Annotated in this window: 55 protein-coding genes; 34 read left to right on the top strand and 21 right to left on the bottom strand. The window is 56.1% G+C overall.

The window, feature by feature from the left end; genetic code table 11:
* The first annotated feature begins 269 nt into the window (after positions 1-269).
* Positions 270-554 (top strand): hypothetical protein, encoded by a 285-nt coding sequence (locus M2118_RS02755; RefSeq protein ID WP_280794442.1) that lies wholly within the window; start codon positions 270-272, stop codon positions 552-554.
* A 67-nt stretch (positions 555-621) separates the two neighbouring features.
* Here the strand turns inward: M2118_RS02755 and M2118_RS02750 are convergent, their stop codons facing one another.
* Entirely contained in the window at positions 622-1,416 is a 795-nt protein-coding gene (locus tag M2118_RS02750; protein ID WP_280794441.1) for a Bax inhibitor-1/YccA family protein, read from the bottom strand.
* 236 nt (positions 1,417-1,652) lie between these two features.
* On the opposite strand from M2118_RS02750, the gene M2118_RS02745 reads away from it, so the two are divergent.
* From M2118_RS02745 to M2118_RS02730, 4 genes are read left to right on the top strand one after another with little or no spacing between them, the layout of a single operon-like run.
* Positions 1,653-2,867: a Fic family protein gene (locus tag M2118_RS02745; RefSeq protein ID WP_280794440.1), complete on the top strand. Its 1,215-nt coding sequence runs from the start codon at positions 1,653-1,655 to the stop codon at positions 2,865-2,867.
* Positions 2,860-3,201 (top strand): helix-turn-helix transcriptional regulator, encoded by a 342-nt coding sequence (locus tag M2118_RS02740; protein ID WP_280794439.1) that lies wholly within the window; start codon positions 2,860-2,862, stop codon positions 3,199-3,201. Before M2118_RS02745 ends, M2118_RS02740 begins: the two co-directional genes overlap by 8 nt.
* A 4-nt stretch (positions 3,202-3,205) precedes the next feature.
* Positions 3,206-4,204, top strand: coding sequence for a glycerophosphodiester phosphodiesterase family protein (locus tag M2118_RS02735; RefSeq protein ID WP_280794438.1), 999 nt, complete (start codon positions 3,206-3,208; stop codon positions 4,202-4,204).
* A 12-nt stretch (positions 4,205-4,216) separates the two neighbouring features.
* A complete protein-coding gene (locus M2118_RS02730) occupies positions 4,217-6,544 on the top strand; it encodes an ATP-dependent helicase (RefSeq protein ID WP_280794437.1) in 2,328 nt (775 codons plus the stop codon).
* On the opposite strand, the gene M2118_RS02725 is transcribed toward M2118_RS02730, so the two are convergent.
* Complete coding sequence (locus tag M2118_RS02725; protein WP_280794436.1) at positions 6,541-7,263, bottom strand: VIT1/CCC1 transporter family protein; 723 nt, start codon at positions 7,261-7,263, stop codon at positions 6,541-6,543. The two genes, M2118_RS02730 and M2118_RS02725, sit on opposite strands and share 4 nt — an antisense overlap.
* A gap of 186 nt (positions 7,264-7,449) precedes the next feature.
* Between M2118_RS02725 and sucC the strand changes: the two genes are divergently transcribed.
* The 8 genes from sucC (at position 7,450) to hisC (ending at position 16,894) form a co-directional block, all read left to right on the top strand.
* Positions 7,450-8,613: an ADP-forming succinate--CoA ligase subunit beta gene (gene sucC / locus M2118_RS02720; protein WP_280794435.1), complete on the top strand. Its 1,164-nt coding sequence runs from the start codon at positions 7,450-7,452 to the stop codon at positions 8,611-8,613.
* Positions 8,614-8,640: 27 nt separating this feature from the next.
* Positions 8,641-9,528 carry a succinate--CoA ligase subunit alpha gene (gene sucD / locus M2118_RS02715; RefSeq protein ID WP_280794434.1) on the top strand — a complete coding sequence of 296 codons (888 nt, stop codon included), beginning with the start codon at positions 8,641-8,643 and terminating at the stop codon, positions 9,526-9,528.
* A 139-nt stretch (positions 9,529-9,667) separates the two neighbouring features.
* Complete coding sequence (locus M2118_RS02710) at positions 9,668-11,050, top strand: hypothetical protein (protein ID WP_280794433.1); 1,383 nt, start codon at positions 9,668-9,670, stop codon at positions 11,048-11,050.
* A 9-nt stretch (positions 11,051-11,059) separates the two neighbouring features.
* Entirely contained in the window at positions 11,060-12,334 is a 1,275-nt protein-coding gene (locus M2118_RS02705) for a cell division protein PerM (protein ID WP_280794432.1), read from the top strand.
* A gap of 9 nt (positions 12,335-12,343) precedes the next feature.
* Positions 12,344-12,934, top strand: a complete 591-nt coding sequence (purN, locus tag M2118_RS02700; protein ID WP_280794431.1) for a phosphoribosylglycinamide formyltransferase — start codon at positions 12,344-12,346, stop codon at positions 12,932-12,934.
* Positions 12,934-14,532, top strand: a complete 1,599-nt coding sequence (purH, locus tag M2118_RS02695) for a bifunctional phosphoribosylaminoimidazolecarboxamide formyltransferase/IMP cyclohydrolase (RefSeq protein ID WP_280794430.1) — start codon at positions 12,934-12,936, stop codon at positions 14,530-14,532. The genes purN and purH overlap by 1 nt, the downstream gene beginning before the upstream one ends.
* A gap of 11 nt (positions 14,533-14,543) precedes the next feature.
* Complete coding sequence (gene ddaH, locus M2118_RS02690) at positions 14,544-15,743, top strand: dimethylargininase (protein ID WP_280794429.1); 1,200 nt, start codon at positions 14,544-14,546, stop codon at positions 15,741-15,743.
* Positions 15,744-15,826: 83 nt separating this feature from the next.
* On the top strand, positions 15,827-16,894 hold the full coding sequence (gene hisC, locus M2118_RS02685) for a histidinol-phosphate transaminase (RefSeq protein WP_348519951.1): 1,068 nt from the start codon (positions 15,827-15,829) through the stop codon (positions 16,892-16,894).
* A gap of 3 nt (positions 16,895-16,897) precedes the next feature.
* On the opposite strand, the gene M2118_RS02680 is transcribed toward hisC, so the two are convergent.
* Both M2118_RS02680 and M2118_RS02675 read right to left on the bottom strand, forming a co-directional pair.
* Complete coding sequence (locus tag M2118_RS02680) at positions 16,898-17,506, bottom strand: GNAT family N-acetyltransferase (RefSeq protein WP_280794428.1); 609 nt, start codon at positions 17,504-17,506, stop codon at positions 16,898-16,900.
* Between the two features lie 9 nt (positions 17,507-17,515).
* Positions 17,516-18,151, bottom strand: coding sequence for a YqaJ viral recombinase family protein (locus M2118_RS02675; protein WP_280794427.1), 636 nt, complete (start codon positions 18,149-18,151; stop codon positions 17,516-17,518).
* 120 nt (positions 18,152-18,271) lie between these two features.
* On the opposite strand from M2118_RS02675, the gene M2118_RS02670 reads away from it, so the two are divergent.
* Together M2118_RS02670 and M2118_RS02665 are read left to right on the top strand one after the other, a co-directional pair.
* Positions 18,272-19,012 (top strand): response regulator transcription factor, encoded by a 741-nt coding sequence (locus M2118_RS02670; protein WP_280794426.1) that lies wholly within the window; start codon positions 18,272-18,274, stop codon positions 19,010-19,012.
* Positions 19,012-20,487, top strand: coding sequence for a sensor histidine kinase (locus tag M2118_RS02665; protein WP_280794425.1), 1,476 nt, complete (start codon positions 19,012-19,014; stop codon positions 20,485-20,487). The genes M2118_RS02670 and M2118_RS02665 overlap by 1 nt, the downstream gene beginning before the upstream one ends.
* A gap of 81 nt (positions 20,488-20,568) precedes the next feature.
* Here M2118_RS02665 and M2118_RS02660 read toward each other — a convergent pair whose 3' ends face one another.
* Positions 20,569-21,585 (bottom strand): 1-phosphofructokinase family hexose kinase, encoded by a 1,017-nt coding sequence (locus tag M2118_RS02660; RefSeq protein ID WP_280794424.1) that lies wholly within the window; start codon positions 21,583-21,585, stop codon positions 20,569-20,571.
* 357 nt (positions 21,586-21,942) lie between these two features.
* Here M2118_RS02660 and rplJ point away from each other — a divergent pair, with 357 nt between their 5' ends.
* On the top strand, positions 21,943-22,458 hold the full coding sequence (gene rplJ / locus M2118_RS02655) for a 50S ribosomal protein L10 (RefSeq protein ID WP_110234598.1): 516 nt from the start codon (positions 21,943-21,945) through the stop codon (positions 22,456-22,458).
* Between the two features lie 47 nt (positions 22,459-22,505).
* Positions 22,506-22,892, top strand: coding sequence for a 50S ribosomal protein L7/L12 (gene rplL / locus M2118_RS02650; protein ID WP_110234597.1), 387 nt, complete (start codon positions 22,506-22,508; stop codon positions 22,890-22,892).
* A 69-nt stretch (positions 22,893-22,961) separates the two neighbouring features.
* On the opposite strand, the gene M2118_RS02645 is transcribed toward rplL, so the two are convergent.
* The gene (locus tag M2118_RS02645) at positions 22,962-24,212 is read right to left on the bottom strand and encodes an Nramp family divalent metal transporter (protein ID WP_280794423.1); all 1,251 of its coding nucleotides are present in this window, start codon (positions 24,210-24,212) and stop codon (positions 22,962-22,964) included.
* A 106-nt stretch (positions 24,213-24,318) separates the two neighbouring features.
* Between M2118_RS02645 and M2118_RS02640 the strand changes: the two genes are divergently transcribed.
* Positions 24,319-25,590, top strand: a complete 1,272-nt coding sequence (locus M2118_RS02640; protein WP_280794422.1) for a saccharopine dehydrogenase family protein — start codon at positions 24,319-24,321, stop codon at positions 25,588-25,590.
* 6 nt (positions 25,591-25,596) lie between these two features.
* On the opposite strand, the gene M2118_RS02635 is transcribed toward M2118_RS02640, so the two are convergent.
* From M2118_RS02635 to xylA, 6 genes are all read right to left on the bottom strand, one after another.
* Positions 25,597-26,574: an aldose epimerase family protein gene (locus tag M2118_RS02635; RefSeq protein WP_280794421.1), complete on the bottom strand. Its 978-nt coding sequence runs from the start codon at positions 26,572-26,574 to the stop codon at positions 25,597-25,599.
* A 72-nt stretch (positions 26,575-26,646) separates the two neighbouring features.
* On the bottom strand, positions 26,647-27,888 hold the full coding sequence (locus M2118_RS02630; RefSeq protein ID WP_280794420.1) for a sugar ABC transporter permease: 1,242 nt from the start codon (positions 27,886-27,888) through the stop codon (positions 26,647-26,649).
* Positions 27,888-28,637 carry an ATP-binding cassette domain-containing protein gene (locus M2118_RS02625; RefSeq protein WP_280794419.1) on the bottom strand — a complete coding sequence of 250 codons (750 nt, stop codon included), beginning with the start codon at positions 28,635-28,637 and terminating at the stop codon, positions 27,888-27,890. The genes M2118_RS02630 and M2118_RS02625 overlap by 1 nt, the downstream gene beginning before the upstream one ends.
* 135 nt (positions 28,638-28,772) lie before the next feature.
* Positions 28,773-29,819: a sugar ABC transporter substrate-binding protein gene (locus M2118_RS02620; RefSeq protein WP_280794418.1), complete on the bottom strand. Its 1,047-nt coding sequence runs from the start codon at positions 29,817-29,819 to the stop codon at positions 28,773-28,775.
* Between the two features lie 178 nt (positions 29,820-29,997).
* Positions 29,998-31,410: a xylulokinase gene (gene xylB / locus M2118_RS02615; protein WP_280794417.1), complete on the bottom strand. Its 1,413-nt coding sequence runs from the start codon at positions 31,408-31,410 to the stop codon at positions 29,998-30,000.
* Between the two features lie 3 nt (positions 31,411-31,413).
* On the bottom strand, positions 31,414-32,607 hold the full coding sequence (xylA, locus tag M2118_RS02610; RefSeq protein ID WP_280794416.1) for a xylose isomerase: 1,194 nt from the start codon (positions 32,605-32,607) through the stop codon (positions 31,414-31,416).
* A 163-nt stretch (positions 32,608-32,770) separates the two neighbouring features.
* Between xylA and M2118_RS02605 the strand changes: the two genes are divergently transcribed.
* Positions 32,771-33,994, top strand: coding sequence for an ROK family transcriptional regulator (locus M2118_RS02605; protein WP_280794415.1), 1,224 nt, complete (start codon positions 32,771-32,773; stop codon positions 33,992-33,994).
* 3 nt (positions 33,995-33,997) lie between these two features.
* Here the strand turns inward: M2118_RS02605 and M2118_RS02600 are convergent, their stop codons facing one another.
* Entirely contained in the window at positions 33,998-35,038 is a 1,041-nt protein-coding gene (locus M2118_RS02600; RefSeq protein WP_280794414.1) for a Gfo/Idh/MocA family protein, read from the bottom strand.
* A 76-nt stretch (positions 35,039-35,114) separates the two neighbouring features.
* Between M2118_RS02600 and argG the strand changes: the two genes are divergently transcribed.
* The 7 genes from argG to M2118_RS02565 all read left to right on the top strand — a co-directional run bounded on the left by argG (position 35,115) and on the right by M2118_RS02565 (position 43,621).
* On the top strand, positions 35,115-36,464 hold the full coding sequence (gene argG / locus M2118_RS02595; RefSeq protein ID WP_110234586.1) for an argininosuccinate synthase: 1,350 nt from the start codon (positions 35,115-35,117) through the stop codon (positions 36,462-36,464).
* Positions 36,465-36,639: 175 nt separating this feature from the next.
* Complete coding sequence (locus M2118_RS02590; protein ID WP_280794413.1) at positions 36,640-37,713, top strand: BMP family lipoprotein; 1,074 nt, start codon at positions 36,640-36,642, stop codon at positions 37,711-37,713.
* Between the two features lie 125 nt (positions 37,714-37,838).
* Positions 37,839-39,353, top strand: coding sequence for an ABC transporter ATP-binding protein (locus tag M2118_RS02585; RefSeq protein ID WP_280794412.1), 1,515 nt, complete (start codon positions 37,839-37,841; stop codon positions 39,351-39,353).
* Positions 39,350-40,615: an ABC transporter permease gene (locus tag M2118_RS02580; protein ID WP_280794411.1), complete on the top strand. Its 1,266-nt coding sequence runs from the start codon at positions 39,350-39,352 to the stop codon at positions 40,613-40,615. The genes M2118_RS02585 and M2118_RS02580 overlap by 4 nt, the downstream gene beginning before the upstream one ends.
* Positions 40,612-41,877, top strand: coding sequence for an ABC transporter permease (locus M2118_RS02575; protein ID WP_280794410.1), 1,266 nt, complete (start codon positions 40,612-40,614; stop codon positions 41,875-41,877). Before M2118_RS02580 ends, M2118_RS02575 begins: the two co-directional genes overlap by 4 nt.
* Positions 41,878-41,885: 8 nt before the next feature.
* Positions 41,886-42,317 (top strand): cytidine deaminase, encoded by a 432-nt coding sequence (locus M2118_RS02570; protein WP_280794409.1) that lies wholly within the window; start codon positions 41,886-41,888, stop codon positions 42,315-42,317.
* Positions 42,314-43,621, top strand: coding sequence for a thymidine phosphorylase (locus M2118_RS02565; protein WP_280794408.1), 1,308 nt, complete (start codon positions 42,314-42,316; stop codon positions 43,619-43,621). Before M2118_RS02570 ends, M2118_RS02565 begins: the two co-directional genes overlap by 4 nt.
* A gap of 3 nt (positions 43,622-43,624) precedes the next feature.
* Here M2118_RS02565 and M2118_RS02560 read toward each other — a convergent pair whose 3' ends face one another.
* The gene (locus M2118_RS02560; RefSeq protein WP_280794407.1) at positions 43,625-45,316 is read right to left on the bottom strand and encodes a phospho-sugar mutase; all 1,692 of its coding nucleotides are present in this window, start codon (positions 45,314-45,316) and stop codon (positions 43,625-43,627) included.
* An 11-nt stretch (positions 45,317-45,327) separates the two neighbouring features.
* On the bottom strand, positions 45,328-46,179 hold the full coding sequence (locus tag M2118_RS02555; protein WP_280794406.1) for a purine-nucleoside phosphorylase: 852 nt from the start codon (positions 46,177-46,179) through the stop codon (positions 45,328-45,330).
* A 72-nt stretch (positions 46,180-46,251) separates the two neighbouring features.
* Here M2118_RS02555 and deoC point away from each other — a divergent pair, with 72 nt between their 5' ends.
* Genes deoC through M2118_RS02540 form a run of 3 tightly spaced genes read left to right on the top strand, consistent with a single transcriptional unit; the run spans position 46,252 to position 49,530 of the window.
* Positions 46,252-47,226 carry a deoxyribose-phosphate aldolase gene (deoC, locus tag M2118_RS02550; RefSeq protein WP_280794405.1) on the top strand — a complete coding sequence of 325 codons (975 nt, stop codon included), beginning with the start codon at positions 46,252-46,254 and terminating at the stop codon, positions 47,224-47,226.
* Between the two features lie 7 nt (positions 47,227-47,233).
* A complete protein-coding gene (locus M2118_RS02545; RefSeq protein ID WP_280794404.1) occupies positions 47,234-48,676 on the top strand; it encodes an aldehyde dehydrogenase family protein in 1,443 nt (480 codons plus the stop codon).
* Positions 48,673-49,530, top strand: coding sequence for an aldehyde dehydrogenase family protein (locus M2118_RS02540; RefSeq protein ID WP_280794403.1), 858 nt, complete (start codon positions 48,673-48,675; stop codon positions 49,528-49,530). The genes M2118_RS02545 and M2118_RS02540 overlap by 4 nt, the downstream gene beginning before the upstream one ends.
* A 7-nt stretch (positions 49,531-49,537) precedes the next feature.
* Here M2118_RS02540 and upp read toward each other — a convergent pair whose 3' ends face one another.
* Entirely contained in the window at positions 49,538-50,170 is a 633-nt protein-coding gene (gene upp / locus M2118_RS02535) for a uracil phosphoribosyltransferase (RefSeq protein WP_280794402.1), read from the bottom strand.
* A gap of 135 nt (positions 50,171-50,305) precedes the next feature.
* Between upp and M2118_RS02530 the strand changes: the two genes are divergently transcribed.
* Complete coding sequence (locus M2118_RS02530) at positions 50,306-50,662, top strand: DoxX family protein (protein WP_280794401.1); 357 nt, start codon at positions 50,306-50,308, stop codon at positions 50,660-50,662.
* A gap of 93 nt (positions 50,663-50,755) precedes the next feature.
* Here M2118_RS02530 and M2118_RS02525 read toward each other — a convergent pair whose 3' ends face one another.
* Positions 50,756-51,166 (bottom strand): pyridoxamine 5'-phosphate oxidase family protein, encoded by a 411-nt coding sequence (locus M2118_RS02525; RefSeq protein WP_280794400.1) that lies wholly within the window; start codon positions 51,164-51,166, stop codon positions 50,756-50,758.
* Between the two features lie 96 nt (positions 51,167-51,262).
* Here M2118_RS02525 and M2118_RS02520 point away from each other — a divergent pair, with 96 nt between their 5' ends.
* The 3 genes from M2118_RS02520 to M2118_RS02510 all read left to right on the top strand — a co-directional run bounded on the left by M2118_RS02520 (position 51,263) and on the right by M2118_RS02510 (position 54,584).
* The gene (locus M2118_RS02520) at positions 51,263-51,706 is read left to right on the top strand and encodes a hypothetical protein (protein ID WP_280794399.1); all 444 of its coding nucleotides are present in this window, start codon (positions 51,263-51,265) and stop codon (positions 51,704-51,706) included.
* Positions 51,707-51,910: 204 nt separating this feature from the next.
* Positions 51,911-54,073, top strand: a complete 2,163-nt coding sequence (katG, locus tag M2118_RS02515; RefSeq protein WP_280794398.1) for a catalase/peroxidase HPI — start codon at positions 51,911-51,913, stop codon at positions 54,071-54,073.
* Between the two features lie 82 nt (positions 54,074-54,155).
* Complete coding sequence (locus tag M2118_RS02510; protein WP_280794397.1) at positions 54,156-54,584, top strand: cupin domain-containing protein; 429 nt, start codon at positions 54,156-54,158, stop codon at positions 54,582-54,584.
* A gap of 6 nt (positions 54,585-54,590) precedes the next feature.
* Here the strand turns inward: M2118_RS02510 and M2118_RS02505 are convergent, their stop codons facing one another.
* From M2118_RS02505 to M2118_RS02490, 4 genes are read right to left on the bottom strand one after another with little or no spacing between them, the layout of a single operon-like run.
* Positions 54,591-55,061 (bottom strand): phage tail protein, encoded by a 471-nt coding sequence (locus tag M2118_RS02505; RefSeq protein WP_280794396.1) that lies wholly within the window; start codon positions 55,059-55,061, stop codon positions 54,591-54,593.
* 40 nt (positions 55,062-55,101) lie between these two features.
* Complete coding sequence (locus M2118_RS02500; protein ID WP_280794395.1) at positions 55,102-55,494, bottom strand: type II toxin-antitoxin system VapC family toxin; 393 nt, start codon at positions 55,492-55,494, stop codon at positions 55,102-55,104.
* Entirely contained in the window at positions 55,491-55,760 is a 270-nt protein-coding gene (locus M2118_RS02495; protein ID WP_280794394.1) for a hypothetical protein, read from the bottom strand. The genes M2118_RS02500 and M2118_RS02495 overlap by 4 nt, the downstream gene beginning before the upstream one ends.
* 46 nt (positions 55,761-55,806) lie before the next feature.
* Positions 55,807-56,205, bottom strand: a complete 399-nt coding sequence (locus M2118_RS02490) for a VOC family protein (protein WP_280794393.1) — start codon at positions 56,203-56,205, stop codon at positions 55,807-55,809.
* A gap of 98 nt (positions 56,206-56,303) precedes the next feature.
* Here M2118_RS02490 and M2118_RS02485 point away from each other — a divergent pair, with 98 nt between their 5' ends.
* The gene (locus M2118_RS02485; RefSeq protein ID WP_280794392.1) at positions 56,304-56,732 is read left to right on the top strand and encodes a cupin domain-containing protein; all 429 of its coding nucleotides are present in this window, start codon (positions 56,304-56,306) and stop codon (positions 56,730-56,732) included.
* Positions 56,733-56,885 lie beyond the last annotated feature (153 nt).

Below are 56,885 nucleotides of genomic sequence, written 5' to 3'. Positions count from 1 at the left end.
GTCAGAGTTCCCAGAGGGCTGGGACCTTTCCATGGTGAGAATGGCTATCGAAAATGTGTTGAGCTCGCCTCAATTAATCAGTGGCCGTCAATCAAACACCGTGTGTCTGAAGCAAATCGGAAACATCATTGTGCTGGTTAAGTTGGTGACGACCTCCAAGGGAATGAGAATTTCAACTTCTTACCCAGTGTGTGGAGATGGAGTGTTTCGCAACGTGAGAGGACTCAAAGTGAGCCTTCCCCTCGATTTGTCAGTATTGGAGGCATAAAATGACCGCTATGGAAGAAAGCGAATTTGTTGTTCATGCACTACGTGACTTCTTGCGACCCTTCGTGGGCGAACAGGAAGTTCGTCTTATGGATATCGAGCTCAATTGTGGCGAGCCGGTATCAGCCATCATCACAGGGCTCGGAATTGCTCAGCATTTCAATATCTGGCTTCCGCCCATCTTCGAAGAGAAGATTCTTCCTCTCGAAGATCAAACAGACCTCGAACGTGAGGTCATTACAGAACAGCTGCGTAGCCTTCCTGCGTATCTCGAGGCAGCTTCATAATATTCAACTAGAAATGAGAAATGGCCTCCCGGTTGGGAGGCCATTTCTCTTTGTTTGTTTTTGTGGCTTAGTCGCGGGCGATAGCCAGGAACTGCAGAATCTGCATGTAGAGCCAGACCACGGTGACCATGATGCTGAAGGCACCGGTCCATGCGAACTTCGCAGGAGCCTTGTTCTGCACTCCGCGCTGAACCATGTCGAAGTCCAGGACAAGTGAGTAGGCAGCCAAGAGGATAACCAGAGGGCCAATGATCAGACCTAGAGGGATACCGAAGATCTCAACGCTGTTGAGGCCGAAGGTGCCACTGGTGGCACCGAAGGCCTGCATCAGCATGCTGACCACGGAGAAGATCAGATACGCAATAATCGCGATGAAGAAGATCTTGGTAGCACGAGCCGAAGCGCGGATCTTGCCGTTCGCAAAAAGGGCGAGGGTGACACCCACGACCACGATGGTGGCAATGACAGCCTGAGCAACAATGCCGCTCCACTGAGCGTCGAAGACGAGGGAGATACCACCGAGGAGAACACCCTCAAGTGCGGCATAGGCAAGGATCAGTGCGGGCACTGGCTCCTTCTTGAAGATGTTGACCATAGCCAAGACGAAAGCACCAATACCGGCGACGGTGATCATTCCCATGCCGAGGGCGGGGTTCATGCTGGTGATGACCCATCCGGCGACAGCGCCGACGATGAGGACCATGAAAGAGATGAAGGACTTCGCAATGGTGTCTTCGTAGGTCATGGCGCGCTCAGGAGCGCGGTTGGCCGACGGTGCGTCATAGAGAGCCTGGAGCTCTGCAGCAGTCGCGTTAGGCGAGAAGGCCTTGTTGCCGGTGAAGGCGGGGTTGTTAACAGCCATGATGGTTGTCAGTTCCTTTCAGGAAGTTGTGCGCTTTCTGGGCGCAACAACAACGATACCGAGTGCTACCCCTGTGTTTCTTGAGAATTCGCTGTGTTTATCTGACTTTCCACAGAAAGAGCCTCCGGGCTCTGCAACCTCCAATCAAGCGGATAAAGTATAAATAGTGCTTACTTATTTTACTTTATGACCATAAAGTATAATAAGAACAGCTTTATTGGAGGTTAGGAGGCAACATGACATCACGCAAGAAGCCCCCAACGTTCCCTGTGTCTCCGCATGGCAACCGCACTGTTTCGTGGCAGCAAAGCCAACGTGCGGGAACAAAAGAAGACCGCATGACGAGAGAAGTAACGGTCAGCCTGCCCCCATTATTGGCGCAGATCACCTTGCCTGTGCCGGATGGCATGACAGAGGAGCTGCGCCAAGCTCACAATGCCGTGGTGGAAACCGATGCCCGGTATGGGCATGCACTCACTGCTTTGAATACTTTTCTTATTCGAACTGAAGGGGTTGCTTCGTCCAAGATCGAGCAGGTTGAGGCATCAGCGATGGACTATGCCCTGGCATTAGCTGGAAAGCATGGCAATGCCTCTGCCATTGCCATGGTTGATGCTGGTAGCGCGATTAATCAGCTTGTTTCAGGCTCGACCTGTGGCACAGGAATTACGGGAAAAGCTATCTTGGCCGCACATCAAACTTTGATGAAATCCGACCCAACAGAAGTTAACTTTGCGGGTAAATGGCGAACCATGCAGAACTGGATTGGGGGAAGTAATTACGCTCCCCGCAATGCGCTGTATGTTCCACCACCGGCCGAGACAGTCGAAATGTATATGTCTGATCTATTGGCCTTTGCTCACCGTCAAGACTTAGATCCTCTTGTCCAAGCCACGCTTGTTCATGCTCAATTTGAGTCAATTCACCCATTTACAGATGGAAATGGCCGTATCGGAAGGGCGCTGATTAATGCTGTGCTTCGTTATCGCGCAGTGACGTCGAGAACGATTGTTCCTTTGGCCAGCGCGTTGGTAGCGAATACCGAACGGTATTTCGCTGCACTCGGCGCATATCGCAGGGGAGACCTTGCCCCCTTGCTCAGGGAGTTTGTTTCTGGAACCCGTATTGCTGCAGAGGAAACACAAGTTGCTGCCGGAACACTCGTGGGCATGCCAGCGATGTGGCATGACAGGTTAGAAACTCGCGAAGGTTCCGCATCTCGAAGATTGATCGATGTTTTGTTAGACGTCCAAACCTTGACTAGTCAGTGGGTTGAGAAAGAATTAGAGCTCACCCCACGATCAGCTCTAGGGGGAATAGACGAACTCGAGGAAGCTGGCATCGTGACTGAGATAACCGGGCGCCAGCGCAACCGGGTATGGGTTGTATCTGAGGTCATGGCAGAACTTGAAGAACTCAATCGCAGGATTGGAGCGAGAGTCAATGGATAGCACGCAGGAGATGACAGAGTACGAAGCGGTCAAGGAATCTCTACTCGCTGAAGCCTCACCTGTTGAGCTTCAGGCATATCAACGAGCACGTGACGCGGCATTAGTGCGAACCAATATTGCTGAAATGATTTATGTTCTTCGGCAGAGGGCAGGACTTAGCCAAGCGCAATTAGCGCAGCGTGTAGGAACCAGCCAGACCGTTATCTCTTCTCTCGAGAGCGGTTCTCGTATGCCACAGCTCACTACTTTGATGAAAATTGCTGAGGCCCTGGGTACTTCATTTGAAATTTGCCTTGGTGACGACTCGTATTCGTCCACCCCCATGGCATCCTAGAAACATGACTGCTCGCCCTCTCGTCATCGCCCACCGAGGCGCCAGTGGCTATCACCCCGAGCACACCCTCGGCGCCTACGAATTGGCTATTCAGCTGGGTTCAGACGCTATTGAGCCGGACCTCGTTGTCTCCAAAGACGGTGTCTTGATTATTCGCCACGAGAACGAAATCTCGGGCACCACGAACGTGGCAGAAAAGCCAGAGTTTGCGGACCGCATGACCACCAAGGTAGTTGACGGGGAAGAACTCACCGGCTGGTTCACCGAAGACTTCACCTGGGCTGAGCTCTCGACACTGATGTGTCGTGAACGATTGCCGGAACTGCGTCCGGCTAATCGTGAACACGACGACAAGCACGGCATTCTGCGCTTCATTGATTTGCTCGAGATCGCAGATGAAGCCCCAGGTGGTTTGAGCCTGGTGGTGGAGCTGAAGCACCCCACGTATTTTGCTGGGCTGGGTTACAGCTTTGAAGCATTGCTGACCCAGGATCTTTTCTTAGCTGGCTGGCGCACGGATGATCCTCGCCTAATCATTGAGAGTTTTGAGAAGAGCATCATGGTGCGCTTGCGTGAACTTGGCATAGGTTCGCAGCACTTTTACATCATGGACAATCTCCACACGGCTTTTGATGAGCTGGTCTGGGCTCGTTCAGAAGGTGTGCCCTCTATTAGCAATAACGATGAACTCTCTGATGCGGGCTTGGAAGCATTCGCTGGCCGTCTTGATGGCTTGGCCCTTGCTTCCTCTCTGCTTTTTGATGGCACTGAAGAAGAACTGAAGAATGGCCAAGCCATTGTTCAGAAGGCTCATGACTTGGGGTTGAAAATCTTTACCTGGACACTGCGCCCAGAGAATGAGTTCTTGCCACCCATGTTCAGAACGGCAGAAGGTCCTGGTTCTCGGGGGAACTGGCAGGACTTCTACGAGATGATCTGGAAGCTGGGTGTGGACGGCGCCTTCGCCGACCACCCCGACTTGGCTGTCCGTACTCGCCCGTAGACTTGACGGGCTATGAGTGAGCTTTCTTCTGCCGATCCGTTACTGGATGGCCTGAACCCCCAACAGCTAGAAGCTGTGCAATACCGGGGCCCTGCATTGCTCATTGTTGCTGGTGCGGGCTCGGGGAAAACGAGTGTGCTCACCCGCCGTATTGCTTCACTTATTCGTAACCGCGAAGCATGGCCTAGCCAGATCTTGGCCATCACCTTTACTAATAAGGCAGCTGCTGAAATGCGCGAACGCGCAGAGAAGATGCTGGGCATCGCCACCGAGGGAATGTGGATCTCCACCTTCCACTCGTCTTGCGTGCGCATTCTCCGCCGGGAGGCAGAGAACTTTGGTTTCACCAAAGCGTTTACCATCTATGACTCTCACGACTCTCGCACCCTGATCAAGCGTTTGATCAAGGAATACGAAGCAGACACCTATGGGCTTTCTGTCTCCGGTGTTGCCGGCAAGATTTCTCGTTTGAAGAACGAGCTCTCTGACGTGGACAGCTATTCACGCAATGCCAACCTCAACGACCCCACCGAAGTGAAGTTCCTTGAGGTCTTCCGCGGGTATACCCGTGCGTTGCAGGCAGCGAATGCTTTCGACTTCGATGACTTGATTGCGCAGACCGTGTTCTTGTTCCGTGCGTTCCCGCACGTGGCAGATCACTACCGCAAGCAGTTTCGTCACGTCCTGGTCGATGAGTACCAGGACACGAACCACGCTCAGTATGCGCTCATCCACGAGCTCACCCGAGAGACCGCTGATGGCATGCCTGGCGGATCACTGACCGTGGTCGGTGACTCCGACCAGTCCATCTATGCCTTCCGTGGCGCAGACATGCGCAATATTGCCGAGTTCGAGCGTGACTTCACGGGCGCTCACGTGGTGATGCTGGAGCAGAACTACCGCTCTACCCAGACCATTCTTTCTGCAGCTAACTCAGTGATCTCCAACAACTTTGACCGCAAGGACAAGAAGCTCTGGAGTGATGTGGGAGACGGTGAGCTCATTGTGGGCTTCACCGGTTACTCCGCACACGATGAAGCTCAGTTCGTCGTTGATGAGATCAGTACTCTCCACGGTGCAGGTATGGGTTACAACGAGATGGCTGTGTTCTATCGCACCAACTCTCAGACCCGTGCGTTGGAAGAAATCTTCATTCGCTCTGCTGTGCCCTACCGAATCTTGGGCGGCACGAAGTTCTATGAGCGTGCGGAAATCAAAGACATCCTGGGTTACCTAGTCACCATTGCCAACCCTGCTGATTCTCTCGCTGTGCGCAGAATCTTGAACGTTCCCAAGCGCGGTATTGGCCCTGCAACCGAAACAGGTCTGCAGAACTATGCCGACACCAACCAGATCACGCTGCGCGAAGCACTGCGCTCTGCGGACTCTCTTGGATTAGGCCCCAAAGTTTCTGGTGCGATCGCCAAGCTGTCAGGCCTCATTGATGAGGCCACAGCATTGGCGGAGTCTGGTCCAGTCGGTGATGTGCTGACTCGCATCTTGGAAGAGACCGGGTATGTGGATCTGCTGCGTGCAACACGAGACCCTCAAGATGAAGCTCGTGCCGAGAACGTGGAAGAACTCTTGGCGGTGACCAAGGAATTCGACAAAAACAACCCTGGTGGCACACTCATTGACTTCCTCACTGAGGTTTCTCTCGTTGCAGCAGCGGACGAACTCGATGACGCCAGTGGAACGGTCTCCCTGATGACCCTCCACACCGCCAAGGGCTTGGAATACAACGCAGTGTTTATTACCGGCGTGGAGGAAGAACTTCTCCCTCACCGAATGTCCGCTGGTGAACCTGGTGGACCTGCCGAAGAGCGCCGTCTGTTCTATGTGGGTATTACCCGTGCTCGCAAACGCTTGTTCCTCTCTCTAGCGATGAGCCGTGCCCAGTTTGGTCAGACCAACGTGGCAATGCCTTCGCGCTATCTGCAAGAGATTCCCTCTGAGCTCATTGAATGGCGCCAGTCACCCGGCATGGCCAATGGCCGTGACGGTTACCAGTCACGTGCACTCAATGCTCGCGGTTCTCGCTATGACGGTGGCTTTGGCTCAAGTGAACTTGGTGGCTGGGGTTCAACCGAGGGTGGTTGGAACTCTCTCGAGGCAACTCCGAAACCCAAGACCGAATGGGCTAACCGCGTCACGAACAAGATTCGTGACAACGGCGACTTAGAGCTGGTTGCCGGGGACCGTATTTCTCACGCCGACTTTGGTGAGGGAACGGTAAACCAAGTCACGGGCGAAGGCGCGAAGCGCGTTGCCCACGTGAAGTTTGATTCTGCAGGAGCGAAGAAGCTCCTGATCAAGATCGCTCCGATTGAGAAGCTCTAGATACCTGCGTTGCCACCCAGCAGCGAACCAATGAAGTAGGTCACAGCGAGAGCAGCTGCGCCACCAATGGTCACGCGCAGGATTGCGCGGGGGACTGGTGCCCCACCAATGAATGCGCCCACGCCGCCGGTGAGGGCTAAAGCAATCAGTGAAGCAGCAACAGTTGCTGGAATCTTTGCAGCGCCGGGAACCAGCAGAACTGCGAGCAAAGGCAGGATGGCACCTGCAAAGAAGGAGATCGCCGACGAGATGGCAGCTGCCATCGGGTTGGTGAGTTCTTCCTGGTTGATACCAAGCTCAATGTCGAGGTGGGTCTTGAGGGCGTCTACTTCGGTCATTTCAACCGCAACCTGGCGTGCTGTTGCCGGCTTGAGGCCCTGTGCTTCATAAAGAGCCACGAGTTCTTCGAGTTCTTCTTCAGGGAATTCTTCGAGTTCGCGACGTTCTTTGTTGATCCAGGCCTTCTCAGAGTCACGCTGGCTGGAAACAGAAACATATTCACCCAGAGCCATCGAGATGGCACCTGCGGACAGACCGGCGACACCGGTGAGCAGCAGCGCTGCTGGATCCTGTGTTGCTGCGGCAACACCGACCATCAGGGCGGCGATGGAGACAATGCCGTCGTTTGCACCAAGAACACCGGCACGGAGCCAGTTCAACTTGCTGTTTGAAGCGGCGTCGTGGGGTTCAAAACCTTGTGCGTGGACTGTTTCAGGCATACCTCTACTCTGTCAGCTCTGTCTTGTTGCTGCCACTTTGGTTAGCCATACCTAATAGGAGGTGTAATTCGCGAAAAAAACAGGTAAAGTCGAACCAGTCAATTTATCTTGATATCAAGTTACTTTTAACTATTCAGATTTATTTACACTCCCCTCTTTATCGCTCAACGCGGATTAGGAAATCACGTGGATCTTTACGAATACCAAGCCAGGGACCTATTCGAGAGCTACGGTGTTCCCGTGCTCGCTGGCATCATCGCAGACACCCCTGCTGAAGCTCGTGCTGCAGCAGAAAAGCTGGGCGGCGTTGTCGTCGTCAAGGCTCAGGTCAAGGTTGGCGGCCGCGGTAAGGCTGGCGGCGTCAAGGTCGCTAAGACCCCTGAGGAAGCTGAAGAAGCAGCAAAGGCCATTCTTGGTCTCGACATCAAGGGCCACGTCGTCAAGCGCGTCATGGTTGCCGCTGGTGCTCGCATTGCTGAAGAGTTCTACTTCTCCGTACTGCTGGACCGTGCAAACCGCTCTTACCTCTCGCTGACTTCCTACGAAGGTGGCATGGAGATCGAGCAGCTCGCAGTCGAGCGTCCCGAGGCTCTTGCTCGCATCGAGGTCAACCCCATCAAGGGCATCGACCTGGCTGAAGCCAAGCGCATTGCTGTTGCAGCTAAGTTCCCTGCAGAGCTCGTAGACAAGGTTGCTCCTGTCTTCGTCAAGCTCTACGAGGTTTACACCGGCGAAGACGCCACTCTCGTTGAGGTCAACCCATTGGTTCTCACCGAAGAAGGCGACATCATCGCTCTCGACGGCAAGGTCTCCCTCGATGAGAACGCTGAGTTCCGTCACGAGAACCACGCAGCACTCGAAGACAAGGCAGCTGCTGACCCTCTCGAGGCCAAGGCTAAGGCTGCAGACCTCAACTACGTCAAGCTTGACGGTGAGGTTGGCATCATCGGTAACGGTGCAGGTCTCGTGATGAGCACCCTCGACGTTGTTGCTTACGCTGGTGAGAAGCACGGTGGGGTCAAGCCCGCTAACTTCCTCGACATCGGTGGTGGAGCTTCTGCTGAGGTTATGGCTGCTGGTCTCGATGTCATCCTCGGTGACGCCCAGGTCAAGAGCGTTTTCGTCAACGTCTTCGGTGGTATCACCGCATGTGACGCTGTGGCAAACGGTATCGTCCAGGCATTGGCAACTCTCGGTTCCGCTGCTAACAAGCCTCTCGTTGTTCGCCTTGACGGCAACAACGTCGACGAGGGTCGTCGTATCCTCGCCGAGGCTAACCACCCACTCGTAACCATCGCAGACAGCATGGATGACGGCGCCGACAAGGCCGCTGAACTCGCTGCCCGCTAAGCCCTCACGAATATTCAAGGATAAGAAATGTCAATCTTTCTGAACAAAGACTCCAAGGTCATCGTGCAGGGCATCACCGGTGGTGAGGGCTCCAAGCACACCGCTCGTATGCTCGCAGCTGGCACCCAGATCGTCGGTGGTGTGAACGCTCGCAAGGCAGGCACCACTGTGACTCACGGTGACGTTGAGCTTCCCGTTTTCGCCACCGTTGCAGAAGCAATGGCAGCAACCGGCGCTGATGTCTCGATCGCATTCGTTCCTCCTGCATTCACCAAGGATGCCGTTGTCGAAGCAATCGACGCAGAGATTCCTCTGCTCGTCATCATCACCGAGGGCGTTCCCGTTCAGGACTCTGCTGAGTTCTGGGCATACGCCAAGGAGAAGGGTGCGAAGACTCGCATCATTGGTCCTAACTGCCCCGGCATCATCACCCCTGGTGAGGCACTCGTAGGTATTACCCCTGCGAACATCACCGGCAAGGGCCCCATCGGTCTGGTTTCCAAGTCTGGAACCCTGACCTACCAGATGATGTTCGAGCTGCGCGACCTCGGCTTCTCAACCGCTATTGGTATTGGTGGAGACCCCATCATCGGCACCACTCACATCGATGCACTTGCTGCATTCGAGGCTGACCCCGAGACCAAAGCCATCGTCATGATCGGTGAAATCGGTGGTGACGCTGAAGAGCGCGCTGCAGACTTCATCAAGGCGAACGTAACCAAGCCAGTTGTTGGCTATGTTGCTGGCTTCACCGCTCCCGAAGGTAAGACCATGGGTCACGCTGGTGCAATCGTTTCTGGTTCCGCTGGAACCGCTCAGGCAAAGAAGGAAGCCCTCGAGGCTGCCGGCGTCAAGGTTGGAAAGACTCCTTCCGAGGCTGCTCGCCTGATGCGCGAAATCATGGCAAGCCTCTAATTCAGGCTGCTTTCACTCGGCGCTTCCCTTCGGGGGAGCGCCGAGTTCGTTTAACCCCAACTGTCCACATCTGGTCCAAAATCATGGTCGAGCTGGCAGACTAGGAGAACTGTCTAACCTCTGGGGATTGAAAACAAACATGTCTACTGCTGTGAAGAAGAGCGCTGGCCGCTCATGGTTGTCCGCGATTGCGTTGATTCTTGCCGTTTCTCTCACACCCGCTGCGATCATTACGCACTGGGCAACTAGTGAAGTCACCAACACGCAGCGCTTTGTTGCCACGCTGTCCCCACTGGCCAAGAACCCTGCTGTGCAGGAGACCATCATCACCGAGGTCACCGGCATCATTGAGAAGCAGGTCGACATCAAGGAAGTCACCTCCTCGCTCTTTGAAGGCTTGGGCAATGCCCTCGACCTTCCTGACGCTGCCAAGAAGGCCCTTGGCCTTCTTGCTGCTCCCGCCGCAAGCGGTATTGAGTCCATGGTTCAGACCCTCGTCAGCGACGTGGTTAAGTCTGATGCCTTCGCTCAGGCCTGGGACAAGACCCTCACCCTGACCCAGGAACAGACTGTTGCCCTGCTCTCCGGAAACCCTGACTCTGTAATCAAGCTGGCCAACGATGGAACCCTGACCCTTCCCCTGAAGCCCATCATCGTGGAGATCAAGAAGGAACTGATCAGCCAGGGCGTGGGCTTCGCCTCCGCAATCCCTGAGGTCAACACCGACATCACTCTGGGCAAGGTTCCTGAGCTTGCTGCAGCTCGCGTGATCTACCAGGTCGGCGTGGGAGTCGGAACCTGGCTGCCCTGGGTAGTTGCAGCCCTCTTCGTGGTGGGCATTGCTGCCGCTCGTCGTCGCCCCCGTGCACTTGCTGCCACCGGTAGCGTCATGCTGGCTGTGATGGCTCTGCTCGCCTTCGCTTTCACCACCGGTCGCATCGTGGCCACCACCGTCATTGATCCGAACTACTCACCCATCGTGGGCGCTGTTTATGACGCTCTCGTCGCCTTCGTCCTCAATGTGGTTATTGCGTTGGCTGTGGCCTCCGTCGTGGCCATCGTTGCCGGCTGGGCATTTGGTCTCAGTGAAAGCGCGGAGAAGTTCCGTGGTTTCTCCAACAAGCAGATTGTTGCCCTGCGCAAGAGCGTGGACCCTGGAGACAAGGTCTTCGCTGGTTCAAGTGTGGTCATGCACCAGTACCGCGTAGTTGCCCGCGTAGTCATCATTGGTGGCATTGCACTGATCCTCAGTGCCATTGTCCCTTTGACTGCTGGGGATGTCTTTGGCTGGACCATTGCAGGTCTTGTTCTCTTGTTCGCGTATGAAGTTCTTCAGCGCCCAGTTGTGAAGGTGGCTGCCAAGCCAGCTGCGGCTCCTGCCGCTGCTGCGCCAGCGGCCAAGGCAACAGCAGCCCAGAAGGCTCCTGTGAAAAAGGCAGTAGCTAAGAAGCCTGTGGCCAAGAAGAGCGCAACTGGCTCAACTAAGCCTGTCGCGAAGAAGCCAGCCACCAAAAAGTCATAGCATCAAGGGGTGAACCGCACCCTCATTGCACTGCTTGCTGCCCTGGAGTCTCTCCTGGCAGTGGGTATTGGCTTGGGTATTACCCTGGTTCCGCTCAGCTTGATGTGGGCCGTGCAACTGGATTCTGGTGTGGGCTGGGACGTGTTCTATCGCGCCGCAGCAGACATTTGGTTAGTGGGTCACGGTGTTGACCTGACCGTCACCTTGGACCCTGTGCTGGCAGCTAACGTTGCCCTGCCTGGTGCTGAGAAGCCCTTCCTTATTTCTATTGCTCCGCTGTTCTTCTCCCTGCTGACCATCCTGTTGGGTGTTCGCTTGGGCCGGAAATCGCTGGAGTCTGGCGCTCGCTTTATTGGCCCTGTTGCTGCAATCAGCACCTTCGGTGGATTGACGGTGCTCATTGCACTTTCTTCTATCAACGCCAATGCCATGCCCACGGTGTGGATGGCACTGTCGTTCCCCACTGCCATCTTTGGCGTGGGGCTGTTGATTGGTGCTCGTGGGGAAATCGGTCACTCCGGTGGCCGCGCCGAACGTGTCCAACAGAAAGTCACCGCGTGGGCCTTCGGTTTGCCCACTCAGGTTCGTGCTGTCCTGGCATCATCGCTTCGCGGCGGCCTGGCCGCTGCCGCGATGGTGGTGGGTATTTCTGCCGTGGTGCTCTCAGTTCTAGTCATTGCGAACTTCTCCACCATCCTGGGCCTCTATGAAGGCCTGCAAGGTGGTGGTGGGGGAAGCCTCATCCTTACTGCAGCGCAGCTGATGTTCATGCCGAACTTCGTCATGTGGGTGGCGTCATGGTTTGTGGGCACGGGCTTTGCCATTGGCACAGGTTCTTCCATCTCTCCTGTGGGCACAGACGTGGGATTGCTTCCTGCACTGCCCATCTTGGGCGCAATGCCGACCGCTGACCTGGCCTTTGGCTTCCTGGGCATCTTGGTTCCTGTCGCTGCTGGCTTTATTGCTGCGTTCTTTATTCGCCCCGGCTTAGTTCGCTCACTCGGTTCTGATGTCTCCTTCCGCTGGCTTCTCTTCACTGTTCTGGGCATTGCACTTGTTGGCGGAGCACTCATTGGTTTCATGGCCTGGGCAAGCGGTGGAGCCGCCGGCCCTGGCCGCCTTGTTGACGTAGGACCGAATGCGCTGCGCACCGGTGGAGTCGCTGCGGTGGAGTTCCTCATTGCTGCTTCGCTGGGGATGTATGCCGGATCGCGTTCCTCCGGGCGTTCTTCTGCACCCACACAGGCCAAAACTCCCGAAAACAGCCCCAGTTCTAGCCGGTAGGCTTGAGGGGTGCTGAAACTCGTCGTCCTGATCTCTGGATCGGGCTCTAATCTTCGTGCCTTGTTAGAGGCCACGAACGACGACTCGTTCCCTGCACAGATCGTGGCTGTCGGTGCTGATAACCAGGCTTCTGGTTTGGCTCACGCTCGCGAGTTCGGTGTTCCCACCTTCGTGGTCTCACCTGCTGACTACGCGAACCGTGTCAGCTGGGGCGAAGCCCTCATTGGTGAGATCGCTGACTACTCACCTGACCTGGTGGTGTGTGCTGGATTCATGCGCATTCTTCCTGCCAACGTGGTTGCCGCGTTCTCGCCCAACCTCATCAACATGCACCCCGCATTGTTGCCTCTCTACCCCGGCGCTCACGCGGTGCGTGACGCCTTGGCAGACGGAGCCACGGTTACTGGTGCAACGGTTCACATTGTCGACGAGGGCGTCGACACTGGCCCCGTGATTGAGCAAGTGGAAGTGTCCATCAATGCTGATGACACCGAATCTTCTCTGCACGAGCGCATCAAGATTGTCGAGCGTGAACTCATTGTTCACACAGTTCGCAATATCGCCCACGCCCACGTCAACCTTCAGGAGTTAGCACGCTGATGAGCGGCCCCTCACACGACCCCAGCCTTTACAACCACCGCGACGTGGTCCCTGTTCGTCGCGCCCTGATCTCGGTCAGCGACAAGACCGGACTGCTTGAGCTGGCTAGCGCCCTCAGTGCTGCCGGTGTTGAGCTGGTGTCCACTGGTTCCACTGCGCAGACCATCCGTGACGCAGGTCACGCGGTTAAGGATGTCAGTGAAGTCACCGGCTTCCCCGAATCTCTCGATGGCCGTGTGAAGACCCTGCACCCCTCGGTGCACGCAGGTATCTTGGCTGACCTTCGCCTTCAGGCTCACGCCGACCAACTCGACGAGCTCGGTATCAAGGCCTTTGACCTCGTCGTGGTCAACCTCTACCCCTTCCGCGAGACCGTTGCTTCGGGCGCTGCTGATGCAGATGTCATCGAGCAGATCGACATCGGCGGTCCTGCCATGGTTCGTGCGTCAGCTAAGAACCACCCCAACGTGGCCATTGTCGTTTCTCCAGCCCGCTATGGCGAGATCATGGAAGCTGTAGCCAAGGGCGGCACCACTCTAGATCAGCGCCGCTCACTCGCTGCTGAAGCTTTCGCTCACACTGCTGCGTATGACGCAGCAGTGTCTGCCTGGTTTGTTCGTGACGAGAAGTTCCCTGACACCTATGCGGTTTCTGCACAGCGCGGATCTATCTTGCGATACGGCGAGAACTCACACCAGGAAGCTGCGCTGTATTTGGAGCAGGGTGGCCACGGCATTGCCCAGTCCACACTCTTGGGCGGCAAGGAAATGTCTTACAACAACTTCGTTGATGCCGATGCTGCCGTCCGTGCTGCCTATGACTTCATCAACCCTGCCGTGGCGATTATCAAGCACGCCAACCCCTGCGGTATTGCAGTGGGCCGCGACAAGGCCGTAGACCAGATCGCCTCTGCTCACCGCCTGGCACACGAATGCGACCCAGTTTCTGCCTTCGGTGGCGTGATTGCGGCTAACCGTCCCGTCACGCTCAAGATGGCGGAGCAGGTCAGCGAAGTCTTCACTGAGGTTCTCGTTGCTCCTGGCTTCGAGCCCGATGCATTGACTCTTCTCAAGACCAAGAAGAACCTGCGTCTGCTCCAACTGCCCGAGGACTTCGGCCGTGAGCCTCAGGAAATCCGCCAGATCTCAGGCGGCTTCCTGGTTCAAGATGCCGACCTCTTCGATAGTGGTTCCCGCGTAGGAGCACTCATCAGCGAATGGCAGCTCGTCTCCGGCGAAGCCGCAGACGAAGAGACACTTGTTGATCTCGAGTTCGCGTGGAAGGCCTGCCGTTCGGTGAAGTCCAACGCCATCCTCCTGGCTCACAACGGTGCTTCTGTGGGTGTGGGCATGGGACAGGTCAACCGTGTTGATTCCTGTCACCTGGCCGTCAACCGTGCAGGAGACCGTGCTGCGGGCTCCGTTGCTGCCTCCGATGCGTTCTTCCCCTTCGCAGACGGTCTCGAAGTTCTCCTCACTGCAGGAATCAAAGCAGTTGTTCAGCCCGGTGGGTCAGTGCGTGATGAAGAAGTCATCGCAGCGGCTCAGAAGGCTGGAGTCACCATGTATTTCACCGGCGAACGCCACTTCTTCCACTAAAGGATAAATAAATGTTCACACCACGTCGTCTTATCGCTGCTGCTCTTGCTGCACTTACCGCAGCAGTGATCACGCAGACTGTCACCGAACTTGCCTTCTTCATCGGCAACAACTTCGAAGAAGCCATTTTGTGGCAGGCGGGTTCGTTCTTCACCGGTGCGACCGTCATCTTCTTCGTCTTGGTCTTTCTCAAGGGCGCGTTTGGCTTCGTTGCTAAGCGCCGCTACGCCTGGGTAGTTGGCCTGGTTTCCTCGGTCATTGCCACGATCGTGAACATGTTCATTCAGGCTGCTTCGCAGGGAGCTGGACTCACAGCTGACGTCATTGCTGGTGTCTTTGCATCACTGCTTGGTGTGAACCTCATCTTCGTTGTTGCTGGAACCGTGTCAACTGTGACCGCGGGAACTACTGTGTGGAACTGGGTGGTGGCTCGCGGCGCGAACACCGCTCCCACCAAGGTTGCACTCGTGCGCGCACCTGCATCTACTCTTGCTGACGGCCTCGTGACCCACATCAAGCGCAAGAAGGTTGACCTCGAACTCGCTGACAAGCAATGGGATGGCTACGTTGCTGCACTCAACGCTGCGGGCTGGATGACCGTTGAAGTTGAACCCCGTGATGACCTCGCAGACAGCGTCTTCATTGAAGACACCGTTGTCATGCTGGGCAAGCTTGCCGTCATCTCCAACCCTGGCGCTGACAGCCGCAAGCCTGAAATCGAAGCTACCGAGGCGACGTTGCGCGACCTCGGTGTTGAGTGCGACCGCATCGTGAGCCCCGGTGCTCTCGATGGTGGTGACGTGCTCAAGGTGGGCAAGACCGTTTATGTTGGCCGTGGTGGTCGCACCAACGGTGAAGGTATTCGCCAGCTGCGTGCCATTGCTGCCAAGCAGGGTTACACCGTTGTTGCTGTTCCAGTGACCAAGGCACTGCACCTCAAGACTGCGGTGACCGCACTGCCAGATGGCACCGTTATTGGTTACCCACCTCTGGTGGATGACCCAGCAGTCTTCGACCGCTTCCTGCCTGTGCCCGAGGCACACGGCACTGCTGTTGTGGTGCTCGCTCCTGACACCGTGTTGATGTCTGCATCAGCACCTAAGTCTGCAGAGCTGTTCCGTGAACTTGGTTACCGCGTCATCACCGTGGACATCACCGAATTCGAGAAGCTCGAAGGTTGCGTGACCTGCCTCTCGGTACGTCTGCGCTAAGGACTGCATTATTTGAACAGGGACCCAGATAACTGGGTCCCTGTTCTGTTTATAGCTGGGTCTTGCACCGGTATCGTTGAAGGGTGATTAAGCAGCCCGCCCACATTGAGAGCATCCCGGCCTATAAGCCCGGGAAGTCCACCGTGGATGGCTGGGATGGTCCGGTTTATAAGCTCTCCTCAAACGAGAACCCTTACCCGCCACTTCCTTCGGTGATTCAAGCCATCACCGATGCTGCCTCCACCATGCACCGCTACCCCAACATGGCTGCCCCTGAGTTGACCGCTGCTCTGGCCAAGCGCCTCGGTGTCTCAGAATCCGAACTGGCTTTTGGTACTGGTTCTGTTGAGGTTGCTGGCCAGTTGATTCGTGCTTTTGCCGGTCACGGCGACGAAGTCATTTATGCCTGGCGTTCTTTTGAGGCGTATCCCATCCTTGTTCGTGGTGCTGAAGCGACTCCAGTGGAGGTTCCGCTCACTGCTGATCACCGTCATGATCTTCCTGCCATGCTGGCTGCCATAACTCCTGCCACCAAGGTCATCTTCATTTGCACACCCAATAACCCCACCGGCACAGCCGTGGGGCATGAGGAGCTGCGTGACTTCTTGGCTCAGGTTCCCGCCCATGTTCTCGTGGTGATCGACGAAGCGTATGTTCACTTCCAGAACGATCCGGACGCAGCTCGTGGCCTCGAGCTCTACCGTGAGTTTCCCAACGTGGCTGTGCTGCACACCTTCTCCAAGGCCTACGGTTTAGCTGCTCTGCGCCTGGGATACACCGTGGCCAAGCCTGAGGTCATGGAAGGTCTCGCCAAAGTCGCATTGCCCTTTGGCGTGACCGACATCGCTCAGGCTGCCGGTGTTGCCTCTCTAGCTGCAGAGCCTGAACTCCAGGCCCGTATTGATGTCTTGCTGGAAGAGCGCAACAAGCTCGAGGCATATCTGGCAACCACAGACTGGGATGCCCCTGCGTCACAGGCTAACTTTGTCTGGCTTGCTGCGGGGGAAGAAACCGATGCCCTGCAGGCTCACCTGATGAGCCGCGGCATTATTGGCCGCGCCTTCACCGGTAACGGTATCCGCATCTCGATCGGTTCCCCCGAAGCCAATGAGGCTTTGGTGGATGCGCTCAGTTCTTACAACCGCAACTAGCACTTAGGCTTCTTCTGCCTGCTCGAGGTCATCGAGGCGGGCAACAAGACCGTCGTGAACTGCAGGCCACTCATCCTTGGTGATGGAGTAGACCGCTGTGTTCCGCAAAGTGCCATTAGCCATCACCATGTCGTTGCGAAGCATGCCGTCGAGCTTTGCGCCGAGCTTCTCAATGGCTGCACGGGATTGCTCGTTCTTCTCGTGGGTGCGCAGCTCTACTGCGTTGCATCCCAAGACATCGAAGGCGTAGCTGAGCATGAGGAGCTTGGCTTCAGGGTTGATCGCGGTGCCTTGAGAGCTGCTGGCCATCCAGGTGGAGCCAATCTCTACCTTGAGGTTCTCCAGCTTCATGTTCATGAAGGTGGTCATACCAATGGCTTTATTCGTGGCCACGTCAATGGTGGCGAAGGGCATCATGGTGCCTTGACCATAGAGTCCCAGACGGCGGTCAATCTCCGCGTTCATACCCTCACGGTTGGGAACCACGGTGTACCAGAGCTCGTGGACATTGCCGTCTTCGCAGGCTGCAGAAAGTTCTTCAGCACGTTCATGGCTGAGAGGTTCTAAGCGAACGTAGTCGCCTTCAAGAATGGGAATCTCGGGGAGAGCCATGTTCGTTCCTTAGTTGGTGAGGCGGTGGAGCTCACCAATGAGTCCGTTTGCCAAGAAGACGAGGTCGCGGATGGCGCGTTCATCGCGCTCAATCCATAAGTGCTTGGGAGTATCAGATACAGGGACGAAGTTCACGTGCTGTTCCCAGACAAACAAGGTGCGCTCAGCACCAAGAACGTACTGCTGCCAGTAGACCTGGCGCAGGTATCCGGCAGGAACCCCTTCGAAAGGTTTCTGGCTGGTCTTGATCTCAGCGAGGATGAGTGTCTCATCGACAACACCAATGCCATCTGGCGTGGCCAGGTGGCGAGACTCAGCTTCAGAGTGGAACAGCGCAGAGCTGGGCTCGATAGAGAAGTTCTCTTTCACCCAAGCGGCAATCACCGGTTCCCGGGTCTTGCCGTGCTCGGTGTAGACATTGCCAGTGAAGCTTGATCCACGCAGTTTTTCGAGCGCTGCCGTGGGGATGGCGTTCACGCTGTTGAGCTTGGCCACGTCTGTAGCTGTAATGCCACGAGAGCGCGCACGAAGCCAGGCAGCTTCATCAGAACCATCGGTGACCATGCGTGTGAGATAGGCAACGTGGGGTTGCTGTGCCTGAGGCTTCGTCTCGGGCATTTGTGCCACGTTAGCTGCTGAACTCACGAGCTCTATTCTGTCTTGTCCTGCTGACAACGCCCAGTGCGCTCGCCGCAGACGGGCACTCTCATAGCTTTCTTAGGCAGTTCATAGGATTCTCATAGGAAACTTCGACATACTCATCATGTGAACGAAACAACTGCCGCTGCTCCCGTCCGCCTGACCCGTGCCGATGGTTCGCCCATCCGCGTGCTCGTCGTGGACGACGAAGCCTCGCTGACTGACCTGCTTCAAATGGCCCTGCGTTATGAAGGCTGGGAAATCAAGACCGCAGCCGATGGCTCATCCGCCATCGCCACTGCGCGTGATTTCCGTCCCGATGCGGTTGTGCTCGACATCATGCTTCCGGACATCGACGGTCTGCAGGTGCTGCAGCGCATGCGCGCTGACGGCAACGATGTTCCCGTGCTGTTCCTCACCGCAAAAGACTCTCTTGATGACCGCATTGCTGGTCTCACCGCCGGTGGCGATGACTACGTGACCAAGCCCTTTAGCTTGGAAGAAGTTGTGGCACGTCTGCGTGGCCTCATTCGTCGCTCGACCCTGACAGCAGATGCCAATGAAAGCCCCGTGCTGGTTGTGGGCGACCTCGAACTGGATGAAGACAGCCACGAAGTGCGCCGTGCTGGCCGCTTGATTGAACTGACCGCCACCGAGTTTGAACTGCTGCGTTACCTCATGCGTAACCCTCGCCGCGTGGTGAGCAAGAGTCAGATCCTGGACCGCGTCTGGGATTACGACTTCGGTGGCAAGAGCTCCGTTGTCGAGATCTACATTTCTTACCTGCGCAAGAAGATAGACGCCGAAGGTGCTCCCATGCTGCACACCGTGCGCGGTGCGGGATACATGATCAAGCCGGCTGAATAATGTCGAAAGTCTCCCGCGCTCCCTGGACCCTGCGTCGTCGCCTCACGGTGACCATGGCAGGGCTTCTGGTCGTGGCTGCCGCCCTGATCGGGGTGGTGAGTGTGCTGTCGCTTCGCTCGTTCTTGATTGACCGGTTGGATACTCAGCTCAACAGCGCCGTGATTCGAACCACCGAAGCCGTCACCGACGGCATCCCTGTTCGTCCTGGCCATAACGATGGTGACAACGACCACGATGACCGTCCCAACAACGCGCTCCTTGCTCCTGGACAGGCTGCAGGAACCTTGGTTGCTGTTATTGCTGCTGATGGTTCCACCACGGCAGGAATCCTCAACGAGCGAGGTGAAGTGCGTTTGGTGGATGTCGGAGACATCACCAACTTCACTTCTGTCGAGATCAGTCGTGAGCCCAGCACTATTCACGTCAAGGGGTCTCAGGACTACCGCGCTATTGCGGTGAACACCACTGAAAACGCCAAACTCGTCATTGCGTTGCCCATGACCGAGGTCAATGCGGCCAGCGTTCGCTTGATCACCATCATCTTGTTCGTGACGGCCTTTGGTGTCGGAGCGGTCATCATTGCCGGTCGTCTGCTGATTCGTTACGAGCTGCGTCCGCTGGACCGAGTAGCTGACTCTGCGTCACGCGTTGCTGAGCTTCCCCTGGATAAGGGTGATGTTCAGCTGGCGGAACGCGTCAGTGAAGAAGACACGGACCCTCGCACCGAGGTTGGCCGCGTAGGCTCTGCCTTCAACCACATGCTCGGCCACATCTCTCGTGCCTTCGCTGCCCGTCAGGCCAGCGAGGAGAAGGTGCGCCGCTTCGTGGCGGACGCCAGCCATGAGCTCCGCACGCCATTGGCTTCTATCCGTGGCTATGCCGAGCTCACTCGTCGCGGTGGTGCCGAACTCCCTGAGGATGTTCGTCATTCACTCAGCCGGATTGAGTCAGAGGCCACCCGCATGACCGCACTGGTGGAAGACCTGCTGCTTTTGGCACGACTGGATGAAGGTCGTGAGCTTCAGCAGAAGCCGGTGGATCTTTCTCGCATTATTGTGGACGCGGTGAGCGATGCTCACGCGGCCGGTCCTGACCACACCTGGGACATGGAATTGCCAGAGGAACCTCTCGAAGTAATTGGTGACCAGCCTCGTCTGCACCAGGTTGTGGTGAACTTGTTGGCAAATGCCAGGGTTCACACTCCCGCAGGCTCCACGGTTCAGGTCGTGCTGGAGAAGCAAGACGACAACGTGCTCTTGCGCGTGATTGATAACGGTCCGGGTATTCCGCAGGAGCAGATGCCGGAGTTGTTCGAACGCTTCACCCGTGGAGATGCTTCGCGCACCAGGGCCACTGGAAGCACCGGTTTGGGGCTCGCCATTGTCAACGCTGTTGTTCAGGCCCACCACGGATCTGTCACCGTCACGAGTGAACCCGGCAAGACCATGTTCACCGTGAGCCTGCCGTCAGCTTAAGTAGCTCACACAACAGAAAAGCCCCGCACAATGCGGGGCTTTTCTTGTGAGCTTTGAGGCTTCTTGAGAAGACTGTGCGCTTTAGTAGCGAACGGTTGCCTTCTCGAGAAGTGCATACTCGGGGTCAACCTCACGCAGACGTGCCTCGGGTGCATCTCCGAAGGAGCTGATCAAGGTGGTGGGCAGGGATACTGCCAGAGCACCCCAGGAGCAACCAGTGGTCAACGCTGCTTCAGGGCTGAGCACCGGAAGGGTTCCAGCTTCGCGGCCTGCAGCAGATGCTTCAGGGCTGACGACCTGGCTGAGGAATCCTGCCAAGAATGCGTCGCCGGCACCGGTGGTGTTGATGACCTCAGGGGCAACAGCAGAAGCCCAGACAACGTCATCAGCGGTGATGGCGATAGCGCCATCAGGGCCGAGGCTGACCAGGGCGATCTCGAGACCAGTCGAGATGAGCTCACGACCTGCTTCGATAACGTCGCCGAGAGTGTTGAGTTCGTGGCCAACGAGTGAGGCCAGTTCGTCCGCGTTGGGCTTGATCAAGTTGACCTCGCCGCTGCGAGCCCAGTGCTTGAGTTCTGGACCAGAGGTGTCCAGACCAACACGAGCACCCAAGTCGCGGGCACGAGAGAACAGTTCGCTGAGGTCAATTGGAAGACCGGTGTCGATCATCTTGGGGTGCATGCCGGAAACAACAAGCCAGTCTGCGTTCATGTCGGAGACCTGCTCGAGCGTGGTCTCGACAACATTGCGCCAGTCTTCAGTGGTGAAGGGGATGGCCTGCTGGTTGATGTTGGTGGTGCGACCGCCACGCTCGACCACAGTGGTGTTCACGCGAACACGACCCTGAACGGGCATGATGCGCAAGATCTGGGGGAACGGAGTGGAGAAGAGAAGGTACTGGTCCTGCATACCAATGGGAAGCACAGCCGAGACGGGGTGCTTGGACAGGTGCAAGGTGCGGGCCACGTTCAGGCCCTTACCGCTCATGTATTCGTGGACTTCGTAGGCACGGTTTACTTTGCCGACGGTGAGATCCTCGGCAAGGTAGGTGCGGTCCAGCACGGGAGCGGGGGTCAATGTAACTACAGCGTTCACGAGGCCTCAAATCTTCGTGACAAGCCAAAACTCACTTTGTGATGCCGGTCTCACTGGCATCCGATGTGAGCATCAGCGCTAACAGGGGAGGGAAGTCTTTAGTCTACCGATTTGCCAGAGGTGGTGCCTCTCACGTAACCTAAAGGTAACCAAAGACCGCTGGTTATTGGAATGCTCTCGAAAGTAAGCATCCAATCGAAGTTTCGTTTCGACGAAGACCCGCGCAGGAACCTGTAAGTGAAAAATACGTTCGCGTGTTTTCTTTCGCTCCAGCCCTGCGCTGGAGCTTTTTTAGTTTTAGCGGCCCGAGGCTAATCACTCCACACAAGTGGGGTGTGAGAAACCACAAGGAGCGCCATGGCGAACAAGGAAGCAATGCTCTCCGAACTTGAGAAGAATTTCTCTGGTTCGAATGCAGTTCTGCTCACCGAGTACCGCGGCCTCACTGTTGCTCAGCTCAAGGAGCTGCGCAAGTCCATCAGTGAGCACGCGACTTACGCCGTGGTAAAGAACACGCTGACCAAGATTGCCGCCGCTAAGGCTGGCATCACCGGTCTCGATGACCAGCTTGCTGGCCCATCGGCTATCGCATTCGTGCACGGCGACGCTGTCGCTGTTGCGAAGGCCCTGCGTACCTTTGCCAAGGCAAACCCTCAGCTCATTTTGAAGGGCGGCTACTTTGACGGTAAGCCTCTCGACGCTGCTGAGGTTGGAAAGCTCGCCGATCTCGAGTCCCGCGAAGTACTCCTGGCAAAGTTTGCCGGAGCTGCAAAGGCCTCTCTCTTCGGTGCCGCATACCTGTTCACCGCACCTCTGTCGAAGGCTGTTCGTACAGTCGACGCACTGCGTGCAAAGCAAGAGTCCGGCAACTAGTCACTTACTAGTTCCGGTTTAGACGAAATAACAACAAGGAGAAAATCATGGCAAAGCTCTCAACTGAGCAGCTCATCGAGGCTTTCAAGGAGCTCTCGCTCATCGAGCTCAGCGAGTTCGTTAAGGCATTCGAGGAGACCTTCGAGGTCACCGCTGCAGCTCCCGTAGCTGTTGCTGCCGCTGGCGGCGCTGCACCTGCAGCTGCTGAAGCTGCTGAAGAGAAGGACTCTTTTGACGTCGTTCTCGAGGCTGCTGGCGCAAACAAGATTGCTGTCATCAAGGAGGTGCGTACCATCACCAACCTCGGTCTGGGTGAGGCTAAGGCACTCGTTGATGGAGCACCTGCAACCGTTCTCGAAGGCGCCAACAAGGACGCTGCTGAGAAGGCAAAGGCTGCACTTACCGAGGCTGGCGCAACCGTCGTCCTCAAGTAGTCTCAGCTACTACACGCTTCAGGGCGTCAACTTTTCGGAGTTGGCGCCCTTTCGCTTTAACTTCTTCGCTTAGCCAGCGAAGGTAATCCAGAGCAGCACCGCGTTCAAGCCAATGATGAACACGGATGCCAGCACGGCCAGAGCAGTAATCAATCCTGTGTTGGTGTCCACACCCAAGATGGACTTGTCTCGGGTGAAGATCACCAGAGGAATGAGTGCAAAGGGGATGCCGAAGGAGAGCACAACCTGGCTAATGATCAATGCCCAGGTGGGGTCAGCACCGATGCTCAAGATGATGAAGGCAGGGATCAGGGTGATGACACGGCGCCAGAGCAGTGGAATCTGAATATCGGTCAGACCACTCATTATCTCCGCCCCGGCATAAGCGCCGACAGAGGTTGAGGCCAAACCAGAGGCCAACAGGCCCACGGCGAAAAGCACGGCAATAACAGGGCCTAGGTTGGCGCTCAGGGCTGCATAGACACCCTCGAGAGTGTCCGTGCCGGGAACGCCCTGCAAGCTCACTGCAGCAGTGAGCAAGATGGCCAGGTTCACGCCACCAGCAATGATCAAAGCCACGGTGACATCGACCCGAGTGGCCTTGAGGATCTTGCTGCGCTCAACACCAGCCAAGACCAGGCCGAAGCGGTCACGAGTCAGCGCAGAGTGCGCATAAATGGCATGCGGCATGATCGTGGCACCCAAGATGGAGGCTGCCAACAAGATGGAGGCGGCACCATCAAAGCGAGGCATCAGACCACCGAGCAAAGATCCTGGGTCTGGCGGTGCCACCACAAGCCCCATGCCAAAGCCCACCGCAATAACCAACAGCAGGGCAATGATGATGCGCTCAAATGCCTTTGCTCCTGAGCGATCACGCAAGGACAGCAGAAGCAACGAGAGCAAACCCATCACCATGCCGCCGGCAAGGAGGGGGAACCCAAACAACAAGTTGAAGGCGATGGCGCCACCGACGACCTCGGCGAGGTCCGTCGCCATGGCGACAATCTCCGCCTGCACCCAGAAACCCCGACGCAGCCATTTGTTCTTAATCCGCTCACCCAGAATCTGAGTCAAGGATTTACCGGTAGCAAGACCGAGTTTTGCTGAGAGGTATTGCACCAACCAGGCAACCAGGTTGCCCACCACTACAACCCAGACCAGCAGATAGCCGAACTGGGCACCTGCGGTCATATTGCTGGCCACGTTGCCGGGATCTAGATAAGCAACACCGGCCACAAGTGCAGGACCTAGCAAAGGAACAACCCGCAGTGCTCGCACTCGACGCTGTGCCGAGGGTACAGGGGAAGGGGTTGTCATCGCTACTCAATTTCGCTGGGATGGACGCTGCTACGTCTTCCCCACCAGACTACTTGTCGGCACACACTCAGACACATTTGCCTATTCCAGGAGTAACTTCAGAAGCATGAGAATTCTGCTTGTTGGCGCTGGTGGCGTCGGAGACGCCATTGCCAAGATTTCCGCACGTCGGTCCTTCTTTGAACTCATGGTGGTGACGGACTATGACATCACTCGTGCCGAGCGCACCATCGAATGGCTCAAGGCCAAGCACGGTGCTGCCGCCATCGAAGGTCGCTTCATCGCTGACCAGATCGATGCATCTAAGCCGGAGAGCGTGACTGAGGTCGCAAAGCGCCACGGTGCCACTCACGTGATGAACGCGGTGGAGCCCAAGTTCGTGCAGACCATCTTTGCTGGCGCGCTCGCAGCTGATGCTGACTATCTCGACATGGCGATGACCCTGTCTTTGCCCCACCCCACCAATCCGTATTCCGAAACTGGTGTGAAGCTCGGTGACGAGCAGTTCGCTGCCGCAGGAGACTGGGAGAAGGCCAACCGCCTAGCTTTGGTCGGTATTGGTGTGGAGCCAGGAATGTCAAACGTCTTTGCCCGCTATGCGCAGGACCACCTGTTTAGCTCCATCGATGAATTGGGCACCCGTGACGGTGCGAACCTGGTTGTGCGGGACGACGAAGGCAACGAGATCTTTGCTCCCTCGTTCAGCATCTGGACCACGATTGAGGAATGCCTCAACCCTCCCGTGATCTGGGAGAAGGACAAGGGGTGGTTCACCACCCCACCCTTTAGTGAGCCAGAAGTCTTCACCTTCCCCGAGGGGATTGGCCCTGTTGAGTGTGTGAACGTGGAGCACGAAGAAGTTCTCATGATGCCTCGCTGGCTCGATGCCAAGCGCGTGACGTTCAAATACGGCCTGGGCGATGAGTTCATCGGCATTCTCAAGACTCTGCACCAGTTGGGTCTGGACTCGATTGAACCGCTCAAGGTTCGCACTGCACAAGGTCCTGCCATGGTTGCTCCTCGTGACGTGGTGGCAGCTGCGCTGCCCGACCCCGCCACGATTGGTCCCCGCATGACGGGCAAGACCTGTGCAGGCGTGTGGGTCACGGGTCTGGGTAAGGACGGCAAGCCTCGTGAGGTCTACCTCTACCACGTCAGTGATAACGAGTGGACGATGGCTGAATACGACAGCCAGTGCGTGGTCTGGCAGACCGCGCTCAATCCCGTGATTGCTCTCGAACTGATGGCTCACGGAACCTGGGCAGGTGCTGGTGTTCTCGGACCTGAAGCTTTTGACGCTGTGCCCTTCCTCGAGCTGATGGCTAAGCCAGAAGCCGAGGGTGGTTATGGACAGGCCTGGGGCCTGGAAGAGCGCTAAACGCTTCTAGATGCTTGAGAACACGTGCTGAGTCACGTGTGAGTATGTGTCACTCGGCTGCAGCACAATGCTGGGGAAATGAGGCAAAAGTGCATTGTCATTGATGCGCTGGGGTTCTAAGCAGACTCCACCGAATGGTGTCAGCACATGCACGTCATCCAATGCCTCCTGCGGGAGGTAACCGGCGGTATAAACCTGGAGCGCAGGCTCAGTTGTGTAGAGCGTGAGAATTCTGCCTGAGCCTGGGTGCGACAGCGTTGCTGCGGGGGTCAGGGTGTGATCAGTTTCTTCTAGGACGAAAGTGTCATCCCAGCCGGGGGCTGCTAAAGAAAGCTGGTGGGGTGTGGGGGTGAGTTCTCCGGTGGGGAGCTGGCCTTCTCCGGTTTCCACGTGCCAGGCCACGTCAGCGTCCAGCTTGTGGTCATGGATCGTGCTGCCCGCCACACCTGAGAGATTCCAGTAGCTATGTGTGGTGAGGTTTACGGGGCAGGCAGAAGTGGTCTCTGCAGTGAGCGTTGACGTGAGAATGCCCTGCGTAGTGAGTTCATAGCGAGAGACCACGGTGAGTTCACCGGGATACTCTTCTTCTCCTGCCGGGCTGACGTAGTGGAACTCTGCAACGACGGAGTCGTCGGACTCAAAGGTGACCAGTTCCCATTCAATCCGGTCAAAGCTCCGTGTGCCACCACCGTGGAGCTGGTTGGGGCCTTCATTGGGTTCCAGCGAGAACGACAGGCCACCGCCAGTGAAGTGGGCTGCAGGTATTCGTCCGGCAACCCGGCCCACCGTGCAGCCGAGATAGAGATTGGCACGATCGTCATAGTGCTGGGGGGTGGGCAAGCCAACCACGACGTTGCCCAGGACACCATTACGATCAGGAACCCAGAGTTCCACAAGACGCGCACCGAAGGTGGAGACCACCATGGAGATGCCGGTGCTCGTGGTCAGGCGGGTGAAGCCTGAAAGTTCGCGCTCGATACTCATAAACGTATTCTCACTTAATCAGGAATGCCCCCGACACATTTTCAGTGTCAGGGGCATTCATAACCTGGAAGGTTAGACGCGAACCCCGCCGCCTGAGCGCTTGCGCGACAGAGCGTCGATGGTTGCGGCGGCAATCAGAACTGCACCGGTAACGAGGAAGTTCACACCGGCAGGAAGGCCGATGAGGCCCAGACCGTTGTCGATGATCGCAATTACGAGAGCACCGATAGCTGCGTGGATCAAGCGACCACGACCACCGAAGAGGCTGACGCCACCCACGACGGCTGCAGCAACACCGGAGAGAACGATCGAACGACCAGCGGTCGACTCGATAGCACCGATACGGCTAGCTGCGAGGATGCCCGATACCACAGCGAGTGTGGAACAGATGATGAACGCAGTGATGCGAATCTTGGCGACCTTGATACCTGCACGACGTGCAGCCTCAGGGTTACCACCCACGGCGTAGAGGTGACGACCGAAGGTAGTGCGGTCGAGCACGAAAGTACCGATGAAGAGAATCGCAATCACGATGGGGATAACGATCGGTACACCATCGATGGGCACTACTGAAACGCTGCGGTTGACGCTCATGGCGGCAACAGCAACTCCACCCAGAACGGCAATCAATGCCACACGGGAGAGCATCAGAGCGACCGGTCGGTTTGCCACGCCAGCCTTGTTGCGACGTGCGCGGTCATAGAAGCCGAGCCCGAGGGAAACGACAACCATGATGGCAAGCATGAGCCAACCGCCCCAGACGGGCATGTTGGAGTTCATGATGGCCTTGAGCTCAGGAACGTCGAGGCGGAAGAGGCCACCGTCGCCAAGCATGACGAGCATGAGGCCCTGGAAGCCGAGGAACAGACCCAGTGTCACAACGAAGGAAGGGACACCGATCTTCGCAACGAAGATACCGATGGTCCAACCAACGAGAGAACCCAGTGCCAGTGCCGCAATGATCGAGATGATCCAGTTGAGGCCCATCATCTGATGGAGAACAACGAACAGCGCCATACCCACACCGGCGGTGACACCAGCGGAAAGGTCGATTTCTGCAAGGAGCAGAACGAAGACCAGAGCAGAAGCCAGAACCGTGAGCTGTGCTGCCTGAACGAACAGGTTGGCAAAGTTCATGGTGGTGAGGAAGAAGGGGCTCAGTGATGCAAAGAGCACAACCAAAGCGAGGAGAGCGATGACAGCAGGCAGTGCGCCCATTTCACCGTTCTTGAGTCGCTGGCCATACGCAGTGATCTGGTCACGGATGTTGCCTTCGTGGCCACTTCCAATTTCAGTGGGAGTAAGTGTTGCCATTACGCCACTCCTTCCATGGTCTTGGTGCCGGTGATGTAACCCACCACGTCGGCTTGGTTTGTCTCTGAGGTCTTCAGCGATGCAACCATGCGGCCTAGGTACAGGACGTTGATGGAGTCGCACACCTGGAATACGTCAGCGAGGTTGTGGCTAATGATGATGACACCGATGCCGTTGTCAGCAAGACGACGAACCAGGTTCAATACCTGCTCGGTCTGTGCAACACCGAGGGCAGCAGTTGGCTCATCAAGGATGACCAGCTTGGCGTTACGGAGAACAGAACGTGCGATCGCAACAGTCTGACGCTGACCACCGGAGAGGGAGGAGACCTTCTGGCGAACAGACTTCACGGTACGTACCGAGAGGCTCTGCAGTGCCTTGGTGGCCTGGAATTCCATGGAGCCTTCATCCAGGGTTCCCTGGGTTACTTCTTCACGGCCGAGGAACATGTTCTGGACGATGTCGAGGTTGTCGCAGAGTGCGAGGTCCTGGTACACAACTTCGATACCCAAAGCGCCACTGTGGCGGGGGGAGTGAAGGTGAGCTTCTTCGCCTGCGAACTTCACTACGCCCTCGTCGTAGGGCTGAACTCCGGAGAGGCCCTTGATGAGCGTTGACTTACCTGCACCGTTGTCACCGACGAGTGCGGTGACCTGGCCTGCGTAAGCCTTGAAGTCGATTCCTTTGAGGACATCTACGGGACCGAAGCTTTTCTTAACTCCAGAGAGTTCGATCAGTGGCACATCCATGCCCATCTCCTTTGATGTGTCATCCGGCTTATGTGCCGGGCTGTCAATTCAATGACAAAAAATTGGGGGGGGGTGAAATAAGAGAGACTTTGCGCCGGCCGGAACGACCGGCGCAAAGTCTCAACTATTGGTTAGTTACTTTACGCCGTACTTTGCACATGCCTCAGCGAGCTCTGCGGTGCAGAGGTCCTTGGCAGATGCGTCGCCAGCTGCAACAACGTCGATGACCTGTTCAGGACCGACCTTGATGGGGGTAACTGCGACGAAAGGAGTTCCGTCAGCGAGCTTCTTCGATACAGAAGGAGCCTTGCCACCGAGGATCTGGATAGCCAGGTCCGAAGCAGCAGCAGCTTCTACAGAGAAAGGCTTGTAGACCGTGCAGGTCTGCTTGCCGAGGAGAACGTTCTGAAGACCAGCAACAGATGCGTCCTGACCCGAAACGGGAACGGTCTTGCCGTTCTTGTCAAGGATGGTGATAACTGCAGCAGCGTTGGTGTCGTTTGCTACCCAAACAGCGTCAACTGCACCACCGAGCGAGGTGTATGCCTGCTCGAATGCGGTGCCAGCCTTGGTGCCATCCCAGGTACCAGGAGTCTCAGCAGCAGGCTTGATGCCAGCAGCCGACATGACGGATACAGCACCGTCGTAGAACATCTTTGCGTTACCGTCAGCGGGGTCTCCACCTACGTAAACAACAGATGCTGTCTTGGGGTCCTTGCCAGCAGCGGTCAGTCCATCAACGATGCACTCGCCCTCGATTGCGCCAACACCCTCGTTGTCGAAGGAGACGTAGTAGTCAGCTCCTGCAACGGGACGGTCGTAAGCGATAACTGGAACGCCAGCAGCCTTAGCCTTCTCGGCAACCTGGATAGCAGCACCCTGGTGGTCGGTGAGGATCATTACGCCACAGCCCTTTGAGAGCATCTGGTCAGCAATGGTTGCGTACTTAGCGGTGTCACCCTGAGCGTTCTGGATGTCAACGGAGTAACCAGCGTCGGTCAGTGCCTTTTCGAGAGCAGGCTTGTCGCCAGCTTCCCAACGAGGCGAAGACTCGGTGTCGGGGAGGATTACACAAGCACGGGTGCTTGCAGCTGCATCGTTAGATGCACCAGCACAACCCGAGAGGGCAAGTGCGGACACAGCTGCTAGAGCTGCGATTGAGATCAATGAAGACTTCTTCATTTCTCTCCCTTCAATTTTCTCTTGGTTTCTCGGATTAACTCCGAGTCGGGCTCGACGGTGAGCCCTGTCCCTATATGTTGCCGTATCCAACAAATAAGTAACAACTCCATTTGGTCACAAAGTGGTAACAAATAAAGGAAAGTTGCCTATTTGTTGTTTTAGGCGCCAAATAGAAGCTTTAGCGAGAAGCGGCGAAAAGTGCTGCTTTTCGGTAATTCTCAACCACTTTCGTGGCTGCAGGAGCAGAAACAGTGGCAATCGTGGCAATTTCCCACGACGGGGTCTGTCCTAATAGAAGCTGTGCCGCTTGACGTGCTGCACCGTTGGCAACATATTCACCCGGTTCAGCAATCACGATCGGAACGCCAAAGATCTCGGCAGCAATAGATTGCACGGCAGGATTTGCTGCTGCGCCGCCTACAAAGAAGATTCGCTTGCATGCCACACCGGCATCTACCAGTGCATCGAGACCTGCGTTGAGTCCGCACAGCATTCCCTCGATAGCAGCACGCGCGATGTTCTCCCGTGTGTTGTTTGCCAAGGTCAATCCAACTAGCTCAGCTGTTGCGTCGGGAAGGTTAGGTGTGCGCTCACCCTCGAAGTAGGGGACAAGCACAACTCCGCCTGAACCTGACTCGGCACGAAGTGCAAGCTGGCCCAGTTCATCGTGACTGACCTCTAGGAGCTTGGCAAAGGAATCCATGACCCGAGCAGCGTTGAGAGTGCAGACCAGTGGAAGAGAAGAGTTGGACGCACTGGCAAAGCCAGCGATGATTCCGGTGGTGTCATGTGTGGACGAGCTGGAGACAGCAAACACAGTTCCGCTGGTGCCCAGGGAAACAACAACGTCACCTTCTGACGCACCCAGACCAAAAGCAGCAGCAGCGTTATCGCCAGCACCGCACCCGATCTTGACTCCTGCGGGAGTGACACCCACTTCTTCTCCGGGAAGCACGATGCGTGGCAGAACAGGAACATGACCTAAGGCATAGGTCAAGATGTCGTCGCAATAGGTATTGGTTGCAGAGTTGAAATACCCTGTGCCACTGGCATCAGAGCGATCTGTTGCCAGCGCTTCCAGAACGGGACCCTTTTCGCTTTCCCCGGCTGGACCGTAACCAGCCAAGCGCCAGGTCAGCCAGTCATGGGGGAGAGCGACCGCGGCAACTTTGGCAGCGTTCTCTGGTTCATTGTTTTTGAGCCAGAGAAGTTTGCTCGAGGTGAAGGAGGCAACCGGAACGGAGCCAGTGAGGTCGGAGAGATACTCAGCACCAAAGTGCTCGATGAGCTCGGTGGCATCTCCCGCACTACGGGTGTCATTCCAGAGCAGGGCGTCACGAATGACGCGACCATCGTTATCGAGGACAACCATGCCGTGCTGTTGTCCGCCGATAGAGATGGCCTCGACGTCGTCGAGTCCACCTGCCTGGGTCAGTGCTTCACCCAGCGCAGTCCACCAGTGAGAAGGATTGACCTCGGTGCCGTCGGGGTGACTGGCTCGCCCTTCGCGAACCAGTTCACCCGTGACGGCATCTTTAATAACTACTTTGCAACTTTGAGTTGACGAGTCAACTCCAGCTACGAGTGCCATGGGTTAGCGGGCACCCATGAGGTGTTCAATAGCGAGCTGGTTCAACTTCACGAAACCAAAGCCACGGCCGTCGAAGTAGGAGTCTGCATCGAAGTTCTCATAGGACGCGTTGTCTGCGAGGAGATCGTTATAGGTCTCTCCGGGAGCCAAGGTGGTGGTGTGGATTTCTGCCACACGCGATGCTTCCAGTGCTGCCTTGACCTCGGGGTCGGCACGGAATGCAGCTGCACGCTCCTTGAGGAGGAGATACATGCGCATGTTTGCAGCGGCAGAATCCCAAACACCGGTGAAGTCTTCGGTGCGGCTGGGCTTGTAGTCGAAGTGGCGAGGACCGTTGTAGGAACGTCCACCGTTAGGGCCACCGAACTCAAGGAGGTCAACGAGAGAGAAGGCATTGAGGATGTCGCCGTGACCGAAGACGAGGTCCTGGTCGAACTTGACGCCCTTCTGGCCGTTGAGGTCGATGTGGTAGAGCTTGCCGTGCTCGATTGCCTGAGCAATACCTGCAGTGAAGTTCAAACCAGCCATCTGCTCGTGGCCAACCTCGGGGTTCAGACCCACGAGGTCAGGGTGCTCCAGAGTGTTGATGAACGCCATGGCGTGACCCACGGTGGGAAGAAGAATGTCTCCACGAGGCTCGTTGGGCTTGGGCTCAATCGCGAAGCGAATGTCGTAGCCCTTGTCCTTGACATAGGCAGTCATCAGGTTGACGCCTTCGCGGTAACGCTGAAGTGCGCCCTGGATGTCCTTGGCGCTGTCGTACTCAGCACCTTCGCGACCACCCCACATGACGAAGGTCTTGGCGCCCATCTCGGCAGCGAGGTCAAGGTTGCGCAACGCCTTACGCAAAGCGAAGCGGCGAACGCCACGGTCGTTGCTGGTGAAGCCGCCGTCCTTGAAGACGGGGTGGCTGAACAAGTTGGTGGTGATCATCGGGATGATGATGCCGGTGTCGGCGAGGGCCTGCTTAAGGCGGTCGATCTGCTTCTGACGCTCAGCGTCGGTGCTGCCGAAGGGGAAGAGGTCATCATCATGGAAGGTGAGACCGTAAGCGCCGAGCTCAGCGAGCTTCTCTACAGCTTCGACAACGTCGAGGTTGTGGCGAGTGGGGCCACCGAACTGGTCCTGTGCTGACCAGCCAATGGTCCAGAGGCCGAATGAGAATTTGTCTTCGCGGGTGGGAGTCAATGACGACATTGTCGGTAGTCCTTAAGAAAGTGGGGTTGTGTATTTGTTGCCTTAGGGAACAATATAGACCCCGACCACATTCCTTTGTCAACTCGAAAACACTCGGTGTTACGAATTTGTTGTTTAGAGGGCAGAATATGTTGGAGATACTTCACACGGAGAGAAAAGGCCGATGACACCACCCACAGCAAAACCGCACAGTGGTGCCTCAACCGTTGGCAGCAACAGGGAACAAGTACGCCAGCACAATTTGTCGGCGATTTTGAGATTGCTGCGCCAGTTCGGCACGATGTCCCGTTCTGCCCTGACTCAGCGAACCGGTTTGAACCGTTCTACGATTTCTGACCTGGTGACCGAACTCCAAGAACTTGGGCTCATTGTGGAGTCGGAAGCCAGTGCCACGCAGGGTGTTGGTCGACCCTCACTCATGGTGTCCTTCTCTGACGAAGTTGTTGTTTTTGCCGTCAACCCTGAGACAGATGCCACCACCGTCGGTGTCGTCACGCTCTCGGGCAAAGTCATCACCAAGGTTCGACACCCTCACTCCACAGTGCCCAGTGCCAGCGTCTCGGTGGAAACAACCACCAAGCTCATTGCCGAGCTGCGAACCCAATTGCCAGTTGAATTCCGTATTGCGGGCATCGGTGTTGCCATCCCAGGACAGATCCGAGTCGAGGACGGCGTTGTTCGCCTCGCCCCCCACCTCAACTGGGTCGAGGTTCCTTTCGCCCGCATGCTGCACCAACAGACCGGCCTGTCTGTCTTCATCGATAACGACGCCAGCTTGGGTTCCATCGCCGAACGCGATCTGGGTGCAGGCCGTGGCTTCAGCGAGATTGTGTATCTCTTCGGTGGTGCCGGCGGTATTGGTGGCGGCGTGATTCACGGCGGACTTCTGTTGCGCGGTGCTGCAGGATATGCCGGAGAACTCGGACACGTTCGGATCTCTGACTCACCCCGGGAAGACTATTCCGGTCTTCAGGGAACACTGGAGTCTTTGGTCCAGCGCGATGATCTTCTCGCAGCGCTCAAGATTTCAAGCGCAGATGATGCTGAGCTAGAAGAAGTGCTTTCAAAGCCTGTAACAGCGAAGGTGCAAAAGCTTCTGGAATCTCAGATTGATGCACTAGCCATTGCAATCGGCAACTACGTCAACATCTTTAACCCGGAGATCGTTCTTCTCGCTGGGTATCTAGGTGTCCTGTATTCCTATGACCGTGATCGACTGCTCAGCCGTTTCCGCTGGAGCACCCTGACAGCACCACAAGATCGTCTCTTGGTGAAGCCTGCTGAGCTCGGTCCCAACCTGTTGATGATTGGTGCAGCTGGATTACCTATTGCGCCCTTGCTGGCAGAGCCTGCGATTACGCAGCTCTTCCCTGCGCGAGGAAAGTAAGAACTACTCTCCTGTCAGCACGGCACCAATCTGGTGGCGTGCCTGAAAGATCAACGCATTGTCACTGATGGCTTCAGCCAGAGGACGCAGTGGCGAATCAGTCAAGCCTTGATCCAGGAATGACGAGAACGCCGTTGCCTGATAGCTGAGGCCTTCGTGGGCAGGAACTCCGGTCTCATCACGCCAGGTGGCAACGGGAGTGGGGTTGAACTCAGAAGCAAACAGGCTCAGCCCGCTGGGCGTGAAGAAGGGCTCGTGAATGTTGAGGCGCCCTACAGAACCAGAGATAGAGGCTGCGGTTGGGGTGAAGGCAGCCATCGTGACGGTGACGACAGCTTGTGCTCCATTGGCGTAGCTCAAGACAGAGGTGGTGGTTTCATCAACACCGGTTGAGGTGAGCGAACCCGATGTCTGGATGCTCGAGGCATTTCCGAGGACAAATGAGCTGAACGCAAAGTTATAAATACCGAGGTCGAGAAGACCGCCACCTGCTTCAGGATCCATCAAGCGGGGAACGTGACGGAGGTCTTGACCAAAGTCAGAGAGCACGAAGGAGATGTCTCCCAAGATGCCGTCGGCAAAGATCTGACGCATCACATCTGACTGGGGGATGTAACGAGTCCACATGGCTTCCATGGCGAGAACGCCAGCTGCCTTGGCAGCATCTGCAATCACCTTGGCATCGGTGGGGTTGGTGGCAAGGGGCTTCTCCACCAGCACGTGCTTGCCAGCGGCAATTGCGAGCAGGGCGTGAGCCTTGTGGAACTGATGAGTCGTTGCCACATACACAACGTCCACCTCAGGGTGGTTGACCAAAGCGTCATAGGAGGTCAGTGCATGGGGGATGCCGCGAGGAGTGGCGAAGGCTTCTGCTTTGCCAGGTGTTTGCGATGCCACGGCAACGATGCGCTGGGTGGTGTGCTTGTGAACAGAATCCGCAAAGGTTTCTGCAATGCCACCAGGGCCGATGATTCCCCAGCGCAGCGGGGTAACCGAAGCGGGGTCAATCAGGCGGGGCGCAGGGAGAGAAGAAGGAAGCATCATTGGTCCTTGAAGTCGGGGGTGTAGCTCATGCTAGGCGAACAACGTGGGGTTGTGTAGGCACAACTAGAATTGAGGCATGTCTAAGGTTCTTTCTTCTTTGCCCGTTGGCGAGCGCGTCGGTATTGCTTTCTCTGGAGGTCTCGACACCTCTGTTGCTGTTGCCTGGATGCGTGAAAAGGGCGCCATTCCCTGCACCTACACCGCCAACCTCGGTCAGGCAGATGAGCCAGACATCGACAGCGTTCCCGGTCGTGCACTCGAATATGGTGCAGAGATTGCTCGCCTGATCGATTGCCGCGGACCTCTCGTGGAAGAGGGCCTGGTTGCACTGCAGTGTGGTGCATTCCACATTCGCACCGCGGGCAAGACCTACTTCAACACCACTCCTTTGGGCCGTGCCGTCACCGGCACCATGCTGGTTCGTGCGATGCACGAAGACGGCGTCGACATCTGGGGTGACGGGTCGACCTATAAGGGCAACGACATCGAGCGTTTCTATCGCTATGGCCTGATGGCAAACCCTGCCCTGCGTATTTACAAGCCATGGCTCGACGCTGACTTCGTCAACGAACTCGGTGGTCGTCACGAGATGAGCGAATGGCTGCTTGCGCGCGACCTCCCTTACCGCGCTTCCAAAGAGAAGGCCTATTCAACTGACGCCAACATCTGGGGTGCTTCGCACGAAGCTAAATTGCTCGAGCACCTCGACCAGGGCCTTGATCTGGTGGAACCCATCATGGGTGTTGCTGCCTGGCGCGACGATGTCGAGGTCAAGACCGAAGAGGTCACCATTGCTTTTGAAGCAGGTCGTCCCGTCTCGATCAACGGGAAGCGTTACGACGACCCCGTCGCACTCGTGATGGAAGCCAACGCTATTGGTGGTCGCCACGGTCTGGGTATTTCTGACCAGGTGGAGAACCGCATCATCGAAGCCAAGAGCCGCGGCATCTATGAAGCTCCTGGAATGGCCTTGCTTCACATCGTCTACGAACGCTTGCTCAACGCCATCCACAACGAAGACACACTGGCTAACTACGCCGCTGAGGGTCGTCGCTTGGGTCGCTTGATGTATGAAGGTCGCTGGTTCGACCCTCAGGCACTCATGCTGCGTGAATCCATTGTTCGCTGGGTTGGCTCTGCCGTCACCGGTGAAGTGACCCTGCGCCTGCGCCGAGGTGACGACTACACAATCCTCAACACCGCAGGTCCTGCCTTGAGCTACCACCCCGACAAGCTCTCGATGGAACGCGTCGAAGACGCGGCCTTCGGTCCTGAAGACCGTATTGGTCAGCTGACCATGCGCAACCTCGACATCGCTGACTCACGTGAGCGTCTTGAGCAATACGCTGCTCAGGGCATTGTTGAAGGTGGCGCTGCTGTTCTGATGGGTGACCTCAAGGCTGCTGCGCTCGAAAAGAAGAAGTAGAAACGGAAGTAAATCGTCGTTCGTTTGGGTATAAACGACTGATTCCGTATCTCAATATTTCTTTTGTGTAACTTATCCGGTCTGAAGAACCTGATCGGTAGCGATTTTCGTCGTTTCAAGTAACGTAGTCACTACCTCATGCGACCTGTATGGGGACTCGTATTTGGAGGACACATTGGGAATTTTTTCTCGTAAGGTAGCCATCAGCAGCGCAGCAGCGCTGGGTGTTGTTGCCCTTTTGGCCGGTTGCGCAAGCGCACCCGCAGACGAAGCAGCCGACGGCGGCAGCCTCGCACTGCCTTGTATGGTTTCTGACTCCGGTGGATTCGACGACAAGTCGTTCAACCAGTCAGGTTTTGAGGGTCTGACCTCAGCTTCTGACGAACTGGGTGTAACCCCCATCACCGTCGAGTCAGCTGCAGAGACTGACTTCGCTCCCAACATCCAGAGCCTCGTTGACCAGGGTTGCACCTTGATCACCACCGTTGGCTTCCTCCTTGCAGACGCAACCAAGTCTGCTGCTGAAGCAAACCCTGAGATCAACTTCGCCATTGTTGACGATGGCAGCATCACCGCTGACAACGTCAAGCCCATTCTGTTCGACACTGCTCAGGCAGCATTCCTTGCTGGTTACACCGCAGCTAGCTACAGCACCACTGGTGTTGTAGGAACCTTCGGTGGTATGCAGATTCCACCCGTCACCATCTTCATGGATGGTTTCGCTGATGGTGTTGCTTACTACAACGAGCAGAACTCGGCTTCCGTCAAGGTTGTCGGTTGGGACGTTGCAGCACAGACCGGTTCTTTCACCGGTGGATTCGCAGCAGGTGTTGAGGCTAAGACCGCAGCACAGGGTCTTATCGACCAGAACGCTGACGTTATCTTCCCCGTTGGTGGTCCTATCTTCCTGAGCGCAGCTGAGGCAATCAAGGACTCCGGCAAGAACATTCCTCTCATCGGTGTTGACTCTGACGCATACGTCACTGCACCTGATATCAAGAGCATGTTCCTGACCTCTGTTCTCAAGCAGGTCGGTGTTGGTGTTGCTGACGTCACCATCGCAGCTGCTGACGGCAAGTTCAGCAGCGCACCATTCGTTGGCACCCTTGCCAACGGCGGCGTTGGCCTGGCACCATTCCACGACTACGCATCGAAGGTAAACCCTGACCTGCAGAGCCAGCTGGATGCCATCACCAAGGGAATCAACGACGGTTCGATCAAGGTAACTTCTCCTTCATCACCTAAGTAATTCACCACAGGTTTGGGGAGGCCCGCTTCGGCGGTGCCTCCCCAAACTGTTTCACCCACTCTTTCCCACAGTGGTCATTTAGAATCAAAGACCACCCTTTAGTCCTTCACGAAGTTGTGAGATCAATGAAGCTCGAACTGCGCAACATCACCAAGCGTTTTGGCCAACTGACTGCGAACGACCACATCAGCCTTGTTGCCAAGCCAGGCAAGATTCACGCCCTCGTGGGTGAAAACGGTGCAGGTAAGTCGACCCTCATGAACGTCCTCTTCGGTTTGTATCAAGCAGATGAGGGTGAGATTCTTCTGGACGATGTTGTCCAACAATTCTCCGGACCTGGCGACGCAATGGCGGCCGGTATCGGAATGGTTCACCAGCACTTCATGCTGATCCCCGTATTTACCGTTGCCGAGAATGTGATGCTTGGCCACGAACAGACCACTCGCGGTGGGCGCTTAGATATTGAAGCTGCCCGCCAACTCGTCCTTGACGTCAGCTCTCGCTTCGGTTTTGATATTGACCCTGACGCTCTTGTGGGAGATCTTCCCGTGGGTGTTCAGCAGCGTGTGGAAATCATCAAAGCACTTGCTCGTGATGCGCAAGTCCTTATCTTCGACGAACCAACCGCTGTTCTGACTCCGCAAGAAACCGATGAGCTCATGGTCATCATGAAACAGTTGCGTGATTCAGGAACCGCCATCATTTTCATCACTCACAAACTTCGTGAGGTCCGTGAAGTTGCAGATGAGATTACTGTCATTCGTTTGGGCAAAGTAGTGGGTGAGGCGTCCCCAACAGCCACCAACACCGAGCTTGCCGAAATGATGGTGGGCCGTGCAGTTCAGCTCAAGGTTGACAAGGGTCCAGCCAAACTCGGTGCGGATGCACTTGTCGTTGAGTCGTTGACTGTTCTTGATCCCACAGGCATGGCAGTCGTCAACGACGTCAGCTTTACTATCCGTGCGGGTGAGATTGTCTGTATCGCTGGCGTTCAAGGAAACGGCCAAACAGAACTCACTGAAGCAATCATGGGCTTGGCACACCACGTCTCGGGATCTATTTCTCTCGACGGTGAATCGCTCGTGGGCAAGTCCGTTCGCCACATCCTTGACGCAGGCGTTGGCTTCGTTCCAGAAGACAGAACTGAAGACGGACTTGTTGGAAGTTTCACCATCGCAGAGAACCTCATGCTTGACCGTTCACACGGGGCACCGTTTGTTCGAGCAGGGGCACTGCAGCTGAAGACGCTGACAGAATTTGCGACTGAAACCTCGAAAGAGTTCGATGTTCGTTCTCAAGGCATCACCTCGAAGGCATCACAGCTTTCTGGTGGTAACCAGCAGAAGATTGTGTTGGCCCGTGAGCTCAGCCGTGACTTGAAGTTGTTTGTTGCGGCTCAGCCCACTCGCGGTATTGACGTGGGATCGATTGAGTTTGTTCACAAGCGCATTGTTCAGACCCGCGACAGCGGCATCCCGGTTTTGGTTGTCTCAAGTGAACTCGATGAAGTTGTTGCACTGGCAGACCGTATTGCTGTGATGTATCGGGGACGCATTGTGGGGATCGTGCCCGCTGACACTCCCCGTGCTGTTCTTGGTTTGATGATGGCTGGCGAAGTACCTGCAGGAGTAGCAGCATGAGCAAGAAGACCCCTGACGCACTAGATACTGCCACCACAGAGATTGCTCCACCTTCTCGCTGGAACATTGCCCTCAAAGAAATGCTCGGCGGCAGCGTCGTCATCTCGATTCTTTCTGTGCTCAGTGCGCTCGTGGTTGGAGCAATCTTGATTGCCGTGACGGACCCCGGCGTTCACAAGGCCGTGGGGTACTTCGCAGCCCGCCCCACCTCAACATTCCAAGCAATCTGGGATTCCATCTTTGGTGCGTATTCTTCGTTGTTCCAAGGCTCGGTGTATAACTTCCGTCGCCCTGAATTCGCCACCGGCATCAAGCCTCTGACGGAGACCCTCACCTTTGCTACGCCATTGATCGTGGCCGGTCTCGGTGTTGCTCTGGCATTCCGGGTTGGTCTGTTCAACATCGGTGGCCGTGGCCAGATGCTCATTGCTGCCGCCTGTGCCGGATATGTCGGCTTCACCTGGCAGCTTCCTCCTGTGATTCACCTCATCGTTGCTGTCCTTGCCGGCATCATTGGTGGAGCTCTCTGGGCCGGAATCGTCGGTGTGCTCAAGGCGCGTACAGGTGCGCACGAGGTCATCGTGACCATCATGCTCAACTACATTGCCTTCTATCTGGTCTCTTGGATGCTGCGCACCCAAGGATTCCTTCAGGCTCCAGGTTCCAATAACCCCAAGACGGCACCAATTTTGGAAACAGCAGTGATGCCAAAATTGTTGGGCCCAAGTTATAACCTCAACACAGGCTTCCTGCTGGTCATTGCTCTCACCATTTTTGTTGCCTGGCTTCTTTCTCGATCCAGCCTGGGCTTCCAGTTCCGCGCTGTCGGTGAGAACCCGAATGCAGCACGTTTTGCGGGTATTCGTGTGGACCGCATGTATATCTACGCGATGCTTTTCTCGGGCGGCCTCATTGCTGTTGCCGGCGTTATTCAAGTACTCGGTGTTGTGCCTGCTGGCTTCAGCTCCGGTATTGACGCGGGTATCGGCTTCGATGCCATTACCGTTGCGTTGCTGGGTCGAGCCAAGCCTTGGGGCGTGTTCTTTGCCGGAATTCTTTTCGGAGCATTCAAAGCTGGTGGTTTTGCCATGCAAGCCGCTGAAGGAATCCCCATTGACATCGTGCTTGTTGTGCAGTCGCTGATCGTGCTCTTCATTGCGGCACCACCGCTTATTCGCGCGCTGTTTAGGCTTCCCGTTCCTGCCGGGGAACCCAAGCCTGTCTCCTTACGACGCCCTCGAGTAAAGGCGGTGACACGATGAGCCAGACAACGACTCCCGTCACCTCCACCGTGGTACTCAAGAGCTGGAAGGCTCCCATTGCCTTCGGTATCTTCACCGTTGTTTCTTTTGTGATTTTCATTCTGTTGAACACGGGAGCAAGTACCAACTTCCGACTCTCAACTGAATCTGACTTCATTCAGCTCCCAGCCATTGACCTTCCTGCACTGGGAACCGGAATCTTTGTCACGGCCCTGTTATTTGCAATGACGGTTCTCAGCTTCTTCTTCTCCAATAAAGGAAAGTCATCCCCGATCTGGATGATCAGTGCTTTCGGCTTCTTCTTCATGGTGGGCTTCCTCACCTGGGCAGGTGCTGATGGCTCCATCCTGATTCCTGGTCTCTTGCTGGGCACTGTCGGCCTGAGTATTCCTCTGATCTTTGGTGCGCTGGGTGGCATCATCTCTGAGCGCGTCGGTGTGATCAACATCGCCATCGAAGGCCAGCTTTTAGCTGGAGCCTTCGTGTCGGCGATGGTTGCCACCTTGACCGGATCGCCCTACCTGGGTCTCGTCTCTGCGATGGTTGCCGGCATGCTGGTGTCCTTCGTCCTCGCCACTTTCTCGGTCAAGTACTTGGTGGACCAAGTCATTGTGGGTGTGGTTCTCAACGTTCTTGTCCTGGGCCTCACCAGCTTCTTGTATTCCCAGGTGCTGAGCAAAAACACTGCGGTATTGAACTCCCCACCTCGCTTTGATCGCATCGACATTCCCGTCTTGAGCCAGATCCCGATCATTGGTCCTGTGCTGTTTAGACAGACCCTGATTGTGTATTTGATGTACATCATCGTGGCCGTTGTCGCCTATGCCCTGTTCAAGACCAAGTGGGGTCTGCGCTTGCGTTCAGTGGGTGAGCACCCCATGGCTGCCGACACTGTCGGTATCAACGTGGCAGCAACCAGGTTCTGGAACGTTGCGCTCGCAGGCGCTATCGCCGGTATTGGTGGTGCCTACTTCACCCTCGGCTCTGTGGGTGCCTTCCAGAAAGAGATGACGGCAGGTGCCGGCTTTATCGCCCTCGCCGCCGTCATCTTTGGTCGCTGGGATCCCATCCGAGCAACCTTGGCCGCCTTACTCTTCGGCTTTGCCAGCAACCTACAGAACGTTCTGTCCATTATTGGCTCGCCCGTTCCTAGCGAGTTCATGCTGATGTTGCCCTACGTGGTCACCATCTTCGCCGTTGCCGGTTTTGTGGGACGCGTTCGCGGCCCTGCAGCTGCGGGCAAGCCGTATACCAAGAGCTAGGAACACAGATGAGTTCACACAACACAGCCATTGACTGGGCTGCGCTGCGCAGTGCTGCCACAGCCGCCATGGGCAATGCCTATGTTCCCTACTCCACCTTCCCGGTGGGAGCAGCGGCACTTGTTGATGACGGCCGCATCATCTCTGGTTGCAATGTGGAGAACGCTTCTTACGGCCTCACCCTGTGTGCTGAGTGCAGCCTGGTTTCCCAGCTGCATGCCACCGGAGGTGGCAAGCTCGTCGCCTTCACGTGTGTTGATGGCAACGGGGAGATCCTGATGCCCTGTGGTCGTTGCCGTCAGCTCCTGTTCGAACACTCGACCGAAGGCATGGTCCTAGAAACCGTGTCCGGTTTCAAGACCATCGATGAGGTCTTGCCCGATGCTTTCGGTCCTCGCCAGCTCGATGCCTACAACGCACAATCCAAGGACAAGTCATGAGTACCCCCACAATCGAGCCCTTCGATGCCGTTCAACTCATCTCAATCAAACGAGACAAAGGTGAACTCAGCACAGAGCAAATCCAGTGGATGATTGATGCCTATACCCGAGGCTTCATCGCTCAAGAACAGATGTCTGCAATGACCATGGCTATCTTTCTCAACGGGATGAACCGTCGAGAAATCAAAGACATGACCATGGCTATGATTGCCTCGGGTGAGCGCATGGACTTCTCAGCGCTGAACCGTCCCACAGCAGATAAGCACTCCACTGGTGGCGTGGGAGACAAGATCACCCTGCCACTGATGCCGCTTGTTGCCTCTTTTGGTGTGGCAGTGCCACAGCTCTCTGGCCGTGGCCTCGGTCACACCGGTGGCACCTTAGACAAACTGGAATCCATTCCTGGCTGGCGTGCTCACCTCTCTAACGAAGAGATGTTCAACCAGCTAGCGGAGCTCAACGGTGTGATCTGTGCTGCTGGTTCTGGCCTGGCTCCTGCCGACGGCAAGCTCTATGCCCTGCGTGACATCACCGCAACCGTCGAAGCAATTCCTTTGATTGCTTCGAGCATCATGAGCAAGAAGATTGCTGAAGGAACAGACAGCCTCGTGCTCGATGTGAAGTTCGGTTCTGGCGCATTCCTCAAAGACATAGAACGATCTCGTGAACTTGCCCGCACCATGGTTGCCCTCGGCACAGATGCCGGCGTGAACACCACAGCATTGCTGACCGATATGAATATTCCTCTCGGTCTCACCATTGGTAACGCCAATGAAGTTCGTGAATCTGTTGAGGTATTGGCAGGTGGTGGTCCCGCTGACGTCATCGAGCTGACCGTGGCCCTGGCCACAGAAATGCTCAACATGGCTGGCATGCATGATGTGGACGTCGCGGAGAATCTCCGCAACGGCAAAGCGATGGATTCGTGGCGAGCCACGATTGCTGCTCAGGGTGGAGACCCTGATGCAGCACTGCCCACCGCTTCTGAATCACACGTGGTTCGTGCTGAAAGTGATGGCATGCTGGTTCACCAAGAAGCACTTCCGTTCGGCATTGCTGCCTGGCGTTTGGGTGCCGGCCGTGCTCGTGCAGAAGATGCGGTGATCCACGCAGCAGGTATTGATCTCCACGCCAAGCCTGGCGACATGGTTCGCAAGGGCGACCCCTTGTTTACCCTCTATGCCAACGACGCCGCACGCTTTGAGCGTGCGTTGGAAGCAGTTGAAGGCGCCTATGTCATTGGTGATGCCAGCTCTTTCGTGCCCCGCACCTCACTCATTGCTGAGCGCATCACAGCTGAATAGAACTTAGAGCCCGAGAAGCTCTTTCATCCCGAGAGCGAGGGCAGTGAGCCTCTGTGCTGCGTCATTTCTGCGTTGGGCTAATTCACCCTCGCGAGAAACCACGTCGATATAGACCTTGAGCTTTGGTTCGGTTCCGCTGGGGCGAACCATAATGCGGGAACCGTCTTCCAGCCAGAATCTCAGCACATCACTGGGTGGGAAATCGGAGTTTCCTTCGAGAAGGTCATCGACGGTTGCTACTGCAATCCCACCAATACTCACTGGATGCGAAGAACGCAGACTCGTCATCAGGCGAGGAATCTCTGACAGGTCAGAAACTCGGAGTGAAATCTGGTCACTCGCAAAGTGACCAAAGGTCATGCTGAACTCATCGAGGTGGTCACTCAAGGTTGACCCGTGTGATTTCAGTTCGCTCACAATGCTCAAGAGAGCAACGGCAGCAGAGATGCCGTCTTTGTCTCGAATAGTGCCGGGGTTGACCAGATAGCCCAGGGCTTCTTCGTAGCCGAAGGCCAAGTTCTCAACACGGGAAACCCACTTGAAACCGGTGAGGGTCCATCTAAAGTCCAGGCCGTAGTGTTCAGCAACTGCTGAGAGTGCGGGGCTGGAGACAATGGAGCAGGCCAGGGTTCCTAGCTTGTTCGTGATGGAAAGCTCACGGGCTGTTCGCCATCCCAGCAGAGCGCCGAGTTCATTACCGGTGAGGCGTCGATAGCCTTCGACTGCTGTTTCGTCAGGGATGGCCACAGCCAAACGATCCGCATCCGGGTCGTTAGCCACGATGAGCTCAGCATTGGTCTTTCGAGCTAATGCATAGGCCAGGTCCAGTGCGCCGGGTTCCTCCGGGTTAGGGAACTCCACTGTGGGGAAGGTGGCATCTGGAATGTTTTGTTCAGCAACTACTTCAGGTGCTGCAAAACCAGCACGGGAGATTACTGCGGCAAAGGTTTCATAGCCCACGCCGTGCATGGCGGTGTAGACAAAGTGGGGCTGTGCTGATGGCGCAGAAGTCTCTGTAACCAGAGCGGTCTGGGAGATGTAGTTCTCAATGACTGACTCAGCAATGGTGCTGAAGGGTCCACGAGCAAGCTCGCCCACGTTCAACTGGGCAGCAACGATGTCTATCTGCTCGGCAATATGAGCATCGGCGGGGGAGACAATCTGTGAACCCTGGTCATCTCCGCCGAGGTAGACCTTGTAGCCATTGTCTGCAGCAGGGTTGTGGCTAGCGGTAACCATGACGCCAGCGCTGGCATTCAGTTCACGAACGCTAAAGGCGAGAACAGGGGTGGGAAGCATGCGGGGCATCAACAATGCCTCAACTCCCAAACCCGACATAATCTCTGCTGTGTCGCGAGCAAATACTTCAGAGTTCTTTCGGCCATCAAAACCGATGACCACACTGGGAGTCTTTCCTTCGCGTGCATTCGCAAGCAGATAGCGGGCCAAGCCGGCTGCTGCTTGAATCACCACAACCCGGTTCATTCGGTTCGGACCTGCAGCAATGGCACCACGAAGACCAGCAGTTCCAAAGCTCAAGCGAGTAGAAAAGCGATCAGTGATCTCAGCATGTGCATGTTCGTCGCCAGCTTGAGCAGCATCCAGAAGCGCTCGCAGTTCCGCCACTGTTTCGGGATCAGGGTCTTGCTCCAGCCAAGCCAGAACCTCGGAGTGATACTCGTGCACCGTTGTCATGGTGGGACTTTCTAGAGCTTGTCCACGATGCGGGCGAGTAGCTCGCTGATGCGACCTTCTGCAGCTGCGCCCGCTTCGAGGACCTCTTTGTGAGAAAGAGGGTTCTCTGAAATTCCGGCAGCAAGGTTCGTAATGAGGGAGAGTCCCAGAACTTCCATTCCTGCCTGGCGGGCAGCAATCGCCTCTAACGCCGTGGACATTCCCACGATGTGGCCGCCGAGAACCTTGGCCATCTGCACTTCGGCAGGAGTTTCATAGTGTGGTCCACGGAACTGGACGTAGACACCGTCATCGAGGCTGCTGTCCACCGTGCGAGCAAGCTCGCGCAGTCTGGATGAATACAGGTCAGTGAGGTCAATGAAGGTCGCGCCCTCAAGTGGAGAATCCGCGGTCAAGTTAATATGGTCGCTGATGAGTACGGGGGTTCCTGGCTTCCAGGTGGGCTTGATGCCACCGGCACCGTTTGTCAGCACCATGGTGGTGGCACCACACGCAGCTGCCGTGCGCACGCTGTGGGCCACGCGGCGCACGCCGTGGCCTTCGTAGTAGTGCGTGCGAGCACCAATAACCAATGCACGCTTTCCGCTAGGAAGCAAGATGCTGCGTAAGGTTCCGGAGTGGCCCACGACGGCGGAAGCACTGAAACCAGTAATCTCGGCAGCGTCAATGGTGGCTGTGGTTTCGCCCATCAAATCTGCTGCTTTGCCCCAGCCAGAACCCAAGGTCAGACCAATATCGTGCTTGGCTACGCCTGTTTTATCTGCAATCTGAGCTGCTGCTTCGCGGGCTATCTCGAACGGGTCCACGACAGGGTTGGAGAGGGGGTTGAGAAGTTCGTCTGGGTTGTTCAGCGTTGAATCCATTGACTCATCCTAGCCACCAGATATGAGTAAACATCCGGCTCGAACTGGGGTTTCTCCCAGTAGTGTGGAGAGATGCGTTCTATCCCAGCAGTGTCAGATCTCACCGCAGAATCACTTGCGGACTTTCTTCGAGCTCTGCCCGGTGTTGACGCTGTTGGCCTCGAAGCCCGAGCAGCCGATTTGGGCACTCGCAGCATCAAGACGTCATCTAAAGCGTGGGCAATCGACACCATTATCAAGCTGATTGACCTCACCACGCTTGAGGGTGCTGATACTCCAGGCAAGGTGCGCACTTTGGTGGCCAAAGCACTCGTTCCCGATGCGGGGGACCTTTCCACACCCACAGTTGCCGCAGTCTGTGTCTATGGGGATATGGTTGCCACCGCTGTTGAGGCACTCGGTGACATGCATGGCGACCCCGACCAGGGCAAAGTTTCTGTTGCTGCCGTTGCAACCGCATTCCCCAGCGGACGCTCGTCTCTGGCCATCAAGATCGCTGACACCCAAGAAGCAGTTGCTGCTGGTGCAGATGAGATCGACATGGTCATTGACCGCGGAGCTTTCTTATCAGGGGACTGGTGGACCGTCTTCCAGCAGATTGTGGCGGTGAAAGAGGCCTGCCGTCGTGCCGACGGAACTCACGCTCACCTCAAAGTCATCCTGGAGACCGGTGAACTGGTCACCTATGACAACGTGCGCAAAGCTTCCTGGCTCGCCATGCTTGCTGGGGGAGACTTCATCAAGACTTCAACGGGCAAGGTTGCACCTGCCGCCACCTTGCCGGTTACCTTGCTCATGCTGGAAGCTGTGCGTGACTGGTATGCCGCAACAGGTCAACGTATTGGCGTGAAGCCTGCCGGTGGAATCAAGACCACGAAGGACGCCATCAAGTATCTCGTCGTGGTTGCAGAGACCGTCGGGGAAGAGTGGCTCGTGCCACACCTGTTCCGCTTCGGCGCCTCAAGCCTGCTCAACGATGTTCTCCTCCAACGCCAAAAACTTGCCTCGGGTCACTACTCGAGTGCCGATTACGTCACTCTCGATTAGGAATCACATGTCATTCATGGACTACGCACCAGCGCCAGAATCCACCGGGATTCTGAACCTCAATGAGCACTACGGCCTCTTTATCAACGGAAAGTTCGTTGCGGGCAGAGGCGAGAACTTCACCAGCATCTCTCCAGCTACTGAGGCACCCATTGCAACCTTCAGCACCACCACCGAGGCAGATGTTGACGTGGCTGTCCGTGCAGCACGTTCTGCCTATGACTCAGTCTGGTCAAAGATGTCCGGTGCTGATCGTGGAAAGTACCTTTTCCGCATTGCACGCCTGATCCAGGAGCGCTCACGTGAGCTTGCGGTTGCGGAAACACTCGACAACGGAAAGCCCATCAAGGAAACCCGCGACGTGGACATTCCTCTGGTCGCTGCCTGGTTCTTCTACTATGCAGGTTGGGCAGACAAGCTCGACTTCGCTGGCTTGGGAGCAAACCCCAAGTCCCTCGGTGTTGCAGCACAGGTCATCCCCTGGAACTTCCCCCTGCTCATGTTGGCTTGGAAGATTGCTCCCGCGCTCGCCGCAGGAAACACGGTGGTTCTGAAACCTGCTGAGACCACTCCATTGACCGCCATGCTGTTTGCAGAAATCTGCCAGCAGGCAGATCTTCCAGCAGGTGTGGTCAACATCATCACCGGTGCTGGAGAAACAGGTAAGTCTCTTGTCAACCACACCGACATCAACAAGATTGCCTTCACCGGTTCAACCGCTGTGGGACGCGAGATTGCTCGCGCCGTTGCGGGAACAAACACCAAGCTCACTCTTGAGCTCGGTGGCAAGGGCGCCAACATCGTCTTCGACGATGCCGCCCTGGACCAGGCAGTTGAAGGAATTGTCAGCGGCATCTTCTTCAACCAGGGCCACGTCTGCTGTGCCGGTAGTCGTTTGCTCGTTCAAGAGAACATTCACGACGAAGTGATGGACCGTCTCAAGACACGTCTGTCCACTCTGCGCCTGGGTGACCCTCTAGATAAGAACACCGACATCGGTGCCATCAACTCTCGCGAACAGCTGGATCGCATCACCGCGCTCGCCGCCCAAGGCGAAAGCGAAGGCGGAGAGCGCTGGAGTCCTGTGTGTGACATCCCAGCCAAGGGTTTCTGGTTCGCACCTACAGTCTTTACTGGTGTTTCCCCCAGTAACACCATTGCTCGCGAGGAAATCTTTGGACCCGTGTTGTCGGTGATGACCTTCCGCACCCCAGCCGAAGCAATCACTAAGGCCAACAACACTCCTTATGGACTCTCTGCAGGTATCTGGAGCGAAAAGGGCAGCCGCGTCTTGGCTGTTGCTGACAAGCTCCGCGCCGGCGTGATCTGGGCCAACACGTTCAACAAGTTCGACCCAGCAAGCCCCTTCGGTGGGTACAAAGAATCTGGCTACGGCCGCGAAGGCGGCCTTTCCGGATTGGCTGCTTATCTGGAAGGTGGTGCAGCATGAGCCGTCTCGCTGTCCCCAAGACCTACAAGCTCTTCATTGGCGGAAAGTTCCCCCGCAGTGAATCAGGTCGTGTGTACGAAGTGAACTCTGTCGCCGGAGAATTCGTTGCCAACGCTGCACAAGGCTCACGCAAAGACATGCGTGACGCGGTTGTTGCCGCTCGCACCGCGCAGCCAGGCTGGAGCGGTGCTACCGCGTATAACCGCGGTCAGGTTCTCTACCGCATCGCGGAAGTGCTCGAAGGCCGCAAAGCACAGTTCGTTGAAGAGATCATGCTGGTTGAAGGCTCCTCCGCAAAGGAAGCAGCCGCTCAGGTCGATGCCGCCATCGACACCTGGATTTGGTATGCCGGCTGGGCAGATAAATACACCCAGGTTGCCGGACAGGCCAACCCTGTCTCTGGTCCCTACTTCAACCTGTCTGTTCCAGAACCCACCGGTGTTGTAGGAGCAATTGCGCCACAATCCTCGGGTTCATTGCTTGGACTTGTTGCCACCATTGCCCCCATCCTGGTTTCTGGAAACACTGTTGTGGTCGTTCCCCGAGAGGATGCGCCATTGACAGCCATCAGCTTCGCTGAAGTGATGGCCACCAGTGATGTTCCCGGCGGTGTGGTGAATGTGATCACCGGAAGTCCAGCAGAGTTGGCTCCGTGGATGGCCTCTCACGCAGATATCAATGCTCTCGATCTTGCAGGCGCTGGAAACCTTGATTGGGCGTCGCTTCAGATTGCCGCAGCAGAAACCCTCATGCGCACACTCGCGCCGGTTGAGGGAATCCCCGCGTCGTCCCTCAACAGGATCACAGCCTTCACAGAAGTGAAGTCCGTCTGGCACACCAAGAGCCTGATTTAGAGGCTGTTTAGACCGTTCCATACAGGCGGTCACCGGCGTCACCAAGACCGGGCACGATATATCCATGCTCGTTGAGACGCTCATCCAGTGCACCTAAAACCAAGGTGACATTCTTGCCTTCGGTTGCTGCTTCAACAGCTGCAACTCCCTCAGGCGCGCCAAGAAGACAGACACAGGTTACGTCTGTTGCCCCGCGCTTGAACAGGAATTCAATAGCGGCAATCAGCGAACCACCGGTTGCCAGCATGGGGTCGAGCACGAAGCACTGACGACCGGTGAGGTCATCAGGCAGGCGTTCGGCATAGGTGCTGGGCTGCAGGGTTTCTTCATCACGAACCATGCCGAGGAAGCCAACTTCAGCAGAAGGAACCAAGGTGACCATGCCATCAAGCATGCCGAGGCCCGCACGAAGAATGGGCACGACCAAAGGTCGTGGCTGGCTCAGCATCACGCCCTGCGTGGTGGTGACGGGAGTCTCAATGGTGACTTCTTCCACGCGCACATCACGGGTGGCCTCATAGGCCAGCAGAGTTACCAACTCAGTGGCGAGAGAACGGAACACCGAAGAAGGGGTGGTTTTGTCTCGCAACACAGTGAGCTTGTGGGTGATGAGGGGATGGTTAGCCACATGTAAACGCATGGCTTCAATCTAGCTGAAGACGAATAACCGTTCACCAGAAAACAACACCGCCTCTGAGTAATCTGCAGAGTTCTACCGCCGCTATTCTTGAGGCAGGGGGAAATACTCATTTACCCGCACTACTGGAGGTAAATCATGGCCATTGTTCTTTCAATTCTCGATCTGCTGTTAGCAATCGTTTTCGTCTTTGCCGGTTCGACTAAGGCATTCCAGCCCGTTGAGAAGCTCGAGCCCAAGATGGCCTGGGTCAAGGACTACACCCCTCGCGCCGTCAAGCTCATTGGTTGGGCCGAACTCCTCGGTGGTGTTGGCCTGATTCTTCCTGGCCTCGTTGGCCTGGGTATTCTGCAGCTCACTGCGGCAATCTGCTTGGCAGTGCTCATGGTGGGTGCAGCTGTGTGGCACTTCCGTCACAACGACGCTAAGGGCGCAATCCCCAGCATCGTGCTCGCAGTGCTTCTCGTGCTGCTCGCGAGCTACATGGTTTTCTAGCCCAGAGATATTTCAGAAAGGCTTCTGCTTCGGCAGGAGCTTTTCTGAGTTAACCCTCACGCAATCGTCAAGTCTTCGGTGAGCACCAAAGAATTAGCGGCTAGTGTCAATCACGTTGAGACGTCGCCCACGGACTTCACTGGGCTCTATCTCCATCCAGACGTAGTCACTATCGGGAGCAAATTCGACGATGGGAAGTTGGTCCAGCACTTTGGCTGCCTCATCACTGGTCAAGGTCCGTGCCATGCCTAAAGCGACTGTGCTGGAGAAATGTCGCAATATCTGTATGTCAGCTTCGAAGGCGACAACTCTTCCGTCAGTTTCTTTACGCAGGCGTGATTCAGCACCGGTTCTGAAGTAAATCTTCCAGTTGTGCACGAGGTATGACACCGGATAGATATCTGGCGAACCCTCACGAGCGCTGGCGATCCGGCCAATCTGGTTGGCCTGAATAATCGCCCACGACTCTTCGTCGTCGAGGTGATCAATGGGATATTCGCTCATGGTGATGCTGTCTTTACTGGAGGGAAGGTTGGCTTGAGTTTATAGCGCAGACCTGAAGATTCCTCGTGAAATGCTGGCATCGCGTAGCCTGAAACCATGAGTGATTTAAACGAAGTAGGCGACCGCGACAACTGGATCTGCTGGTTGTGTGACACCCCTGTTGATCCCGATGCCTCCGTGAACTCTGACCGCGGTCCCAGCGTTGATAGCTTCTCGGTTGCGAAGTCCAAGAAGAACGTCATCACGGTGGAGCGTTTAGCTCACCGTGATTGCAACACCATGAAGGGCAAGAAGCCTCCTGTAGTGGCTTGGTCTCCTGAACTTCTAGTCGTTGATCCTTCCCCTATCGTCGCCACGGTGGACCGTTTGGAACGCAAGGGTGGCCGTGAAGTTATTGCTCGTTGCCCTAGCCAAGAAGATGCTGATCAGGCATCTGAGTGGTTGCTTGATCGCCTTTCTCGTTACGCGCCTGATCTCAAGGTCTCTACTCAGATCACCTCAGGTGGCGGGCAATACATGCTCTTTCTCCAAGCGGACTAGTACTGAGTCTCTTCGAGATTTTCACTGGCTGAGTACTCAGCAAAATAGTTCTTCCGGGCAGAGGCGGTATCTGTCTGTAATTCAGTGTTCACCCTGAGAGAAGCCTGATAAGAATCTGTATTTCGAGCTTTCTTCTTTGGTAGTTTGTGACTACGCGAGTGATGCCAGCTGACGCTGGAAAAACATTACGTCAAAGGAGAAATTGTGGACACCGCAGGAAAATGCCCCGTAATGCACGGAGCACAGACAACCACCGGCAAGTCGAACATGGACTGGTGGCCTAACGCCCTCAACTTGGACATCTTGTCTCAGCAGGACACCAAGACCAACCCTCTGGGTGCAGGCTTTGACTACCGCGCACAGGTGAAGCAGCTTGACGTTGCCGCCTTGAAGAAGGACCTCACCAACCTCATGACGGACAGCCAGTCCTGGTGGCCCGCTGACTGGGGCCACTACGGCGGTCTGATGATCCGTATGGCATGGCACTCCGCAGGTTCTTACCGCACCGCTGACGGTCGTGGTGGCGGAGGAACCGGTAACCAGCGCTTCGCACCTCTGAACTCCTGGCCTGACAACGTGAACCTGGACAAGGCACGTCGTCTGCTCTGGCCCATCAAGCGTAAGTATGGCAACAAGCTCAGCTGGGCTGACCTGTTTATCCTCGCTGGAAACGTGGCCTACGAATCCATGGGTTTGAAGACCTTCGGTTTCGGCTTTGGCCGTGAAGACATCTGGCACCCTGAGCTCGACACCTACTGGGGCTCAGAGAAGGAATGGCTTGCGCCTTCTGATTCTCGTTACGGCAACCTCGAAGACCCCTCCACCATGGAAAACCCTCTGGCTGCTGTTCAGATGGGTCTGATCTATGTGAACCCTGAGGGTGTCAACGGTAAGCCTGACCCCCTCAAGACTGCTCAGCAGGTTCGTGAAACTTTCGCTCGCATGGCGATGAACGACGAAGAAACCGTTGCACTGACCGCGGGTGGCCACACCGTCGGAAAGACGCATGGTAACGGTGATGCTGCAAACCTCGGCCCTTCACCAGAAGGTGCTGACGTCACTGAGCAGGGCATGGGTTGGATGAACCACACCACCCGTGGAATTGGTCGCGACACCGTCAGCTCCGGTATTGAAGGTGCATGGACCACACACCCCACAAAGTGGGACAACGGTTACTTCTACCTGCTGTTCACCTACGACTGGGAGCTCAAGAAGTCGCCAGCGGGTGCACAGCAGTGGGAGCCCATCAACATCAAGGAAGAAGACAAGCCTGTCGATGTTGAGGATCCCTCGATCCGATACAACCCCATCATGACCGATGCTGACATGGCCATGATCAAGGATCCTGCCTACCGCGTCATCTCTGAGCGCTTCTACAACGACCCCGCATACTTCTCTGAAGTATTCGCTCGTGCCTGGTTCAAGCTCACTCACCGTGACATGGGTCCCAAGGTTCGTTACATTGGCCCAGAAGTTCCAGCCGAAGACCTCATCTGGCAGGACCCTGTTCCTGCAGGAAACACCAGCTATGACGTTGATGCTGTGAAAGCAAAGATCGCTGCAGCAGGCCTGTCTATCTCGGACATGGTCTCCACTGCATGGGATTCTGCACGCACCTACCGTGGTTCTGACATGCGTGGTGGTGCCAACGGTGCACGCATCCGCCTGGAGCCTCAGAAGAACTGGGAAGGTAACGAGCCAGAACGTTTGGCACGTGTTCTCTCTGTTCTCGAGCCCATCGCAGCCGAAACCGGCGCCAGCGTTGCTGACGTCATCGTTCTTGCTGGAAACCTCGGAGTTGAGCAAGCCGCCAAGGCAGCCGGCCACAACATCACGGTTCCTTTCGCAGCTGGTCGCGGTGACGCAACCCAGGACATGACGGATGCTGAATCCTTCGAGCCCCTCGAGCCCATCCACGATGGTTACCGTAACTGGCTCAAGAAGGACTACACCGTTAGTGCAGAAGAGCTCATGCTTGACCGCACACAGCTCATGGGCCTCACCGCTCCTGAGATGACTGTGCTGGTCGGTGGCATGCGTGCCCTCGGCACCAACCATGGTGGTTCCAAGGTCGGTGTTCTCACCGAGCGTGAAGGCCAGCTGACGAATGACTTCTTCGTCAACCTGACTGACATGAACTACGCCTGGGAGCCTGCCGGTAGCAACCTTTACAACGTGCGTGACCGCAACAACGGTCAGGTGAAGTTCACCGCATCACGAGTTGACCTCGTGTTCGGTTCGAACTCCATCCTTCGTGCCTACTCTGAGCTTTATGCTCAGGACGACTCGAAAGAGAAGTTCGTCAGCGACTTCGTCGCTGCCTGGACCAAGGTCATGAACGCAGATCGTTTCGACCTGACTGCATAGTCAACAGAACAAGAAGAAGGGCACTGGAGGAATCCAGTGCCCTTCTCTGTTGCTGGGGGAGCGAGATTGCTAACGTGTTGCCATGAGCGGATACGAAGTCAACAACATTGGTTCCCCAGATAGCTGGCGTGAGTTCTATGGTGGCTTTGTGCCACAGACATCCCGGCAAGGTCGTCGCGTCGTCGATCACGAAATGACAAACCAGTTCATCGGTATGACAGCCAACGCCTATGAACCTGGCGAACAAGCAGGGTATTGGCATACCCACTCGGAGATCGAAGAACTCTATGTCTTCCTGGAGGGCACAGGTCAGATGGGTCTGGACGGAGACATCGTGGACGTGGGACCTGGATCGGTTGTTCGCGTTGGCCAAGGGGTCTGGCGAACCTGGCGAGCAATGCCCGAGAGTGATGGCCAGCTTCGCTGGCTCTGCATTCGCGCAGGAGCAAGCGAACTCACCAACTACCCCCATGATGCAACAAGGGATGAAGAGCGCGCTGCGCCCTGGTAAAGCTCTTTAGTACTCGCCCTTGACCACGAAGTAGCTGCCACGAATAGTGCCTGCAAGCTTGGACTTCATTCGAGCGAACTTGAACTTGCCCAGCTCTTCAGGGATCTCCATGCCATCTGAGAGCTTGAAGCCCACGGCACGTTTCTTGTTGTCGTTGACGGTGTAGAGAACGTTGATGGCAAGGCCGCTTTCATAGAACACGTATGTCCATCGAGTGAGACCCTCAGCAGCTTCGATCATCATCTCTGTGACCTCAAGTGGCTTCGAAGAAACCACGATGTCGCGCTCAAGCAGGACCTTGGCCACATAGTCCACGAGCTCTGGTGCTTCGCTGGCGGGAGTGGTTTCAAAGACGAGGTCGTACTTGTTCTTGAAGTAGCGTGCTTCGTTGGCTCGGAGGCCAGCTAGTGCGTCAGCCCACGGGGAGGACTCAAGTCCAGCGGAGGAGACGGTGACGAAGTCGACGGGTGTACTCATCTAAGTACCCTCTCACGGTTTGAACTGCTCTGCATCTGAACTAGATCGAGGGAGAAAATACTGTGGTGCCAAGAGCAGCTGCTTTTCGTGTCAGTGAAGAGTCAGCAGTAGCAAGTGAAGCAGCATGCTTGAGCGCCGTGTGAAGGACAATCACATCGGGCATCTTGAGCCCCGTTTCTGACCGGAGCCTGGCGATATCTTCCGCATCCTCTGAGGCAATGTCATCGATGATGAAACCCAAAGAATCGATACCCTTCCTGAATTCCTTCAAGCGATCAGCGCGAATAGGCGCAACGAGTATCTCTGCATAGGTGAGAGTGGAGATCATCAGCTCTTCAGCAGCAGTGTCTCTCAAGAATGTGATTGCCCACTCGTGGTGCAGGTCAGAACTATCGAAAGCTGCGATGAGAACGTTGGCGTCGAGGACAATCACTCAGGCCACTCTTCGCGCAGATGCTCCCGCCAGTTAGCTGGCCAGATTCCTGTCATGGATCCAGCAACGGCATGAATTGCGGCATGACGCTTCTCTGTCTTCTTGTCTGCAAGAGATTCCACAACCCCTACCCCTTGGTCGATGATGTGGCGGAGCAGTTCAGCACGCTTGTTTTTGTCGGCAGGCCAGAGCGCAGCGGCAGCGTCAAGGGCACGAGTAAGTTCCTCGGTCTCGGTAATCATGTGACGCTGGCGTGCTGTGGGCATAGCGTAAGTGTAACACTTAAGGCAGAGTGTTGCACCTAGATATTTGCTACATCACGTGGTCAGGGTTCATCCAGAACACGTCCCACAAGTGACCGTCCAGGTCTTCGAAGCCCCAGCTGAACATGAAGCCCATGTCTTCGGGTTCATTCAATCGGCGGGCACCCATCGCGAAAGCTTTCTCGGTGAGAGTCTTCACTTCTTCAGTTGAATCTAAAGACAAAGCAAGGATTGCTTCGGTGGTGTCCTTGGAAGCAATTTTCTTCTGAATAAAGCTTTCAAACTTGGCGTGCTCGAGCAGCATGACAAAGATGTTCTCGTTGATGATCATGCAGGTGGACTGCTCATCGGTGAACTGAGGATTGAAGGTGAACCCCAGTTCAGTAAAGAACTCAACCGACTTCTTGAGGTTGGCAATTGGAAGGTTCACAAACAGGGAATTAACCATTTACTTAGACTAGTTTTGCGAAGATGTTCCAGGTAGTTAAGTATTCTCAACTCGCAGAGTACATTCGCGCTACTAGCTTTTGAGCTCAAGGGGAGTCGATGGTCAACTACGAAGTAGTCAATGTTGGAGCACTCGAACAGTGGCGTGACCACACTGGCGGGTGGAGTGATCACAACACTCGGGAAGGTCGCCGTGTGGTTGATCACGAGTTCGATAACCAATACATCGGCCTCACTGTCAATGCCCTCATTCCAGGCCAAGAAGATGCCTATTGGCATGACCATGCAGAGGTTGAGGAGGTTTACATCTTCCTCACCGGTCGTGGCCAGATGGCGCTCGACGAAGACGTCGTTGAAGTGGGTCCAGGAACTGTGGTCAAGGTTGGACAGAATGTTATGCGCACATATCGCTGCCTGTCAGAGAGCCCAGATCAGCTCAGATTTATCTGTGTTCGTGCCGGGGGCAGCGAACTCGGCGTCAAGCCCAGTGACGCAACCGTGGATTGGGATCGACCAAAGCCTTGGTAACTCAGACAAACAAAAATGACCGCCACGATGGGCGGTCATTTTCTTTGGCGGAAGATGGGGTGTCTGGTTCCAACACATAGTGGACACCTGTCCCCAGACATAGTGGACACCCCCGACCAACCCGCCCTGATGTTCCACGACATAGTGGACACG

Source organism: Aurantimicrobium minutum, assembly GCF_029892845.1.
GTDB classification, from domain to species: domain Bacteria; phylum Actinomycetota; class Actinomycetes; order Actinomycetales; family Microbacteriaceae; genus Aurantimicrobium; species Aurantimicrobium minutum_B.
This window is presented reverse-complemented; position numbering and strand designations above follow the sequence as displayed.

Bases quoted from the DNA above. Each gene is read 5' to 3' on its own strand.
- M2118_RS02745 (WP_280794440.1), top strand. From the start codon at position 1,653: ATGACATCACGCAAGAAGCCCCCAACGTTCCCTGTGTCTCCGCATGGC.
- M2118_RS02605 (WP_280794415.1), top strand. From the start codon at position 32,771: ATGACACCACCCACAGCAAAACCGCACAGTGGTGCCTCAACCGTTGGC.
- M2118_RS02585 (WP_280794412.1), top strand. From the start codon at position 37,839: ATGAAGCTCGAACTGCGCAACATCACCAAGCGTTTTGGCCAACTGACT.
- M2118_RS02490 (WP_280794393.1), bottom strand. From the start codon at position 56,205: ATGGTTAATTCCCTGTTTGTGAACCTTCCAATTGCCAACCTCAAGAAG.
- deoC (WP_280794405.1), top strand. From the start codon at position 46,252: ATGCGTTCTATCCCAGCAGTGTCAGATCTCACCGCAGAATCACTTGCG.
- xylA (WP_280794416.1), bottom strand. From the start codon at position 32,607: ATGTCGTCATTGACTCCCACCCGCGAAGACAAATTCTCATTCGGCCTC.
- M2118_RS02640 (WP_280794422.1), top strand. From the start codon at position 24,319: ATGAGAATTCTGCTTGTTGGCGCTGGTGGCGTCGGAGACGCCATTGCC.
- M2118_RS02555 (WP_280794406.1), bottom strand. From the start codon at position 46,179: ATGGATTCAACGCTGAACAACCCAGACGAACTTCTCAACCCCCTCTCC.
- M2118_RS02635 (WP_280794421.1), bottom strand. From the start codon at position 26,574: ATGAGTATCGAGCGCGAACTTTCAGGCTTCACCCGCCTGACCACGAGC.
- M2118_RS02540 (WP_280794403.1), top strand. From the start codon at position 48,673: ATGAGCCGTCTCGCTGTCCCCAAGACCTACAAGCTCTTCATTGGCGGA.
- M2118_RS02750 (WP_280794441.1), bottom strand. From the start codon at position 1,416: ATGGCTGTTAACAACCCCGCCTTCACCGGCAACAAGGCCTTCTCGCCT.
- M2118_RS02740 (WP_280794439.1), top strand. From the start codon at position 2,860: ATGGATAGCACGCAGGAGATGACAGAGTACGAAGCGGTCAAGGAATCT.
- M2118_RS02485 (WP_280794392.1), top strand. From the start codon at position 56,304: ATGGTCAACTACGAAGTAGTCAATGTTGGAGCACTCGAACAGTGGCGT.
- M2118_RS02620 (WP_280794418.1), bottom strand. From the start codon at position 29,819: ATGAAGAAGTCTTCATTGATCTCAATCGCAGCTCTAGCAGCTGTGTCC.
- sucD (WP_280794434.1), top strand. From the start codon at position 8,641: ATGTCAATCTTTCTGAACAAAGACTCCAAGGTCATCGTGCAGGGCATC.
- M2118_RS02645 (WP_280794423.1), bottom strand. From the start codon at position 24,212: ATGACAACCCCTTCCCCTGTACCCTCGGCACAGCGTCGAGTGCGAGCA.
- M2118_RS02735 (WP_280794438.1), top strand. From the start codon at position 3,206: ATGACTGCTCGCCCTCTCGTCATCGCCCACCGAGGCGCCAGTGGCTAT.
- M2118_RS02495 (WP_280794394.1), bottom strand. From the start codon at position 55,760: ATGCCCACAGCACGCCAGCGTCACATGATTACCGAGACCGAGGAACTT.
- M2118_RS02560 (WP_280794407.1), bottom strand. From the start codon at position 45,316: ATGACAACGGTGCACGAGTATCACTCCGAGGTTCTGGCTTGGCTGGAG.
- rplJ (WP_110234598.1), top strand. From the start codon at position 21,943: ATGGCGAACAAGGAAGCAATGCTCTCCGAACTTGAGAAGAATTTCTCT.
- M2118_RS02755 (WP_280794442.1), top strand. From the start codon at position 270: ATGACCGCTATGGAAGAAAGCGAATTTGTTGTTCATGCACTACGTGAC.
- M2118_RS02505 (WP_280794396.1), bottom strand. From the start codon at position 55,061: ATGAGTACACCCGTCGACTTCGTCACCGTCTCCTCCGCTGGACTTGAG.
- M2118_RS02570 (WP_280794409.1), top strand. From the start codon at position 41,886: ATGAGTTCACACAACACAGCCATTGACTGGGCTGCGCTGCGCAGTGCT.
- M2118_RS02600 (WP_280794414.1), bottom strand. From the start codon at position 35,038: ATGATGCTTCCTTCTTCTCTCCCTGCGCCCCGCCTGATTGACCCCGCT.
- purH (WP_280794430.1), top strand. From the start codon at position 12,934: ATGAGCGGCCCCTCACACGACCCCAGCCTTTACAACCACCGCGACGTG.
- M2118_RS02730 (WP_280794437.1), top strand. From the start codon at position 4,217: ATGAGTGAGCTTTCTTCTGCCGATCCGTTACTGGATGGCCTGAACCCC.
- ddaH (WP_280794429.1), top strand. From the start codon at position 14,544: ATGTTCACACCACGTCGTCTTATCGCTGCTGCTCTTGCTGCACTTACC.
- rplL (WP_110234597.1), top strand. From the start codon at position 22,506: ATGGCAAAGCTCTCAACTGAGCAGCTCATCGAGGCTTTCAAGGAGCTC.
- M2118_RS02625 (WP_280794419.1), bottom strand. From the start codon at position 28,637: ATGGATGTGCCACTGATCGAACTCTCTGGAGTTAAGAAAAGCTTCGGT.
- M2118_RS02565 (WP_280794408.1), top strand. From the start codon at position 42,314: ATGAGTACCCCCACAATCGAGCCCTTCGATGCCGTTCAACTCATCTCA.
- M2118_RS02630 (WP_280794420.1), bottom strand. From the start codon at position 27,888: ATGGCAACACTTACTCCCACTGAAATTGGAAGTGGCCACGAAGGCAAC.
- xylB (WP_280794417.1), bottom strand. From the start codon at position 31,410: ATGGCACTCGTAGCTGGAGTTGACTCGTCAACTCAAAGTTGCAAAGTA.
- M2118_RS02510 (WP_280794397.1), top strand. From the start codon at position 54,156: ATGAGCGGATACGAAGTCAACAACATTGGTTCCCCAGATAGCTGGCGT.
- M2118_RS02525 (WP_280794400.1), bottom strand. From the start codon at position 51,166: ATGAGCGAATATCCCATTGATCACCTCGACGACGAAGAGTCGTGGGCG.
- M2118_RS02545 (WP_280794404.1), top strand. From the start codon at position 47,234: ATGTCATTCATGGACTACGCACCAGCGCCAGAATCCACCGGGATTCTG.
- M2118_RS02575 (WP_280794410.1), top strand. From the start codon at position 40,612: ATGAGCCAGACAACGACTCCCGTCACCTCCACCGTGGTACTCAAGAGC.
- M2118_RS02680 (WP_280794428.1), bottom strand. From the start codon at position 17,506: ATGGCTCTCCCCGAGATTCCCATTCTTGAAGGCGACTACGTTCGCTTA.
- M2118_RS02725 (WP_280794436.1), bottom strand. From the start codon at position 7,263: ATGCCTGAAACAGTCCACGCACAAGGTTTTGAACCCCACGACGCCGCT.
- M2118_RS02530 (WP_280794401.1), top strand. From the start codon at position 50,306: ATGGCCATTGTTCTTTCAATTCTCGATCTGCTGTTAGCAATCGTTTTC.
- M2118_RS02580 (WP_280794411.1), top strand. From the start codon at position 39,350: ATGAGCAAGAAGACCCCTGACGCACTAGATACTGCCACCACAGAGATT.
- M2118_RS02665 (WP_280794425.1), top strand. From the start codon at position 19,012: ATGTCGAAAGTCTCCCGCGCTCCCTGGACCCTGCGTCGTCGCCTCACG.
- upp (WP_280794402.1), bottom strand. From the start codon at position 50,170: ATGCGTTTACATGTGGCTAACCATCCCCTCATCACCCACAAGCTCACT.
- M2118_RS02710 (WP_280794433.1), top strand. From the start codon at position 9,668: ATGTCTACTGCTGTGAAGAAGAGCGCTGGCCGCTCATGGTTGTCCGCG.
- argG (WP_110234586.1), top strand. From the start codon at position 35,115: ATGTCTAAGGTTCTTTCTTCTTTGCCCGTTGGCGAGCGCGTCGGTATT.
- M2118_RS02520 (WP_280794399.1), top strand. From the start codon at position 51,263: ATGAGTGATTTAAACGAAGTAGGCGACCGCGACAACTGGATCTGCTGG.